Origin of the sequence: Ancylobacter crimeensis (assembly GCF_023016805.1) — a bacterium.
GTDB lineage: Bacteria > Pseudomonadota > Alphaproteobacteria > Rhizobiales > Xanthobacteraceae > Ancylobacter > Ancylobacter crimeensis.
Window position 1 is genome coordinate 282,009 of the sequence record NZ_JALKCH010000003.1, and the last position, 57,209, is coordinate 339,217.

Here is a 57,209-nt window from a genome sequence, read left to right on the forward strand (position 1 = left end):
GGGCCGGAGCTTCCTTGACATCTGCAAGTCTGGAGCGGCGTCACCGCATATCGAGGGTGATAGATTTATTCTGTCTGAATCGCAAGATTTTTATGTTCACATAACCATCAACTCGACCAGACACTATATTTTTCGGCATAAAGCTTCATCGTATCCCGGCTTTCGATGGCAGGCCAGGGCGACACAACAAGCGCGCCACCTGTCTTCACGTTGGGGAAACTGATGTGGCGGGTCGGCTGCGTCTTGCCGGAACACCTGGGTCCGCCTATCTCCAAGGCCATCATTGCGCGAGGAACTCCCGATGACCGATGCCTCACCCCGCCCCAAGGTGGTCAAGTCCGACGCTGAGTGGCGTGCCCAGCTCACGCCGGAGCAGTACGAGATTACCCGCGGTCATGCCACCGAGTGCGCCTTCACCGGCCCGCATCTTTCGCAGAAGGAACCGGGCATGTATCGCTGCGTGTGCTGCGATGCGCCGCTGTTCCGTTCCGACGCCAAGTTCGAATCCGGCACGGGCTGGCCGAGCTTCTTCCAGCCCGTGTCGCGCGAGGCGGTGATCGGCATCGAGGACAATTCCTACGGCATGCGCCGGATCGAGGTGCGTTGCGCGACCTGCGACGCCCATCTCGGCCATGTGTTCCCCGACGGACCACAGCCCACCGGCATGCGCTTCTGCATCAACGGCATCGCCATGACCTTCACGCCCGACGATGTGTCTGTCAGCCCCAGCGAGGGCGCCGCGTGACCCTGCCGCCTGACAACCCTTCGGGCCACGCTCCGCTGGTGCGCAGCTTCCACGGTGAAACGCTCGTCGATCCCTATGCGTGGCTCCGCGCCGAGAACTGGCGGGAGGTGATGCATGATCCTTCCGTCCTTCCGGCCGACATCCGCGCCTTCCTCGAGAAGGAAAACACGGACGCGGAAACGTGGTTCGCCCCTCATCTCGAACGGCGCCGCACCCTCGTGCGGGAGATGCGCGGGCGTATCAAGGAAGACGATTCCTCCGTTCCTGCCCCCGACGGGCCCTTCGCCTATTATGTGCGCTTTCGCGAAGGCGGGCAGCATCCCCTCCACTGCCGCCGCCCGACCGGCGCCGAGACCGGTGCCGAGCAGGTCCTGCTGGACGGAGATGTGCTGGCCGAAGGCACCGCCTATTTCCATTTCGGCGACGCCCGCCACTCCCCGGACCACGCCCGGCTCGCCTGGGCGGTGGATGACAACGGCTCGGAATATTACACGCTGAAGGTGCGCGATCTCTCGACCGGCTCCGATCTGCCGGACGTGATCGAGGAGACCACCGGTTCGGCGATCTGGGCGGCCGACGGGCGCCATCTCTACTATGTCCGGCAGGATGCCGAGCACCGGCCGAGCTTCGTCTACCGCCATGAGATCGGCACCGATCCGGCGCGCGACGTGCTGGTGTATGAGGAGCCGGACAAGGGCTTCTTCGTCTCGCTGGGGGAAACCCAGTCCGGCCGCTTCGGTCTGATCGAGTGCGGCGACCACGAGACGAGCGAGGTCTGGCTGCTTGATCTCCGGGATCCGGCGACCCCGCCAAGCCTCATCGAGCCCCGCAGCACCGGCTTGCGCTACGGCATCGAACACCATCCGGACATCGACGGGGTCGAAAGCCTCGTCATCATGACGAATGCGGATGGTGCCGAAGATTTCAAGATCATGCTCGCACCGCTCGCCACACCGGGCCGTACCGCGTGGCGCGACCTGGTGGCGCACCGGCCGGGCCGGCTTTTGCTTTCCAGCGCGGCGCTGCGCGGCCATCTCGTCCGGCTGGAGCGGGAGGACGGCCTGCCGCGCATAGTGTCGCACGAGATCGCGAGCGGCGAGGAGCACGCCATCGCGTTCGCCGAGGAGGCCTATGCGCTGGGTCTCGATGTCGGTTACGGCTTCGACAAGACCGGAATCCGCTTCACCTATTCCTCCATGACCACGCCCGGCGAGGTGTGGGACTATGATCTGGCAAGCCGCGACCGGGCGCTCCTGAAGCGGCAGGAGGTACCGTCCGGCCACGATCCGGCACGCTATGTCACCCGGCGCCTCATGGCGCCGGCGGCGGATGGCGAGATGGTGCCAGTCTCCCTCATCTTCGCGAAGGACACCCCGCTCGACGGCACCGCTCCCTGCCTGCTCTATGGCTATGGCGCCTATGGCATGGCGATGCCGGCCTCCTTCTCGACGGCGCGGCTGTCGCTGGTGGATCGCGGTTTCGTCTACGCCATCGCCCATATCCGGGGCGGCACCGAGAAGGGCTGGCGCTGGTATCGCAACGGCAAGCTCGCCGAAAAGGTGAACAGCTTCACCGACTTCATCGACGTCGCCGAGCATCTGGCGGAGCAAGGAATCGTCGCGCCGAACCGGATCGTCGCCCATGGCGGCTCGGCGGGCGGGATGCTGATGGGCGCGGTCGCCAATATGCGGCCGGACCTGTTCGCCGGGATCGTGGCCGAAGTGCCCTTCGTCGACGTGCTGAACACCATGCTCGACGACACCCTGCCCCTCACCCCGCCGGAATGGCCGGAATGGGGCAACCCGATCACCGACCCCGCCGCCTTCCGCTGGATCCGCGGCTACTCGCCCTATGACAATGTCGAGAAGACCGCCTATCCGGCCATCCTCGCGCTGGCAGGGCTCACCGATCCGCGTGTGACCTATTGGGAACCGGCCAAATGGGTTGCGCGGCTGCGCGAATTGCGGACCAACGACGCGCCCCTGGTGCTGCGCACCAATATGGATGCCGGCCATGGCGGCGCGGCGGGGCGGTTCGACCGACTGGAGGAAACCGCGCTGGTCTATGCCTTCGCACTCGCCATTGCGGGTGCGGCCGGTGGATAGATCATGCCAGAGATGGAATGAAAAAGGCCGGGCATCAGCCCGGCCTTTTATTTCGACCGGCCGACCGTCTCAGCCCTGCCGCTGGACCGCGCCGGAGACATGGTCGCGCAGTTCCTGGATCGAGCTGAAGCGAATGACGCCATCCGGCAGTTCAGCCTCGATCGAACCGTCGGCATAGAGCGTATAGGCCATACCGGCGATGATTCCGGACTTCAGGATCGCCGGCTGACCGCCCTGCGGCTCTATCTCTGGAGCGGCCGGCTCCGTCCCTTCAGCCGTCTCACCGCCAACCGGCTCGGACGCGAGCTCCGGCGTCGGGGAAGCGTCCGCCTCTTCCTCCGCAGGCCTCGACAGGCCAGCGAAGGACGCGGGCTCCTCACGGGGAGCCTGCATCGAACGGAACGGATCCTCGTCGTCCGTGGCCGTGAATGAATGGCGCAACTCCGGCGCCGCCGGCTTCACCTGCAGGTCGGGAGCCGGGGCTTCAAGCGTCTCTGCGGGCAATGGCGGGATGGCGGGTTCGCGACGACGGAACCAGCTGGGCAGGCCAGCGGGACGGGAAGGCGCGGCCGCCTCGGATACGATGGGATCGTCCGGCAGTTCGAGAGGCGGCGGCGCAGCAGCGCGCATCCCGGACAGATCGGGTGCGGGGGCGACCGGCTCCGGAGCGACCGTGGAACGCGCCTCGGGCACCGATGCGGCCCCAGCCCGCAGGTCCGGCATCCGGTTCGGTGTGGGGCGCTCGGGCTCGGGAATACGCGGCTCGGAAAGGCGCGGCTCCGGCGTCCGAGGGTCCGGCGCGCGCAGCGCATCGGCAAAACGGCCGGTGTCTATGCGGAAACCCTCATCGGCCGGAGACGGGGCCGCCGTATCCCCACCGAGGCGGGCGGACTCGACCACCGGCGCCACGGCGGCAGTCGCCATTGTCGCCACGACCGCAGCGGACGGCCGTGCCGGCGGCACCGGCGGCGGCACGATGGCCGGGGGAGTGGAAGGCGCCGCATCCTCCGCGACGGTCTCGGCGACGTCGATGAGGTCCTCGTCTTCAGGCTCGAAATGCACGGCGCCGGCGAGCCTGTCCTCGATCCGCACCAGCGCGCGCAGGATCAATCCCAGCGCCACCAGCAGCAGGCCGCCGACGAATGCGAAGCCGGCAAGGACGACGAGCGTGTTGCCGAAGCTGGATTGGTAAATGGCGAGGCCGTTGAAGCCTGCGGCGATGCCGACCAGAACAACGGCGATGCCGATACCGATGACCATTGCGCCCATCACGCCACTCCCTGCATAGACGCATGCCTGTCGCCCGCGAGGGCAGCCCGCACCGCCTTTGCGCTTTCTGTTGCGACCATATCGTCCTCGTTCCTGCTGCTGTCCGCTTTCATCCGCCGCACAGCTATCACGGCAAAGGTAGGCGATGGGTTATGAAAATCGCATTATAGGAGGCTTTCGGTTGTCCGCCGCCCCGCACCGACTTATCTAGTCAGCGCCGCCCCGGCGGCACTCATCGGTTCTGTCGGGGAAGCCTCGTTCCGAGGGTCAGCCGCCGAGCGGCACGGCCACTCTTTAATTGCGGAGAAAGCTTCGATGTCGTTCACGCTTCCCGACCTCCCCTATTCCTACGACGCACTCGCTCCTTACATGTCGCGCGAGACGCTTGAATACCACCACGACAAGCATCACCTCGCCTATGTCAACAACGGCAACAACCTGCTGAAGGGCACCGAGTTCGAGGGCAAGTCCCTCGAGGAGATCGTGAAGGGCTCCTACGGCAAGAATGCCGGCCTGTTCAACAATGCCGCGCAGCACTACAACCACCTCCACTTCTGGAACTGGCTGAAGCCGAATGGCGGCGGCGCGATTCCCGGCGAGATCGAGAAGAAGCTCGTCGAGGACTTCGGCTCGGTCGACAAGTTCAAGGAAGAGTTCCTCGCGGCCGGTACCACCCAGTTCGGCTCGGGCTGGGCGTGGCTGGCGCTCAAGGACGGCAAGTTCGTCGTCGAGAAGACCCCCAACGGCGAGAACCCGCTGGTGAAGGGCGGCGTCCCGCTGCTCGGCGTCGACGTGTGGGAACACTCCTACTACATCGACTATCGCAACCGTCGTCCCGACTATCTCAAGGCGTTCGTCGAGAACCTTGTGAACTGGGACTATGTCGCCGAGCTGTACAGCAAGGCCGCGTGACGCGATGTGCGGCGCCGCCTCGCGCGGCGCCGCATCCTGCCCTCGCCCTCAGCGCGGCCGGAAGGGGCGCGGCTGCGGTGGCCAGCCCTTCGCGCAATAGTCGTTCCAGAAGTCGAGCTGGTAGGTCGAGCGCCACTGGTAGAGCCAGTTGTCGCACTCAGCCCGCGTGCGGAAGCACCCTTCGACCGTCTTTCCCTCAATGAAGTCGAGATTCCACGGGCTCTGCCGCCGGCCGGTGAAATGGCCGTACCAGAGCGCGCCCGGCGACCCGGATGCTGCCATGGCGCGGCAATCCCCGCCGGGAAAGGCGCCGGTGAACTCATAGGCTTCAGCCCGGGACGCCAGCGCCAGGCCCATGAAGAGCCCGACCAGCGCCCATCGCGACCGCAGTCCCGTCCCGCTTCGCATCCAGCGCACCTCGGTCACCGCCGGCGGGCAGTTTATCACACCACGCGAAGCCAGCGGATCAGCAGGGTGAGCGCGACGCCGAGCGCGATGACGAAGGCAGTGATGCCCCAGAAACCCGTCGGATCCGTCGCCTCCGGGATGCCGCCGACATTCATGCCGAGCAGCCCGGTGATCAGCGTCAGCGGCGCGAACACCGCCGTCACCACCGCGAGCAGCAGCATGGAGCGGTTCATCTGCTCGGCACGGCGCTCCACGAGCTGGTCGTAGATGACCGCGGCCCGGTCGCGGATCGAATCGAGCTCCTCGGCGAAGCGTGTCACCCGGTCGGCCGCCTCGCGCAAACGGTGACGGTCGCGGGAGGCCAGCCAGTCGGCATCCTCAAGCGAGAAATGGTTCAACGCCTCGCGCTGCGGGGCGATGTAGCGGCGCAGGATGATGGCGATGCGCCGCACCTCGCTCACCTTCGGGCTGAGGCTGGAGAGATGCTCGCTGATCGCAAGCTCCTCCAGCTCATCGGCCTGCTCGGCAAGTGTGTTGACCACGGTGTCCATGCGCTCGACGAGGCGCATCGAGGTATCGGCGACGAACTCGCCCGGCGTGCGCGGCGCGCGGCCGCGGGCAAAGGCGTCGTCGAGGTCCGCCACGGCGGAGAGCGGGCGCTTGTGGATGGAGACGATGCGGTTCGGCTCGACCCAGATGCGCAGCGAGTGCATCTCGTCCGGCAGCGAATAGGGCAGCAGGTTGATGCCGCGCAGATTGAGGAACGCCCCGCTCTCATAAAGCGCGCAGCGTGGTCGGGTCTCATCGGCGATCAGGCTGTCTATGACGCGGGGGTCGATGCCGCTTTCCTCGACCAGCCAGGGCTGGTGGCCGTGCGGGATCAGCCGCAGATGCACCCAGGTGAAGGCGATGCCCGGCAGATGCGACGCGCGGATCTCCGGCCAGCCGATGCGCCGCGCCGCGCCCGCCCCGTCGAAGGCCCACGCCGTCACCAGCCCGTCCTTGCCATCCGCCACGCGGTCAACCCCGTCTCATGTTCGATGCCGCATGAGCCTCATGCTTGATGACGGTTTTCTGACACTCGCTACCTTTTGTCCGCACTTACGCAGGGTCAGACGGCAGTTCGACCCGCTCGATGCCGCTGCGGTCCAGCCGGGCCAGCGCCTCCTTCACCGCCACGCCGCCGATGACGAGATCGGGCGCGATCTCGGCCAGCGGCACAAGCGCGAAAGCCCGCTCCATCATGCGCGGATGCGGGATTTCGAGATCCGGCTCGGCGACCACGTCATCGCCGTAGAGCAGGATGTCGATGTCGATGGTGCGGGGGCCGAAGCGCACCTCCTTGGTGCGGTCGCGGCCGAAGGCATGCTCGACGCCGAGCAGCATGTGCAGCAATTCGCGGGCGGAAAGCTCGGTCTCCACCGCGACCACCATGTTGAGATAGGGCCCCTGCGGCACCGGTCCCCAGGGCGGGGTCTGATAGAGCGAGGATCGCGCAATGATCTTCAGCCCGATCCGCGCGATCAGCCCCACGGCCTTCGCCATGGTTCCGGCGCGGTCGCCGAGATTGGAGCCGAGGCACAGATAGGCGATGCGCTTCTCGACGACGCGCGGGCGGCGGATGAAGAATTCAGGCGGCACGGACGATCGCCTCCGTCACGCGCGCAGCCTGCACATGGGCGGCCACGTCATGCACCCGGATGATGGCACAGCCCGCCGCGATGCCGAGCACGTTGGAGGCGATGGTGCCGGGCACCCGTTCGGCCGGCTTCGCGTCGATCACCTTTCCGATCAGCGACTTGCGCGAGGTGCCGAGCAGCACCGGGAAGCCGAGCGCGCAGAAGTCGCGCAGATGGGCGAGTGCGGTCAGGTTCTGCTCGAAGGTCTTGCCGAAGCCGATGCCGGGATCGAGCGCGATACGGTCCGCCCGTATCCCCGCGCGCGCGGCCGTCTCCAGCGAACGCTCGAAGAAGCCGGTGATGTCGGCGACGATATCGACCGCGCCGTCCACTTCGCTGCGGTTGTGCATGGCGACGACGCCCGCCTCATATCCGGCGGCGACGCGGGCCATGTCGGGGTCGCCGAGCAGGCCCCATATGTCGTTGACGATGTGGGCGCCGGCCTCCAGCGCCGCCTGCGCGACGCGCGCCTTCTGGGTGTCGATCGAGATCGGCACATCGAGCGCCGCCCGCACAGCCTCGATCGCCGGCACCACGCGGGCGATCTCCTCCTCCGCCGGCACCGGGGTGTGGCCGGGTCTCGTCGATTCGCCGCCGATGTCGAGGATGTCGGCACCCTCCTCCACCAGCCGGCGGGCATTGGCCACCGCATCGGCGAGGGCGAAGCTGCGCCCGCCGTCGGAGAAAGAATCCGGCGTCACATTGAGGATGCCCATGATGAGGGTACGCGCGTCATAGGCGAGCGTGCGGCCGCGCGCATCCATGCGGGGCTGCTGAGGCGGGGCAAAGCCCCCGCGCGTGCGGGTGGTCTCATCGGTCGGCAGGGACATCCGGTCGGGCCTTTCTCGTCACGCCCCCAAATTGCGCGGCTGGGTCGCGAAGGCAAGAGCGACGAGGGGCAACAGCGCGAAGGACAACGCCATCCCGAAGGCGCTTTCGGGGGAGCATCGTGCGTGCCGCTTGCCGAACCCCACGCGGCTGCGCTCTATAGATGCACCGGACAATGAGGCGGGAGGACCACCCATGAGCGCACAGACCGGCGGCACGCCGAACGCAGCGGCCGAGGTTCCCGGCACCATTCTGGTCGGCGCCGCGGTCGACACGGCCGACAAGGTCATCGCGCTCGAACGGCTGACCCTCAAGCTCGCCAACCGGCACGGCCTTGTGACCGGCGCCACAGGCACCGGAAAGACGGTGACGCTGCAGACTCTCGCGGAAGGCTTCTCGCGCGCCGGCGTCCCGGTCTTCGCCTCCGACATCAAGGGCGACCTCTCCGGCGTCGCCTCCCCCGGCGAGGGGCAGGACTGGATCGTGAAGCGCTACGCCGAGGTCGGCGCGGACTATCAGCCCGACGAGTTCCCGGTGGAGTTCTGGGATCTGTTCGGCGAGCAGGGCCATCCGGTGCGGGCGACCGTGACCGATATGGGTCCGCTGATGCTCGCCCGCATCATGGACCTCAACGACGTGCAGGAAGGCGTGCTGAACGTCGCCTTCCGGGTGGCGGACGAACGGGGTCTGCCTCTGCTCGACCTGAAGGATCTGCGGGCCATGCTCGCCTTCATCGCCGAGCATGCCGCCGAACTGACCAAGACCTATGGCAACGTCTCCTCGGCCACGGTGGGCACCATCCAGCGCCAGCTTCTCGTGCTGGAGAACCAGGGCGCGGACCAGTTCTTCGGCGAGACGGCGCTGGCCATCGCCGACCTGATGCAGGTGGATCGCCGCTCCGGCTACGGCACCATCAACCTGCTCGCCGCTGACAAGCTGATGCAGGCGCCGCGGCTCTATTCCTCCTTCCTGTTGTGGCTGCTCTCGGAACTGTTCGAGGCGCTGCCGGAGGTCGGCGACCCGGAGAAGCCTAGGCTGGTGTTCTTCTTCGACGAGGCCCACCTGCTGTTCGACGAGGCTTCCAAGGCGCTGCTGCAGAAGATCGAGCAGGTGGTGCGGCTGATCCGCTCCAAGGGTGTCGGCGTCTATTTCGTCACGCAGAACCCGCTCGACGTGCCCGATACCGTGCTGGCCCAGCTCGGCAACCGGGTGCAGCACGCGTTGCGCGCTTTCACGCCGCGCGACCAGAAAGCGGTGAAGTCGGCGGCCGACACCTTCCGCCCCAATCCGGCTCTCGACGTCGCCCGCGTCATCACCGAGCTCGGCAAGGGCGAGGCGCTCGTCTCCATGCTGGAGGGCAACGGAACGCCCGCCATGGTGGAACGCACCCTCATATTGCCGCCTACGGCGAAGGTCGGCCCGGTGGCGCCGGAGCTGCGCGCCGCCTCCATCGACCGCAGCCCGCTCAAGGCGAAATATGCCCAGGTCGTGGACCGCGAGTCCGCCTATGAGATGCTGGCGAAGAAGGTGGAGGACACCGCGCCTGCCCAAGCACCCCAGACCAAGCCTGTGGAGGCCGACGCCGGCGGCGGTGGCGGCTGGCTCGACGGCGTGCTCGGCGGCGTCTTCAAGCGCGGCCCGCGCGGCGGCATGAGCGTCGGCGAACAGGTCGCCCGCCAGGTGACGCGCCAGGTCACCAGCCAGGTGACGCGCGCGATCCTGCGCAACGTGCTCGGCGGCCGCAGCCGCGGCTGAACCCTCATCCGCAGCGGCGCCCCCGCTGCCTTCGTTTGAATCAGGACCCTTCCGATGGCCGACACAAAAGCCGATCTCGATCGCGTGCTCGCGACCGTGGATGCCGATCTCGATGCGAGCCTCGAACGGCTGTTCGCCCTGCTCGCCATCCCCTCCATCTCCACCGATCCGGCCTACAAGGCGGAATGCCGCCGCGCCGGCCAATGGCTGGTGGAGGATCTGGAAGGGCTCGGCTTCACTGCCAAGCTCAACGAAACACCCGGCCACCCCGTCGTCACCGCCCGCAGCGAAGGCGGGGCCCCGCGCCGCGTGATGTTCTACGGCCATTACGACGTGCAGCCGGTCGATCCGCTGGAGCTGTGGAACACCCCGCCCTTCGAGGCGCAGCTCGTGACCGCCGAGGATGGCCGCAAGCGGATCGTTGCCCGCGGCTCGGCGGACGACAAGGGGCAGATCATGACCTTCATCGAGGCCTGCCGCGCCTGGAAGAAGGTCGCCGGCGCGCTGCCCGTGGAGGTCACGCTGATGCTGGAGGGCGAGGAGGAGAGCGGCTCGCTGAACCTGCCGCCCTTCGTCGCCGCCAACAGGGAGGCGCTCGCCGCCGACCTCGCCCTCGTCTGCGACACCGGCATGTGGGATCGCGAGACACCGGCCATTACCGTCTCGCTGCGCGGGTTGATGCATGAGGAAATCGTGGTCCATTGTGCCGACCGCGACCTGCATTCCGGCTATTACGGCGGCGCGGCGCAGAACCCGCTGCATGTCATCGCCAAGATCATCGCCGACGTGCATGACGCCGACGGTCGCGTCACCATTCCCGGCTTCTATGACAATGTCCGCGAGACGCCGGACGAGGTGAAGCAGCAATGGGCCGGCCTCGGCATGACGGCCGAGAACTTCCTCGGCCCCATCGGCCTCTCCGTTCCCTCGGGCGAGAAGGACCGCATGTTGATCGAGCTGGTGTCCTCGCGCCCGACCTTCGAGGTCAACGGCATGTGGGGCGGCTACACCGGCGCTGGCTCCAAGACCGTGATCCCCTCCATCGCCACCGCCAAGATCTCCTGCCGCCTCGTGGCGGACCAGGACCCGCTGCATGTGCGCGACGTGGTGCGCGCCTTCATCAAGGCCCGCATCCCTGCCGATTGCCGGGTCGAGTTCCGGGGCGGCGAGGGCTCGCGCGCGGTCGCGGTGTCCCATGACAGCCCGGACCTCGGCAAGGCGGCGCAGGCTCTGGCGGATGAGTGGGGCAAGGCGCCCTTTACCATCGGCGCGGGCGGCTCGATCCCGATCGTCGGCCATTTCAAGAAGCAGCTCGGTCAGGATAGCCTGCTGGTCGGCTTCTCGCTCGACGACGACCGCATCCATTCGCCTAACGAGAAATACGACCTCACCTCGTTCCACAAGGGCATCCGCAGCTGGGCCCGCATCCTCCATGCGCTGGCGAACTGAGCCGATGGATTGAACCCGACATGGCCGATTTCACCCAGACCTGGACCTTCTTCGACGGCGCCTGGCACGAGGGCAACCTGCCGATCATGGGCGTGCGCAGCCATGCCGCGTGGCTCGGCACCTCGGTGTTCGACGGCGCCCGCGCCTTCGAGGGGGTGACGCCCGACCTCGACCTCCATTGCGCGCGGGTGAACCGCTCGGCGCTGGCGCTGGGGCTCGATCCGAAAGTGCCGGTCGAGCAGTGGATGGCGCTGACGGCGGAAGGGATGAAGCGCTTCGCTCCCGGCACGGCGCTCTACATCCGGCCGATGTACTGGGCCGAGGCGGGAGGGCCGCACACGGTTGAAGCCGACCCCGCCTCCACCCGCTGGTGCCTGTGCCTCTACGAGGCGCCGCTGCCCCCGCCGAAGGGCTTCTCCATCACCCTCTCGCCCTATCGCCGTCCGACGCCGGAATGCGCCACGACCGAGGCGAAGACCGGCAGCCTCTATCCCAATGGCAGCCGGGCGCTCGTGGAGGCCGCGCGGCGCGGCTTCGACAACGCGGCGATGCGCGACATGCTCGGCAACGTCGTCGAGCTCGCCACCGCCAACCTGTTCCTGGTGAAGGACGGCGTGGTGAAGACCGCCGCGCCGAATGGCTGCTACCTCGCCGGCGTGACGCGCGCCCGCGTGATCGCGCTGCTGCGCGAGGCGGGGGTGAGCGTCGAGGAAACCCTGCTCTCGTGGGAGGATTTCCGCGCGGCGGATGAGGTGTTCTCGACCGGCAACTACTCCAAGGTCAGCCCGGTCACGCGCGTGGAGGAACGTGTCCTTCAGCCCGGGCCGGTGGCGCAGAAGGCGCGCGAGCTCTACTGGGCTTTCGCGCATCGAGGCTGAATGAACCCGCAAGATGCTCCGCCTCGCCGCACGCTGCCTGATGCCGAGGCTCTCGCCGCCGGCATCCGGGCGGGGCAGCGCGGCGCGCTGGCGCGGGCGATCACGCTCGTGGAATCGCGCCGGCCGGATCACCGGCGCGAGGCCGAGCGGCTGATCGGCCTGTTGCTGCCGCAGACCGGCCGCGCCGTACGCGTCGGCATCACCGGCGTGCCGGGGGTGGGCAAGTCCACCACCATCGACGCGCTGGGCCTGCATCTTCTGGAACAGGGTCACCGCGTCGCGGTGCTGGCGGTCGATCCCTCCTCCAGCCGTACCGGCGGCTCGATCCTCGGCGACAAGACCCGCATGGCACGCCTCGCCGCCGATCCGCGCGCCTTCGTGCGCCCCTCCCCCTCCTCCGGCACGCTGGGCGGGGTGGCAGCGCGCACGCGCGAGACGCTGCTGCTCTGCGAGGCCTTCGGCTTCGACGTGGTGCTGGTCGAGACGGTGGGCGTCGGCCAGTCGGAGACGGCGGTGGCGGACATGACCGACACCTTCCTGGTGCTGATGCTACCCGGCGCGGGCGACGAGCTTCAGGGCATCAAGAAGGGCATCATCGAGATCGCCGACCTGATCGCGGTGAACAAGGCCGACGGCGACAATCGTCCGCGGGCGCTGGCGGCCGCCTCCGAATATGCTGGCGCGCTGCATGTGCTGGGGCATGAGGCTGGCGCGTCGATGCGTGTGCTCACCTGCTCCGGACTTACCGGCGAGGGCCTGCCGGAGCTGTGGGCGGCGATCCTGCGCCATCGCGCCGAGAGCGAGGCGAGCGGCGCGCTGACCGAAAAGCGCACGCATCAGCAGGTCAAGTGGATGTGGGCGCTGGTCGAGGAGAGGCTGCGCGCCCGCCTCTCCGGCGACCCCGCTGTCCGGGCTGAGTTGCGGGGCCTGGAGGCCGAGGTCGGCGGCGGCCGCCTGACACCTGCCGCGGCGGCGGAGCGCATCTCCCGATTGATGGGATTGTGAACCCGGAGGCGTGATCGCGGAGGTAACCGCGCTATATCAAAAGACAGGGTCAGGGAACGCAAATACCGCTAACTCTGTTGCCGGGGTGGTTTTACCACCACATCAACAAACCGTTGCGCGAGAAATTCTGCACCGATGTCAGCACCCGAGCGTTCCCTTGAGGGGAGCCGAATCTTCATTCTCGAGGACGAATCCCTCGTTTCCATGATGATCGAGGCGATGGTCGAGGAACTCGGCGCCATCGTCGTGGCCTCGCACACCCAGCTCAAGGCCGCCATGGACTTCGTCGCCTCGAACCATTCCGAGATCGACGTCGCCGTGCTGGACGTCAATCTGGGCGGCACGCGCAGCTATGCCGTGGCCGACGTGCTGCGCAACCATGGCGCGCCCTTCGTGTTTTCCACCGGCTATGATGACGGCTCCATTCCACCCGAATGGCTGGGCTATCCGCGGGTGCGCAAGCCGTTCCAGCTCGACGAGCTGGCCGACGCGCTGAAAACCGCGCTCAACAGCCCGAAAGCCTGAGACGCGGATGGGCCGGCGGCGCGTGCTCGTCACCGGCTTTGGTCCCTTTCCCGGCGCGCCGGTCAATCCCAGCGGCGCTCTGGCGCTTCAGCTCGCCCGTTCGCGCCGGCTCGCGGGGATCGGGCTTGCGGTCGACGCCCTCGTCCTGCCGACACTCTGGGTCCGGGCCGACGCCCTGCCCGCCGAGCTTGCCGCACGCGACCCGGACATCCTGCTCATGATCGGCCTCGCCGGCCGGCGCCGTGCGCTGACGCCCGAACGGTTCGGCCGCAAGGCGAGCCGCGCCTTTCCCGACGCCGCCGGCCGGCGTCCGCAACGCGCCATTCAGACAGGCGCGCCGGCTCTGGTTCCCGCTCCCGCACGGCTCGGCCCGCTGGTGAAAGCGTTGCGCGAGGCCGGACTGCCGGCCCGGCTTTCAGTCGATGCCGGTGGCTATATCTGCAATGCGCTCGCCTGGCGGGGCTACCGCTGGGCACGTGAACGCGAGCGAACCGCCGTTTTCGTGCATATCCCGCGCCCACGGCCGGGCGCGGGGATCGCCGACATGCGGCGTGGGCTCGAGGCCGTGATTCGCGCGCTCATCACTGAGGCGGCGCGACCGTGATCGAGATGCCGCTGAAATAGGCGGCGATGTTGGCGATGTCGTCGTCGCTCAGTTGTTCGGCGATGACGCTCATCATCTCGTTCTTGCGGGCGCCCGAGCGGAAATCCTCCAGCGCCTTCACCAGATAGGGCTCGACCTGACCCGCGAGGTTGGGGGCTTCCGGCAGCTTGGAGAGGCCGTCACTGCCGTGGCAGACGGCGCATTGGGCCGACACCTTGGCCTTGCCGGCGGCGGCATCGCCCGCATGGGCGACGCCCGTCGAGAGGCTGACCGCGAACAGGATGGCGGTGAGCACTGACAGTCGTGACATGGTCTTCATCCCGGCAGAGATCCTCACGGCGGGACGCGCGACCCGCCGTGAGGAGAGGAGTGGACGGCGAACCTCAGTTCTTGCCGTAGGAGATGCGGTAGATCGCGCCGGCGGTGTCGTCGGACACCAGCAGCGAACCGTCATTCAGCACGGCCACCGAGGCCGGGCGCCCCAGATACTCGCCATTCGGCGTCAACCAGCCTTCGGCAAAGACTTCCGTCTTGTCCGCGGTCCCGTCCGGCTTCAGCGAGGTGAACATCACCCGCGCGCCGACCGGCTTGGTCCGGTTCCAGGAGCCGTGCTGCGCCGAGAAGATGCCGCCGCGATATTTTTCCGGGAACTGGGTGGCGTTGTAGAAGGTCATGCCGAGATCGGCGGCATGGGCGGCCATCTCGACCTCTGGCTTCACCGCATCGGCCGGCGGTGTCTGATCCTTGTACTCCACGGTGCGCACCGAGCCGCCGCCATAATAGGGGAAGCCGAAATTCTGCCCCATCTTGGTGGCGCGGTTCAGCTCGCCGGGCGGGATGTCGTCACCCATGCCGTCCACCTGGTTGTCGGTGAACCAGAGGGTCTTGTCCTTCGGATTGAAATCCATGCCCACCGAGTTGCGGATACCCCAGGCATAGACCTCGCGGTTCTTGCCGTCGCGGTCCATGCGGATGATGCCGGCCATGCCGACCTTCCGGAAGAGGTCGAGCTTCTCCGGCGGCGGTACGTTGAAGGGGTTGCCGAGCGTGATGTAGAGCCTGTCGTCCGGCCCGATGCGGCAGACGCGGGCGGTGTGATTGTAGGATTCCTCCGATTTCGGAATGAGGTCGCCCTGCTTCACAAGCTGGAGCGCCACTACATCCGGGCTCTCATAGAAGAATTCGGCGGCCGGGAAGACGAGAACCCGGTTCTGTTCCACCGAATAGAGCACCCCGTCCTTCGAGAAGCACAGCCCATGCGGAATCTTGAGCTGGATCGAGGGCGCAAAGACCTTCACCTCGTCGGCGACGCGGTCCTTGTCGCGATCGGTCACTGCCCAGATCCTGTTCTTGCGGGTGCCGACGAACACCACGCCGGCATTGGGCCCGACCGCCATCTCGCGTGCATCCGGCACGATGGCGTAGAGCGAGATCTTGAAACCATCCGGCAATTTGATGCCGGCGAGCGTCTTGTTGAAGGCGTCGATCTTGGATTGGGCCTGAGGAACCGTTTCCATATCCATCGATGCGCCGGTGGACTGGAAATTGGACAGTTTCTCCAGATTGTCGGTCGAGGGCGACTGCGCGGCCGCAGGAGCGACGTGAAGCGCGGCGGAGACGAGCAGGGTCGACGCCAGCAGCGAAGCTGCCGGCCGCCAGCGGCGCCGTGTATTGGTCATGAAAATTCCTCCTCCCAAGGGGGTCGGGCCTCGGACGGGCCCGTTAGACGCGAGGACGCTAGCACGGCGACCGGGCAGGTTAAGTCAGCCAGCATGACCTATCTGGAAAAAACTTTTGACCACCCCCTAAAATCATTCAAGACGCACGACCAAGACTGGCATGTGCCAGCCGGATACTACATCGACGCAATAATCGGCCCATTTTTATTTTGCACTGCCGAACGACGCGCGGGTTCCGCCATCGCGTCGCAACACTCATGTCCACCCCCGCGCGATTCCTGCTATGGGAGGGAAGCGCGCGCCCGCATGGCGCTCCGCCTGCGGGACCGCCCAGCGTGACGATCTACCTGCCCATCGCCGAATTGCCCGTGGACATCTTCACCGTGCTCGCGCTCGGCATCGCGGTCGGCTTCATCTCCGGCATGTTCGGGGTCGGCGGCGGGTTCCTGATGACGCCGCTGCTCATCTTCCTCGGCGTCGCGCCCGCGGTGGCGGTGGCCAGCGTCTCGACTCACATGGCGGCCTCCTCGCTGTCGGGAACGCTCAGCTATTCGCGCAAGGGGCAGGTCGACTATCAGCTCGGCGGCATGCTGCTCACCGGCGGCCTCACCGGAACATTGGCCGGCGTGCTCACCTTCCGGCTGCTGCGCGCCTATGGCCAGCTCGACCTCTTCATCGCCATTTCCTACATCGCGCTGCTCGGCACCATCGGCACGCTGATGGTCAGCGAGAGCCTGCGCGCGCTGCTGCGACGCTGGCGCGGGCAGCCCCTTGTGGTGCGTCGGCCGGGCGCCCATCCGTGGTTCCTGCGCCTGCCGTTCAAGATGCGGTTCCGCCGCTCGCGGATCTATGTATCGGCGATCCCCGTGGTCGGCATCGGCTTCGCCATCGGCTTCCTCGGCGCGCTGATGGGCATTGGCGGCGGCTTCATCCTGGTGCCGGCGCTCATCTACCTGCTGCGCGTGCCGACCATCACCTCGGTCGGCACCTCGCTGCTGCTGACGCTGTGCACCATGGTCGCGGCCATCCTGATGCATGCGGTGCTGAACCAGACGGTCGACGCCGTGCTCGGCCTCATCCTCATGGTAGGCGGCACCATCGGCGCGCAGTTCGGGGTACGGGCCGGGCAATCGATGAAGGCGGAAAACCTGCGCCTGCTGCTGGGTCTTCTGGTGCTCTCGGTCGGCATCCGCGTCGCCGTCGACCAGGTGGTGCGGCCGACGGAGCTCTACGCCGTCACCATCGACGGGAGCGGCCGGTGACGAGCCGCGCGGTCCTGCTCGCGGCGCTGCTCCTCGCCGTCGCCGTGCTGCCGGCACGGGCGAAAGAGGTGGTGCTGTCGCTCTCGAAGGATCGGGTGACGATCAGCTCCAGCTTTTCCGGCGAGGATGTGGCGCTGTTCGGGGTGATCGGGCGCGGCGACGCCGCGACCCCGGATGCCGCGGAGCCGGCCTATGACGTCATCGTCACCGTGCGCGGGCCGAATCAGAGTTTCACCACCTGGCGCAAGGAGCGCCGGCTGGGGCTCTGGATGAATGTCGACAGCCGCGCCTTCGTCGCCGCGCCCTCCTATCTCGCCGTGCTCAGCAACCGGCCACCGGAGGCGATCGCGGCGCCGGACATATTGCGGCAGGAGCAGGCGGGCTTCGCCCATAATCACTTGCTCCAGCGCGTCGGCACCGACTATGCCGACGTGATCGCCAGCGATCCCTTCCGCCAGGCCTTCCTGCGGGTGAAGAAAGCGGAAGGGCTCTATTTCGAGCGCACGGCCGGCGTCGAGTTCATCGCTCCCTATGTGTTCCGGGCGTCGATACCGATTCCGGGCCGGGCACCGGTCGGCGACTATCAGGTGGTGGCGAAGGTGTTCGCGGACGGCCAGCTCATCTCGCAGCAGAGCGTGCCGCTGCACATCGCCAAGGTCGATTTCGAGCAGGCGGTCGCCACGGCCGCCCGTGAACATGCGGTGCTGTACGGTTTTGTCGCCGCGCTGGGCGCGCTGGCGGTCGGCTGGCTGGCCAGCGTGGTGTTCCGTCGGGACTGAGCCCGCACGGGAAAATGGGCCGGGATGCGCAGGCCGTGCCCGCATCCCGGCCGTTCACCCGATCAGTAGGGTGAGACGCATTGCTGGCGCGGTCCGCCATAGGGCTGGAAGCTGTTGTCCGACGCGCGATAGGACCGATAGGTCTGCGAGCACCAGGCGACATGATTGTTCCACGCCGCGCGGTTCTGGTTGGCGGCGGCGGAGGCCGCCATGCCGCCGAGCAGCAGCCCGCCGATCACGCCGGCCGCCACGGCGGCACCGTCGTCGTGGCGGTAATAGCCCCCGCGATAATAACCGGGACCGCCGCGGGGCGGCGGCGGACGATAGCCGGGCCCGCCGCCCGGACCACCCGGCGGAGGCGGACGATAGCCGGGGCCACCACCCGGACCGCGGGGCGGCGGGCCGCCGGGACCACCCGGGCCGCCGGGCGGTGGCGGCCACTGCACCAGCGTGACCGAGGCCGGCGCGGCTGGAGTTACCGGCATGAAGGGGGCCGCAACCGCCGGCGCGGAGATGCCGGCGATCAGAATGGCGGCGAAAAGCTGTTTCATAGTGCCTCCCACGTATTCCGGGCCGTGGAGCCGGGAACTGTCCTACGCCTTCAATCTAGGACGCTGCGGCAGCTCTTCCACCCCTCAGGATACCGAAAGCGTGGATCGGCCAGCTCGATTTCGTCCCCTTGCAACGCGCGGACGCGGCCTGCGCTCCACCGAGGCATCATCGGCGGCCGGATGGCGGTATCGAGCCCCCAGCCCCCGCCACCCGGCCACCCCCGCGCATCATGCTGCGCGGATGCCATGCCGCGGCGTCTACTGCGCGCCGGCCTTCATATCCTCGGCCTGCTTGAACAGCGCGTCGAAGCGTTTCTTGGCGCCGCCGGGGTTCTTCACCTTCTTGGCCTCATCGAGATTCGGCCAGTCGGTGCCGACCACGATGAGGGCGACCATGCCCATGCCGGCATGGGGCATGCAGCGCACGCCATAGACGCCTGCCTTGTCCACCGTGACGGTGACGTCCTTGCTGAACTCACCCTTCCACGGGGTCGCGCCTTCCGGGATCATGCCCTCGATGCTCTCGGCATTGTGGCTGGGATCGGTGGCGACGAAATGGATGGTATCGCCGGGATTGGCCTTGATGAAGTTCGGCTCGAACACCATGCGACCGCCCGAGGGGGTCTGGTTGAGCATCTTCACCTCGATCTCCGCCGCGCCGGCGGAAGCGGTGAAAGCGAGCGCGAAACACGCGCTGATGGCGAAAAGCCTCGACATGAACGTCCTCCATCGTCTTTGGATCTTGTCCGGAAACAGGCCCGGAACGCACGGGGTCAGCCCATGCAGATGACGAGAGGGTGAGTAACATTTGATCCATAATCGAGGATCAGGAACTTTTGGAAAAAAATGAGCGCCGAATTGACGCATACTGAATTTCTTTAAAAAGAACGATTCCAGATTGTAGACGACACAATGAATGAGCTTGTCATTTTCAACAAATAACGAAGAGAGCGTCATCCATTGCAGGCAAAAGACGAATCCATCGCTCGACGACAGGTGTCTTACGCTTGGTCATATCGGAAAATCCGGACGTCCTCGCCGCTCCAGGCACGCTGCCGCGGCTGTGAGCGGCCGTCGGGGCCGGACCAATCTGCCGCACCCCAGCATGCGACCGTCGAGACGCAAAAAAGGCCGGGTTGCCCCGGCCTTTTTATCTCGGCACATCAGCCCGCCCGGATTTCCGGGCCGGCCGGCGCAGCAATCACGCAGCCTGCAGGTTGCCGGCCGAGGACTTGCCCGAACGGCGGTCCGTCTCGATCTCGTAGGAGATCTTCTGACCGTCATTGAGGCTGGTCATGCCAGCGCGCTCGACAGCAGAGATGTGCACGAACACATCCGGGCCGCCGTTATCCGGCTGAATGAAACCATAGCCCTTCTGGCCGTTGAACCACTTAACAGTACCCGTCGCCATGACGATATCCTTTACGTCGACGTAGAAATGCGGCCGCCCACCTATAGGCGAGCGCTGGTTTGTCATCGATTTGAGAGGAATTTCGCTGGGGCGCGCAAGGCGCGCTGCACAAAGTTCAACGTGCAAGATCGATGGGCGAAACCCTACACACCATGTACCAGAATTGCAAGCCGTCAGCCGAGCAGGAGGCGAAAAGTCGGCCGAACATCGCGCGGCGCGGAGGGAAAGACCCGCCGTTCCTAGACGAATACATTCCCGTCACGCATCAGGCTTTCCTCACCGGCAATGTCCCGTGAGGCCTCGACAAGATGCGGATATATACAGAAAAATTGCGTGGTACAGCTGGGTGGGCTCGAACCACCGACCTCCGGTTCCACAGACCGGCGCTCTAACCAACTGAGCTACAGCTGCATGTGCGATGCGGCGCGGAACCTACTTGCCTCGCCCGCGCTTTGCAAGCGCCCCGTCGCACACTGCCAACAGCAATGCGCGACGGTGGAAAAGCCCTCGCCCGTGCAGCCCCGCTCAGTGCGAGAACAGCACCGGAATGGTGGCCTTGTCGAGCATGTCGCGGGTCACCCCGCCCAGCACGAATTCCCGCAGCCGCGAATGGCCGTAGCCCCCCATCACGATGAGGTCGATCTCGCGGGCGACCGCTTCCTTCAGGATGCAGTCGGCGACGCTCTCACTGCCCTCAGGCGCCAGACGGCGCAGTTCCACATGCTTGTCGTGGCGGGCGAGGTGGCGGGCGAGATCGGCGCCGGGCACTTCGTCCGCCTTGCTGCGCGCCTGCACCACCACCGCCTCGACGAAGCTCGCCTGCGGCAGGAAGGGGCGCGCCTCCGCCACCGCGCGCGCCGCGGTGCGCCCGCCATCCCATGCCACCATAATGCGGCGGGCCGAGAAGGGCTTCTGCTGGTTGCGCGGCACCAGCAGCACCGGGCGGCCCGAATCGAACAGCACGGCCTCGGTCACCACCTCGTCGGAGCCGATCTGGTCGCGATCGGGCTGGCCGACCACGGTAAGGTCGTAGAGCCGGGCCATCACGCCCACCTCTTCCGCCGCACCGCCCAGCGAACCGTCGATCTGCCGGACCTCGCCGGTCAGCCCCATGGACCGGGCCGCCTCGGTGAAGCGCATGACGGCCGCGTCGGCGAGCTTCTGGCTCTCCTGCCGCTGCACGTCGATGAACTCGGTCGAGAAGGCCTCGGTATAGACCGGGGGAATGCTGATCGCGTAGGTGACGGCGACGCCGGTGAGGTGGGCGTCGAGTTCGGCAGCAAGCGAGACGGCGAAATCGGTGGCGACATCGGGTCCTTCGCCCATCTTGAGGTTTACCAGAACGTCACGGATCATCATTGCCATCCTCCCGCTTGCGTCTTGCGCAATCTTTAGGCCGGAAAGGTGAAACCGGCCTTGCGCTCGGTCAAGCGCGACCTTGGCAGCGCTGCCCCGCGCCCCGCCCGCTCGCCCGCGCCCGCGCGCTGGGGTAAGGAGCAGGCACGCAGCGCGCCACCGCAGCCGGAGACCGCCTTGGCCATCCTTCGCCCGCTTCTCGTCACCCTCGTCCTGCTCGGCCTGTGGGAAGCGGCGGTGCGGCTCATCGGCATCCCCGCCTATATCCTGCCGGGACCGCTGCGCATCGGGCGGGCGCTCGTGGACAACCGGGCGATTCTCGCCGCCAACGCCGCGATCACTCTGGGCGAGATGGTGCTCGGCCTGCTGTGCGGGGCCCTGCTCGGCATCGCCTGCGCGCTGATGATGGCCTTCTCCCCGCTGGCGCTGCGGGCGCTGCGCCCGGTTCTGCTGGTGGCGCAGGCGCTGCCCGTCTTCGCCATCGCGCCGCTTCTCGTCATCTGGTTCGGCTTCGGACTCGCCTCGAAGATCGTGATGGCGAGCCTCATCATCTTCTTCCCCGTCGCCTCGGCCTTCCATGACGGGCTGGCGCGGGCCGACCAGGGGCTCGTGGATCTCGCCCGGCTGCACGGCGCCGGGCGGATGGCGCTGCTGCGTCATATCCGCATCCCCGCGGCGCTGCCCGCGCTCGCCTCGGGCCTCAGGGTCGCGACCGCGGCGGCGCCGATCGGCGCGGTCGTCGGCGAATGGGTGGGCTCTTCCGCCGGGCTCGGCTACCTGATGATCTATTCCAATGCGCGGATGCAGACCGACATGGTCTTCGCCGCGCTTGCCATCCTGCTGGCGGTCGCGCTGGTGCTGTTCGCTCTGATCGACCGCCTTCTCACCCGGATGCTGCCCTGGGCGCCGGAAACCGGAAACGCTGGGTGAAGACCGGCACGCATCGTGCTTTGCTTCATCGCGCGGGAGTGGCGCCAAAGATCATCCACGGCCGACCTGTAGGCTTGCCTTTCCGGTGAGGAACCATGACGTCGCGCGAGGTGATCTACGAGGCTCTGGTCGATGTGTTCGAGCGCTCGCCTGTCGCCATCTGCATCGCGACCTGCGAATATGTGTCCCGTTACGTGATGGTGAACCCGGCCTATCTCCAGCTCATCGGCAAGGGCTGGGAGGAGATTGCCGGCCAGCCGCTCGTCCTCGACACGGTCCGCGCGCTCGACGACCCCAATCGTCTGCGCCGGCGGCACATGCTGGAGACGGCCGGCCATTTCCAGCTCGAGGAGGTCGACCTGCTCCACGCCTCCGGCCGGATCGTGCCCACCCTCATCTCGACCCAGCGGCGCGTCATCAATGGCGAACCGGTCGATATCGAGATCATCATCGACAATTCCGAGCGCAAGGCGTTCGAGCGCAGCATCCTGGAAGCCGCCTTCACCGATGTGATGACCGGCCTGCCGAACCGCGCCGCCTTCGACAGCCGGCTCGGCGCCATGACTGCGCCCGAGCGGACCGAGGGCGCCCTTGGCCTCGCCTTCCTCGACCTCAACGGCTTCAAGACCATCAATGACCGCTACGGCCACCGCATGGGCGATGCGCTGCTGCGCGTGGTGGCCGACCGGCTGCGGACCAGCATGCGTTCCGGCGATTTCGTGGCCCGGCTCGGCGGCGATGAATTCGGCGTGCTGTTCGACCTGCCGGCCGAGGCGCCGCCGGCCGACCCGGCCGCGCGCTTCCGCCCGCTCGCGCAGGACATCTGCCGCGACATCCGCATCGAAGGGCATGCACTGCCCATCGGCGCAGCGGTCGGCGTCGCGGTTGCCACGCGCCCGGCCGATGGAGAGAGCCTGCTGCACCTCGCCGACAGCCTGATGTACGCCGCCAAGGCCACGGGCCGGCCGATCGAGGTGTTCGGCCAGCACGTCTCCCTCATGGCCACCGGCCCGCTGCGCTGAGGCGGCCTCTTCCCTGCATTGCCCGCGCCCGCCGGCTCTGCTAGCGTCCGCTCGTCCGAGGGGTGTCTCGCAAGAGGCTGAGATGGCGGTTCCGCCAGACCCTTTGAACCTGATCCGGGTCATGCCGGCGAAGGGACGGAGCAAGGGCGGGGCGCCACATCGGGCAGCCTGTGCCCGAAGATCCCCCATAAGCTCGTGCTCCGGGTCTCCCCAAACAGGAGATCCACATGCTGAAGTCCTTGATGCGCCGAACCTGTGCCGCCGCGCTGGCCGGCACCCTCGCCCTCCCGCTGGTTCTCGCCGCGGTGCCGGCGCAGGCCGCCGAAAAGCTCACCGTGCTGCTCGACTGGTACGTCAACCCCGACCATGCCCCGCTCGTGATCGCCAAGGAGAAGGGCTATTTCGAAGCCGCGGGCCTCGATGTCGACCTCATCGCGCCGGCCGATCCCGCCGCGCCGCCGCGCCTCGTCGCCGCCGGGCAGGCGGAGATCGCGGTCGGCTACCAGCCGAATCTCTATCTCGCGGTGAAGGAGGGCCTGCCGCTGGTGCGGTTCGGGACGCTCGTCTCCACCCCCCTCACCGCCGTCGCGGTGCTGAAGGACGGGCCGATCCGCTCGCTCGCCGACCTCAAGGGCAGGACCGTCGGCTATTCGGTGGCGGGCCTCGAGGACGCGCTGCTCGACGCGATGCTGGCCGATGCCGGGCTGAAGCCGTCCGACGTCACCAAGGTCAACGTCAATTTCGCCCTCTCGCCCTCCCTCATCGCCGGCAAGGTGGACGCGGTGATCGGCGCCTATCGCAATTTCGAGCTCACCCAGATGAAGATCGAGGGCAAGGAGGGCCGTGCCTTCTTCCCGGAGGAGCACGGCGTGCCGGTGTTCGACGAGCTGATCTACCTCACGCGCCGCGATCTCGTCGCCGATCCGCGACTGAAAAAGTTCCTCTCCGCGGTGGAGCAGGCGACCATCTACATCCTCAACCACCCCGACGAGGCGTGGCAGGTGTTCGTGAAGGCCAACCCCAAGCTCGACGACGAGTTGAACCGCACCGCCTGGACCGACACGCTGCGCCGCTTCGCCCATACGCCGGGGGCGCTGGACGCCGAGCGCTACGCCCGGTTCGGCGTGTTCATGAAGGAGCATGGGCTGATCGACACGGTGGAACCGGTTTCGACCTACGCGCCCGCATTGCCGTGAGAGGGCGCGGGATCGGGCGTTGTGATGACGGGCGCTCATGCGCAAGGCGTCATCCCGCCCGGAGACGTAGCCGCAGAGCCGGGATCGAACCGGTGCCCCAAAGGCCGGCCCGTCGCGCCGGCGATCCCGGCCGTCCCTGGTCCCGGCTCCACGCTTCGCTGCGGCCGGGATGCGGACGAAAGGCGGGACCGCGGGAGACGACGGGCGAAATGGCGGCGTCAGGCAGGCACTGCCATAGGATTCCGCATCCTGCCCGGACGACGCCGCCACCTTCTCTTCCGCTGGGTCATCCGTGACCATCAGGACACGGAACCGTCACGCGGCCACCGATCCATGCCCTCTCCGCCTTTGCCTCCTCGCCGCACGGTGCTACCGATGCGCCCGCATTCTTGCGCGCCCGAAGGACACCGCCCGGCATGGGGAACGGCTTCTATCATCTGGTGGCGGTGCTCATGGGCGCCGCGGTCGGCCTCGTCGGCTCCGCCTTTCACGCGAGCGTCGAGGGTCTCTCCGAGGGCTGGCCGGCCTATCTGATGCATCGGCTGGGACTGGAGGGCCCCGCGCTCTACCTTGCCGGCGCCTGCGTCGGGGCGGCGATGGCGGTCGGGGCGCTCTATCTCGTGCGCCGCTTCGCGCCCGAGGCCGCCGGCTCCGGCGTGCCCGAGATCGAGGGCGCGATGGAGGGGCTGCGCATCGTGCGCTGGAAGCGCGTGCTGCCGGTGAAGTTCTTCGGCGGCATCCTCGCTTTGTCCTCCGGCATGGTGTTGGGCCGCGAAGGGCCGACGATCCATCTCGGCGCGTCGGTCGCCAAGGGCTTTTCCGACGCGATGCGCTGGGACGCCGAGGACATGCGCGGCCTGCTCGCCGCCGGCGGCGCGGCTGGCCTTGCGGCGGCGTTCAACGCCCCGCTCGCCGCCATTCTCTTCGTCATCGAGGAGACGCGGCGGCAGTTTCCCTACAGCCCGCGCACCTATATCGCGGTGATCCTGGCCTCGCTCTCCAGCGCGCTGGTTACCGAGTCGATCTCCGGCAATACGCCCTTCATGTTCCTCGCCGTGCCGGAGATGGCGATGACCACCCTGCCCGTCTTCATCGGGCTCGGCCTGCTGCTCGGGGTGGTTGGCGTCGGCTTCAACCGCACGCTCATCTGGTTTCTGGACCATGTGCGCCGGCTCGGGCTGGCCTCGTCCTTCTACATCTTCCCCACATTGGTCGGCCTCGTGGTCGGCGTTCTGGTGTTCGTGCTGCCGGAGGCGACCCGGGGCGGCGAGCTGCTCGCGGTCGAGCTCGCGAAGGAGGGGCGTCCCCTCGGCGTGCTGGCGATGATCGTGCTGCTGCGCTTCGCCATGACCATGGCGAGCTATGCGACCGGCGTGGCCGGCGGCATTTTCGCGCCGATTCTCGCGCTCGCCACCACGCTCGGCCTGCTCTACGGCACCGCGATCGGCCATCTGGTGGCGCTGCCGGACGGCACCCTGCCGGCCCTGGCCATCGCCGGCATGGGCGGGCTGTTCTCCGCCACCATCGGCGCGCCGCTCGTCGGCATGGTGCTGGTGATGGAGCTGACGGGCGCCTATGCGATCCTGGTCCCGGTGATGCTCACCGCGATCTTCGCGCACATGGTGTTCCTCGCGCTCGGCGGCCGGCCGATCTACGAGGTGCTGCTGGAGCGCACCTTCGCCCTGGAGGCGGCGAGCCGGCCAGCCCCTCCGGGTGTGTGAACCGCGCGCGTCGTGCCGTCGATCAGGCGCTTCCACCTGACCGACGGGGATCTGCGCCGCGCCGTCTGCTCCTCATTCCGCCGCGGCGAGCTGGGCCGGGCCGCCGGCGGCTCGGGTGAGCAGAAGCTGGCGGTCGTGGAAGCCGATCAGGCTTGTCCGGTGGCCGACCGAGACGATGGCGGTGTGCGGCAGCCTCTCCCGGATCAGCCGATAGAGCGCCGCCTCGGCCGGCTCGTCCAGCGCCGAGGTCGCCTCGTCGAGCAGCAGCACGTCCGGCTTCATCAGCAAAGCGCGGCCGATCGCGAAGCGCTGGCGCTCGCCGCCCGACATCAGGTTGGACCACAGCGCCGTCTCGTCGAGCCGCCCGGCGAAGGCGCCGAGCCCGACATCGGCGAGGACCTGACGGAGCTGGTCGTCGGTGTGGTCGGCCAGCGGCTCGGGATAGGCCAGCGCCCCGCGCAGCGAGCCGACGGGGAGATAGGGCTTCTGCGGCAGCGACAGCACCTTCGCCCCCGGCGCCACCGAGACCATGCCGCGGCCATAAGGCCAGATGCCGGACATGGCGCGGATCAGGGTCGACTTGCCTGTGCCGGAGGGCCCGGACAGCAGCACCGCCTCGCCGGGCCGCACCTTGACGCCATCGACGCTGACGAGGGTCGAGCCGTCCGGCAGGCGCACCTCGGTGTCGTCGAGCGACAGCGCGGTGCCGTCGCGGGTCTCGCCGCGGCGATAGTCGCTGGACAGCGCCTCGGCCTGCGTCAGGGCGACGGAACGCTCGAAGCCGACCAGACGATCCACCACCGAGCGCCACTCCGCCAGCGTCTGGTAGGCGTTGATGAAGAACGAGAACGACCCCTGCACCCGGCCGAACGCCGAGGCGGTCTGCATGAGCTGGCCGAGCTGGATCGCCCCGCTGAAATAGGCCGGCGCCACCACGATGATGGGGAAGATGTCCGAGATCTGGCCATAGCCGGCGGTGAACCAGGTGAGGCGCTTCTGCGCGATCATCAGGCCCCAGTAATTGTGGACGACCCGGCCGAAACGGTCGAGCAGGCGGGCCTTCTCGACATTCTCACCGTCCATCAGCGCGATTTCCTCGCCGTTCTCGCGCACGCGGACGAGATCGACGCGGTAATCGGCCTCGAATTTCTGCTGGTCGTAGTTCAGCTTGATGAGGACGCGGCCGATGAGGTGGGTCAGCCAGGTGCCGACCGCGGCATAGGCGAAGGCGGCCCACACCAGATAGCCGGGAATCGCGATCTCGTGGCCGGCGACGTGGAAGCGGAAATCGCCCGACAGCCCCCACAGGATGATGGCGAACGAGGCAAGGCTCGTCACCGCGTTCAGGATGCCGAGGAACAGCGTGATGGTGGAGCTGATATAGGAGCGGATGTCCTCGGCGATGCGCTGGTCGGGGTTGTCGGCGGTGTCGCCCTTCAGCCGCATCCGGTAATGGGTGTCGCCCTTCAGCCAGGCGGAGAGATACTTCTCCGTCATCCAGGTGCGCCAGCGGATCTCCAGCCATTGCCTGAGATAGATCTGGTACACCGCGACGACGATGGCCCCGACCACATAGATGCAGAAGATCAGGAGCTGGTGCTGGAAGGCCGGGAAGTCCTTCTGCTGGATCGCGTCGTAGAACGCGTTGTTCCACTTGTTCAGAAGAACCGTGACGCCCACCCACGCGAATTCAAGGCTGACCACGATCGCGAGCAGAAGCAGCCCCGCCCACCGGTCCTCGCCGCGGAAATAGGGAATGGAAAGCCGCCAGACATCGGCGAGGAGTGTCTTGATGGACCGCAAGGAAGTATCTCCGGCAAGGGGCGCCTGATGGCCGACCGTGCGAAGCTTAGCCGATTCAATCGCGGCGCGAGGATGGCCGGCACATTAAGCTTTGGAGAGGTTCGCGGCGCGGCCTCGTCCGGGGGAGGTCTTGACCTTGGGTCATGAAGACGGGTGCAACCAAGAAAAAGGCGCGCCCTTTGCGGGGCGCGCCGGAAGTCGAGACGGTTCAATCGGGACGATATACCGGCGCGGCTGCGCCGGAGGCCCTCAGCGGGTGCTGCGGGCGTCCTGCTCCACCGAACGACGGATGTAGCTGTCGGACACGTCGGCGGCGTTGCGGCCTTCCACCACCACGGGGGCGGCGTTCGGCCCGGCGACGGTGGCGTTGTTGACCGTCTGCTGCCAGGCGGCCCGCTCATGGGGGTCCTGCTTGGCCTGCGCATTGGCGGCGAGGCCGAGGGTGGCGAGAGCGGTCAGCGCGATGAGGGTCTTCTTCATGGGGAGCCTCCGAAGTCTCAGGGGTGACGCCGGTGCCCTCGGTGAGAGGCCGGCGCCGTTTCGTGAGACTGTTCTATATCGCATACGATCTAATCGCATGTCTTTTTATCGTATGGGAGCCATGCGCGCAGGAGGGGCGGTTCGCGCCCATGTGATTTGCTCATCTGATTTGCCCATCCGGTTTGCCGATCCGGTTTGCCGCGCCCCTCGGGGGCATCGGAACGAACCCGCCGCAACGAAAAAGGCGCAGCCCTTGCGAGACTGCGCCCTGTCGCTTTTTTTCCCGCGAAGCCGAACGGCAACGGCCTATCGGGCCGCAGAGCCGGCCCGTGGAGCCGGCCTCACTTCATGGCCGGCTTCTTCGGCTTCACGATGTCGGAGCCCGGATGGGAGCCGCTGAGCGCGGTCGCGCGCCACGCCTTGCGCTGGTCCGGGCTGGGGCCCTTGGCCTGAACGGCCGTGGCGCCCAGGGCGGCAAGGGTAAGGAGGGCAATGAGGGTCGTCTTCATGGGGAAACCCGATTCCGTGCCGGCCGGGACTACCGGGAGGCACCAGCGTTGAGATGACGTTACGTCTTGCACGATCAAATCGCCTGCGGCGTGATCGCGTGCGGATTGCTACCGGCAATCGTTGACGCTCGCGTGACGCCTCTCCCGGATTCGGTGACGAAGCCCGCTTGTTCACCGCTGTGCCGGCCGGGCATATGTCGGCACCCGATCGAGCGCCTCAGATGAAGCGCTTGCGGATGGACTGGCTCACCACGTCCAGCGCGGAGACGGTGAGGATGACGATGATGAGGATGGCCGAGGCCTGCGGGTAGTTGAAGCCGCGGATGGTCTCGTTGAACGTCATGCCGATGCCGCCGCCGCCGACGATGCCGAGCACGGTGGCCGAGCGGACATTGGATTCGAAGCGGTACAGCGCATAGGAGATCCACAGCGGCAGCACCTGCGGCACCACGCCGTAGATCACCTCCTGCAGCGAGGAGCCGCCGGTGCCGCGGATGCCTTCCACCGGCGCCGGGTCGATCGCCTCCACCGCTTCGGAGAACAGCTTGGCGATGACGCCCGTGGTGTGGACGAACAGCGCCAGCACGCCGGCGAACGGGCCGAGGCCCACCGCCGAGATGAAGATGAGCGCGAAGACCAGTTCGTTGATGGCGCGGCAGGCGTCCATCAGCCGGCGCACGGGAAAGGCGATCCAGCGCGGCGCGACGTTTTCCGCGCACAATATGCCGAAGGGAATGCCGGCGATGACGGCGAGCGCCGTGCCCCACACCGCGATGGCCAGCGTCTCCACCATGTTCTGGGCATAGACCTGCCAGTCGGTGAAGTCCGGACGCAGGAACTCGGCGCCGAGGGTGGCCATGTTGCCGGCGTCGCGCCACAGCAGCAGCGGGTTCATCTCCGCCTCGTGCCAGCAGAACACCAGCACGGCGACGACCAGCGCCGCGATGACGAGCCGGACGAGCCGCGTCGCGATCGGGGTGACCGGCGGGGCCGGAAGAGTCGCGGCGGCGGAACGATGGGCGGCGGCGGGATCGGCGGTTTGCGAGGCGAGCATGGATCCTGTCCCTCAGAGGGAAATGTGGGCACGTCATCCCGGCGGCACGTCATCCCGGAAGCGCGAAGGCACGAACCGGCTGGCATGGGGCGCCGCAGGCAGGGACCGATGGCAGCCATGAAACCGGCAGCCACAAAACCGGCAGGAGGCTCCCGCCCCATGCACGCCTGACCGCGAGCGTCCGGAAAAAGACGCACATCCCCGGGGCCGGGCCGGGGATGGCGACATCGGGGCTGGCGGCCCATCGTCACATTGCGGGGGTCTTCTTCGAGGCCTGGTCGAGTTCGGCCAGCTTGTCGTCGATCTCCTTGAGCTGCTTCGCCTTCTCCTCGGTCGAAAGCTTGTCGTTGGTCTCGGTCTTGAGGCGGGTCTTGAACAGCTCGAGCTGGCGGATCGGGTAGAGCTGGGCGTCGGAGGAGGCGAGGAACGGCCCCCAGCCATCGGACGTCTTGGCCAGCACCTCGCGGGCGTGGGCGACCTCTTCCGGCGTACCAAGGCGGCCATAGGTCATGAAGAAGGTGTAGATCTTCGCCTTCAGGTCGGAGGGCAGGTCCTTGCGCCACACGATCGGATCGCCGGGGATCAGCGGCGAGCGCCAGATTTCCTTGATCTTCTTGGCTTCTTCCGGCCGGGTCAGCTCCAGCCGGGTGATGTTCTCATTGTTGTTGGTGGCGAAGTCGACCTGCTTGTTGGCAACCGAGAGCAGGTTGGCCTCATGGTTGCCGGAGATGACGCGCTTGTAGCACTTGGCCGGATCGACCTTGTTCAGCGCGAACACGTAATAGCCGGGCACGAGGAAGCCCGAGGTGGAGTTCGGATCGCCATTGGCGAAGGTCAGGCCCTTCGAGCAGTCGAGCACGTCTTCCAGCTTGTTGATGTCGGTGCGGTCGGCATTGGTGACCAGCAGCGCATAATAGCCGGAGGAGCCGTCGGTCTTGGCGGTCTTCACGAAGACCTCGCCGCCGGCGCGGTCCACCGCTTCCATGGCCGACTTGTTGCCGAACCAGCCGATATCGACCTTCTTGAAGCGCATGCCCTCGATGACGCCGGCATAGTCACCGGCGAAGAAGGCCTTCACCGGGATGCCGATGGACTTTTCCATGTCCTTCAGCAGCGGCTCGAAGTTCTTGGCGAGATTCGCCGAGGACTCGGTCGAGATGAAGCCGAAATTCAGCTCCTTCACCTCGTCGGCGCGGGCCGACAGCGGGGCGATGAAGGCGGCCAGCGCAAGGCCGGCGGCGAAAAGGCGCTTCATGGAGGTAGGCTCCTGTCAGGATGCGGAAACGAGGCCGGCCCGTTCCGTCGCCGCCGGAGTGGCGGACGGCTGGAACTGGCTCGGCAGGATGAGTTCTTCGGCGCTGGCGCCGTAAAGCTCGGTGAGGAAGGACGCGGTGATGCGCGAGGCCGGGCCGTCGAAGACGACGCGGCCGGCATTCATCGCGATCACCCGGTCGAAATAGGCGGTGGCGTAGTCCACCTGGTGCAGCGACACCACCAGCGCGATGCCGTGGTCGCGGCTCATGGTGACCAGCGTGTCCATCACCCGCTTCGCCGATTTGGGGTCGAGCGAGGCGATGGGCTCGTCGGCGAGCACCAGTTTCGCCCCCTGCACCAGCGCGCGGGCGATGGCGACGCGCTGTTGCTGGCCGCCGGAAAGCTGGCGCGCCTTCTTGCCGGCATGGACGGCGATGCCGACCTCGGCGAGCGCTGCCAGGGCGGTGCGGCGCTCATCGGCGTTGAACAGGCCGAGCGTGCCGCGCAGGCGGCCGATGCGCCCGAGCACGCCGACCAGCACATTCGTCATGACCGACAGCCGGCCGACGAGGGCGAATTGCTGGAACACAAGGCCGATATGCCGGCGCGCGCGCCGAACCTCGCCCGCCAGCCTGCCTCCGGCCTGCACCGGCACCCCGAAGGAGCGCACCGCCGCGGGGCCGACGCCGCGATCGGCCAGCGCAAGGCCGGACGCGATGCGGATCAGCGTCGACTTGCCGGAGCCGGAGGCCCCGATCAGCGCCACCCGCTCGCCCGGCGCGATGCTGAGCGAGACATCGTCGACCGCGCGCATGGCGCCGTAGGACTTGGTGACCCGGTCGAGTTCGAGCGCCGCCGCCATGGTTCCTCCACCGGCCTTGAAAAGACCGGCACGGGGTAGCGGAGGCTCATGACGACGGGATGAAGCTTGTATTGCGGGTCTGTGACGAGGGGGGACAAGGGGGCAACGAGGGGGCATCGCCCGCCTGTTCGCGCGGCGGTGCGGCATGGCGGCCGCGCGCCAACCGCCGGCGACGCTTTCCGGCCGCCAGCCGATCGCCCGCTGGACTCACCGGTCACCTCACTGGACTGACCGGCCTCCGTTTCGCGGGTATTCATGCACCTCACATATTGGGGTAATTCGGCCCGCCGCCGCCCTCGGGCGCAACCCAGGTGATGTTCTGGTTCGGATCCTTGATATCGCAGGTCTTGCAGTGCACGCAGTTCTGCGCGTTGATCACGAACCGGGCGTCGCCACCCTCCTCCACCCATTCATAGACGCCGGCGGGGCAATAGCGCTGCGAGGGTCCGGCGAAGACGTCATGCTCGGAAGACTTCTGCAAAGCCAATGACTTGACCACGAGATGCGGCGGCTGGTCCTCTTCATGATTGGTGTTCGACAGGAACACCGAGGACAGCCGGTCGAAGGAAACGACGCCATCCGGCTTGGGATAGTCGATGGGCTTTGAATCCTTCGCCGGCTTCAGGCTGGCATAATCCGGTTTGCCGTGGCCCAGCGTGCCGAAGGGCGAGATGCCGAGCAGGCTGTTCGACCACATGTCGAGCCCGCCCAGCGCGATGCCGATATAGGTGCCGAATTTCGACCAGAGCGGCTTGACGTTGCGCACCCTCCACAGGTCGCGCCCGATATCCGACCCCCTCCATGCCGCCTCATAGCCCGACAGCTCATCCTGCCCGCGACCTTCGGATAGCGCCTTAAACGCTTCTTCCGCCGCGAGAATTCCGGACAGCACGGCATTGTGGCTGCCCTTGATCCGCGGCACGTTGACGAAGCCCGCGGCGCAGCCGACCAGTGCCCCGCCGGGAAAGACCAGCTTCGGCACCGACTGGAAACCACCCTCGGTGATCGCCCGCGCACCATAGGCGAGGCGCTTTCCGCCCTCGAAGGTGGGACGGATCAGGGGATGGGTCTTGAAGCGCTGGAACTCCTCGAAGGGCGAGAGATAGGGGTTGGTGTAGTTGAGGTGGACGACGAAGCCCACCGCCACCTGCCGGTCCTCCAGATGATAGAGGAAGGAGCCGCCGCCGGTGGTGCCGTCGAGCGGCCAGCCGAAGGAGTGCTGCACCAGACCGGGATGATGCTGCTCCGGCGCGACCTGCCACAACTCCTTGATACCGATGCCGAATTTCTGCGGCTCGCGCCCTTCGTCCAGCTTGAAGCCGGCGATGAGCTCCTTGGAGAGCTGGCCCCGGGCCCCTTCCGCGAAGAGGGTGTAGCGGGCGCGCAGTTCCATGCCGCGGGTGTAGCGGTCGCTCATCTCGCCGTCGCGGCCGATGCCCATGTCGCCGGTCGCCACCCCGACAACCGCGCCGGCCTCGTCATAGAGCAGCTCGTTCGCGGCGAAGCCGGGATAGACCTCGACGCCCAGCTCCTCGGCCTTCGCCGCCAGCCAGCGGGCGACGTTGCCGAGCGAACCGATGTAATTGCCGTGATTTCCCATAAGCTTGGGCATGAGAATGTTCGGCAGCCGAACCGAGCCCGCCGGGCCAAGCATATAAAAACGGTCGTCGGTCACAGGGGTTTTGAGCGGCGCGTCGGGATCCTCGCGCCAGTCCGGGAAAAGCCGGTCGAGGCCGATGGGATCAATCACCGCGCCGGACAGGATATGCGCGCCGACCTCGGAACCCTTCTCGACGACCAGCACCGAAATCTCGGACCCTGCCTCGGCGGCGAGCTGCTTCAGGCGAATCGCGCTCGCAAGGCCGGCGGGGCCGGCGCCCACGACCAGCACGTCGAAATCCATCGATTCGCGTTCCGGCAGATCCGCCGCGTCCATGGTCATGCTCCGTTCCACTGTCTGGACTTCTTCCACGCTTCGGCAGCCAAGACAATCATGCTTCCGGCCCGTTGCGCGCACATCGCGACAGGCGTGCGGGCGGTGCCACAGTTTCGCGCGCACGCCCCCTGTCCCCCCCGCGATCCGGTGCTAGAAAGAGTTCATGACACCGCCCCACGCCACCCGCGACGCCATCGCCGACATCCTCGCCTTCCATGTGGAAGCCGGGGTCGACGTGGCCATGGGCGAGGAGCCGGTGGACCGTTTTGCGGAAAGCGGCAGCGAAGCCCGCAGCCCCGCGAGGATGCAGCGCCCCGCCGAGACGCCGCAACCGGGCCCGCCATCCGCGGCCAAGGGCGCGCCCGCTGCCACCCGCCCGCCCGTCGGCGCCGCCCCTCCTGCGCCCGACATCGCCGCCATCGGCGCGCGCGAGGCGGCGGCGACCGCGCCGGACCTCGACACGTTGCGCAGCATCCTCGACCGTTTCGAAGGCTGCCCGCTGAAGGTCACCGCAACGCAGATGGTGTTCGCGGACGGCAACCCGAAAGCGCGCATCATGTTCGTCGGCGAGGCGCCCGGCCGCGACGAGGACATTCAGGGCAAGCCGTTCGTCGGCCGCTCCGGTCAGTTGCTGGACCGCATGCTGGCGGCGATAGACCTCGACCGAACGTCCGTCTACATCGCCAATGTGGTGCCGTGGCGCCCGCCGGGAAACCGCACGCCGACCCCGCAGGAAACCGCGATCTGCCTGCCCTTCATCCGCCGGCAGATCGAGCTGGCCGATCCCGACATTCTTGTGTGCCTCGGCAAGCCCTCGGCGGAGACGCTGCTCGGCATCAAGGACGGCATCACCAAGGCCCGCGGGCGCTGGGGCGAATACGACACCGGTAGCCGCCGCATCGCCGCGGTCCCGACCTTTCACCCGGCCTTTCTCCTGCGCTCCCCGCTCGGCAAGCGCATGGTGTGGCGCGACCTGCTGGCGATCCGCAACCGCCTCGACGCCCTGCCGCCACGCGCACGCTGAAGCCGGCACCTATTCCGCGGCGGGTGCAAGCCGGGCGCGGATCGGGGCGAAGGAGGTGCGATGGTGGCGGCACACGCCCAGCGTTTCCAGCGCCTGCTGGTGCTCCGGCGTACCGTAGCCCATGTGCCGCTCGAAGCCGTAGCCGGGATGGGCCAGGCCGAGCGAGGCCATCAGCCGGTCGCGCGTCACCTTGGCGACGATCGAGGCCGCCGCGATCGAGGCTACCAGCCCGTCACCGCCGATGATCGCCCGCGCGACACAGCTCACCGGGGGCAGGTCGTTGCCATCCACAAGCAGCAGCCGCGGCCGGCGCGGCAGCCCCGCCGTCGCCCGCGACAGCGCCCACAGCGTCGCCTGCCGGATGTTGTGCCCGTCGATGCGCGCCGGCGGGGCGAAGGCGACCGACACTTCGGCGGTGGCGCAGATCACGTCGAACAGCGCCTCGCGCTGCGGGGCGGTGAGCTTCTTGGAATCGTCCAGCCCATTTGGCACCCGGTCGGGATCGAGAATCACCGCCGCCGCAACCACCGGCCCGGCCCAGGGACCGCGCCCCACCTCGTCGGCCCCGGCCACCGGCACATCGCCGGCCATCAAGGCAGCGAGCTCCTGCGAGAAATCGGGCCGGATCCGCGACGCGGACGCCGCGCGGGGATTGGTGGGGGCGGTTTTGGTGCGGCGCGCAGGCACGGCGAATCCTCGGCTTGTTCCGGCATAGGGTGCGACGGGCGTCGGCGAGATGCAACGCCGGCGGGCATCAGTGCCTTGCCGGGCGCGCCAGCCCATAGCCGGCAAGCCCGGCCAGCGTCGCGCCGACGACGATCGCCCCGACCGGTACCGAACCATGACCGAGCAGGCCGACCAGCGCCGTCAATCCCGCGCCGACCGCCATCTGGATGAAGCCGTAGAGGCTTGACGCCGCCCCTACCGCCCTGCTGTCCACGCTCATGGCCAGCGTCGCCGCGCCCGGACTGGCGAAGCCGCCGGCATAGGTCATCGCGAAGAGCGGCACTGTCACCGACAACACGCTGCCCGGCCATATGAGGCGCCCGCCGAGGAAGGCGCAGGCAGCCGCCACCGTGCCGCAGGCTCCCACCAGCGCGATGCGCTCCAGCGCCATGTGCCGCGTCGCCCGCCGCGCAGTGAGCGCGCCGAGAATGCTGCCGGCGACGACGCCGAGATAGATGAAGCCGATGAAAGGCTCCGCTCCCGGCAGTTCCTCCGCCACCAGGAAGGGAAGCGCGGCATAGAAGGCATAGGCCGTCACGGTCGCGGCGGCACCGGCCAGCGAATAGCCCATGAAGGCGCGGGAGCGGGCCAGAGCCGCGAATCGATGCAGCATCTGCCCCACGCCGATATCGGCCTGCCGGGCCCGGTTGGTCTCCGGGAAACGGACATAGAGCAGCGCGGTGACGAGGATCGAGGCCGCCAGCAGCACGGCAAAGATCATCCGCCAGCCCAGCAGCCGGTCGAGCCCGGCGCCGATGAGCGGCGCCAGCGCCGAGGAGATGGTGATGGTGAAGGTGAGAACCGCGAGGCCCGCCGCCGCGCTGGAGGCGCTGGCGGTTTCGCGGATCGCCGCGCGCCCGACCACGAGACCCGCACAGCTCCCCACCGATTGCAGCACCCGCGCGGCCAGCAGCAAGGGCAGGCTCGGCGCCGCCCACGCGCCGGCCGTGCCCACGATATAGATCAGGAAACCGCCCAGGATGACCGGTCGCCGGCCGATCCGGTCGGATAGCGGGCCATGGACGATCTGCCCGAGCGCGAGGCCGATGAGGTAGAGCGTGACGGTGAGCTGGATCGCAGCCGGCGTCGCGGAGAGCGCCAGGGCGGCAGCGGGCAACGCCGGCACGAAGACATGCATGCTGAAGGTCGGCAGCGCGGTCGCCCCCGCCATCATCAGCACGTTGGGTGGTGGGACGACGTGCGCGCCGGAATGGTTCGGCGTGTCCGAAGGAAGGGGCTTGGTCAACGCGATGCGCCTTGAATGCTCGAGCCGCGCGGCGTCAGTCCGTCGGCACCTCGACCTCGACGCGGTTGCGCCCGCCTGCCTTGGCACGGAACAGCGCGATGTCGGCGGCATGGATGAGCGAGCCCGGTCCGCTGCCGGCCGAAGCGGAGACGGTGGCGACGCCGATGCTGATCGTCACGATGCCGTCGCGATGCGCGAGGGAAAGGGCGCGGATGTCGCTCAGGATGCGCCCGGCCACGACCTGTGCACCGTCGAGCGGCGTGTCGACGAGCACGACCACGAATTCCTCGCCTCCGAAGCGCGCCGCAAGATCCCCGGGCCGCGAGGCCCCGGTCTGGATGACGCCTGCGACCTGCTTCAGCACCTCGTCCCCGGCCAGATGGCCGAAGGTGTCGTTGTAGAGCTTGAAATTGTCGACATCGATCATGAGCAGCGAGACGGGATTGCCTGTGCGCTGGGCACGCCGCCACTCGGCTTCCATGTATTCGTCGAAATAACGCCGGTTGCCCAGCCCTGTGAGCCCGTCGATCCGGGTGAGGCGCTCCAGCTCCAGATTGGCGTTCATCAGCTGGCGCTGGCTCTCGCGCAGCGCGGCATAGGCGGCGTCGCGCTGGACGTGGTCGACATAGGCGCGGCTGTGGTAGCGCAGGCGGGCGATCAGCTCCACCCGGTCGGGCAGCTTCACCAGATAGTCGTTGGCACCCGCCTTGAAAGCCTCGCTCTTGGTCTGCGGGTCTTCCTTCGTGGAGAGCACGATGACGGGCACGGCATGGATGGCCGCGTTTTCGCGATAGTGTCGCACCAGGTCGAGCCCGTTCACGCCCGGCATGACGAGATCCTGCAGGATGACCGTGGGCTTGAGCTCCTCCGCCACCCGCACCGCATCCTGCGGATTGGTGCAGTAGTGGAAATCGAGATCATGCTCCCCTTCCAGCGCACGCCTCACCGCCTCGCAGATCAGAACCTGATCGTCGACCAGCAGGACCATCGACACGTAGCTCTCTGTCGGGACCGGAAGGGCGTTCGTCTCGGCTGTCTCGTCGATCATTCGCTCCTCGTCAGGTACCGTAGCCACAGGCATCGAGCAGCCGCGGCGCGATAGCCGGCAGCGGCAGGATCTCGATCGCGGCGCCGAGTGCCGCGGCTGCCTTCGGCATGCCGTAGACGGCGCTCGTTGCCTCGTCCTGTGCGATCGTCAGGTGCCCCACGTCACGCAATGCCTTCAGCCCCCGCGCTCCATCCCGGCCCATTCCGGTAAGAAGCACGCCCACAACCGGGCCTGACCACTGAAGCGCAGCACTCTCGAAGAAAACGTCGACCGACGGCCTGTAGGGATAGCTGCGCGGTTCCGGCGTATAACCCAAAGCTCCCGCAGATTTAAGAACAATATGATCACTTGTCGCCGCGATCAGCACGGTACCCTGTTCCACACCGTCGCCCTCCCCCGCCGGGCGCACCTTCAAAGCGGTGTGCTGCCCAAGCCAGGCGGCGAGGCCGGGCACGAACTTCTCGTCGACATGCTGCACGAGAACGATGGAGGCAGGCAGGTCTGGCGGCAACCCTCCGAGCACGGCGGCAACCGCCGCGGGACCGCCCGCGGAAGCGCCGATGGCGATGAGGCGGCGCGCGGTCTCGGCGCGCGCCTCCGCCGGAGCGGGCCGTCGCGCAAGCCGGCTATCGCCCACCAGCTTGCGGATGATCGCGATCTTGGCCAGCAGCGCCTGGAGCTCCACGGCCCCGGACGGTCCGGCCGTGGGGAGGTCCACCGCATCGAGAGCGCCATGACCCATGGCCTCGTAGACGCCGGGCACATTGCCGTCGACGCTGGCGATCACCAGCAGGATCGCACAGGGGGTCTGCGTCATGATGCGGCGTGTGGCCTCCACGCCGTCCATGCGGGGCATGGTGATGTCCATCAGGATCAGGTCCGGACGATCGCGCCGGCAGGCCTCGACCGCCTCGGCGCCATCGGCCGCGGTCCAGGCCAGCTCATGCTCGGGCGCGGCCGCAACCACGCGGCGGAGCAGCTCGGTCGCCATCGGCATGTCGTTCACGATGGCGATCCGCATGGCCTGCCCCCTCACACACGGCTCATTCGTAGGCCGTCCCGATGAGATCCGCTACGGCTCCGACCAGCGCGTCGTCGTGGAAGCTGCCCTTGGTGAGATAATAATCGGCCCCCGCATCCAGCCCACGGCGGCGATCCTCTTCGCGGTCCTTGTAGGACACGATCATGACAGGCAGGACGCCGAGGCGCGCATCGCGCTTGATGAGGGTGAGAAGCTCGATCCCGTCCATGCGCGGCATGTCGACATCGGTGACGACGAGATCGAAGGGTTCGCTGCGGACCGCGTTCCAGCCGTCCATGCCATCCACCGCGACCTCGACCTCATAGCCGTGATGGGCGAGCAGCTTGCGCTCCAGCTCGCGCACCGTCAGCGAATCATCCACCACCAGCACTCGCTTGCGCGCCCGCGCGCCGACCGCCGCCGAGGTCCTGTTCAGGGCACGCAGCCGCCCGGAGGCAGAGAGCTTCTCAGCCGAGCGCAGCATGTCCTCCACATCGATGATCAGCACCGGCGCGCCATCGTCGAGCAGGGCGGCGGCGCTGATGTCCTTGATCTTGCCGAGCCGGGCATCGAGAGGGCGCACCACCAGCTCGCGCTCGCCGAGAAAACGGTCGACCACGACCCCGTAACTCCCTTCGCCATCGCCGATGACGATGACCGCCAGCTCGCTCTGGTCGGCCTTTGGCTCGCCGCGTTCCAGGATCTCATGGCAGGCGATGAGGCCGATCTGACGTTCGCCGAAACGGAAATGGGAGCGCCCCTCCAGTTGCGCGATGTCGGTTCGCGGCAACCGCAGCGTGTGGGCTATGCCCGCCAGCGGGAAGGCGTAGGGCTCGTTCGCGACCTCGACCAGCAAGGTGCGCATCACCGAAAGCGTGAGCGGAAGTTCGAGCTGGAACGTGGTGCCGATGCCGGCGGTCGAGCTGATGCTCACTTGCCCGCGCACCGCGCGGGTCATGGCCTGCACCGCGTCCAGTCCGACCCCGCGCCCGGAAATATCGCTGACCGTCTCCTTCAGCGAGAAACCGGGCAGGAAGAGAAACTCCAGCAGCTCGGCTTCGCTGAGCTGTGCAGCGGTTTCCGGCGTGGTCAGCCCGCGCGCGAGGATGACGCGACGCAACTGCGCGGTATCGATGCCGCGACCATCGTCGCTGACCAGAATCTGCAGCAGCCCGGCACTGTGGCGCGCCTCGACCCTGATCACGCCTTCCACCGGCTTGCCGGCGAAAGCGCGCTCGTCCGGCAGCTCGATGGCGTGGTCCACCGCATTGCGCAGCAGATGGCCGAGCGGGGCATCGAGCTGTTCGAGGATATCGCGGTCGATCCCGGTCGAGCCGCCCACGATGTCGAGCCGCACCCGCTTGCCGAGCGTACGCCCCAGGTCGCGGATGGTGCGCGCGTAGTGACGTACGCCGTCCTCGAAGGGCCCCATCCGGCTTTCCAGCGTCTCGGCATAGAGGCGGTTGGCGAGATCGCTGGCCCGGAGGTCGAGCGCGTCGAGCTCCGCGAGCCGCTCGGCCAGCGCATCATGGCTGGCCCCGAGCCGATCCTGGACCCGTACGAGCGCGTCGGCGACCTCCTCCTCCGGGTTGGGTGGAAGCACGGCGCGCAATTCGTCGAACGCCTTGGCAAGCGCCGCGTGCTGGCGGGTGAGGCGCGTGAGACGGTCGAGGAAAGGCCGCAGCCGCCGCGCTTCCATCAGCGATTCGCCGGCAAGCCCGAGCAGCCGGTTCATCGCCTCCGCGGTAATGCGGACCATGCGTTCGGATCCGCCGCCGCCATGGACCGCATCCCCCGGTTCGGTGCGCATGGCAGGTTCGGCCGGCGGCGGCTCGAAGGGTGCCGCCGGCGGCGGCATCTCACCTGCCGTCGAGGCGGCCTCCTGTGTTCCGTGCAGCACCCGATCCAGCGTCGCGAGGAACCGCGCGACCGCCGGCTCCGCCGCGGCCCCGCCGTTCGGTCCGTCGGAGGCGACGAGGGCAAGCAGGTCGACACCCTTCAGCAGCGCGTCGATAGCCTCCTGGCCGAGCCGGAGCCGCCCGCGCTGGGCCGCGACGAGGCACTCCTCCATCGCGTGGGCCACCCGCACCGCGGGCTCGAGTTCGATGATGCGCGCGGCCCCCTTGAGTGAATGCGCGGCGCGCATCGCGGCTTCGAGATGGTCCGCCGCCACCGGATTGCGCTCGAGCGCGAGCAGGCCCTCGGTCAGGGCCTGAGACTGGGTTTCCAGTTCGGCCCGGAACAGGTCGAGCATCGAGAAGCCGCTGAGATCGGGCCCGCTCATGCGATCCCCCTGTCGAGAGCGTCGAGCACCATGGTCCCGTCGAGCTTTGCGACCAGCCGCTTGTCCCATCGGATCATCGCCGCGGTGAAGCTGGCGCCGGAACGCCCGACGGTTGCGGGCACCGCAACCACGTCCTGCCGCCCGTAGCGATGGATGCCGTGCACCTCGTCCACCGGAAAGGCGACGCGCGCACCCTCCCGACCGACCACCACCAGCCTCGCGAAGGTCTTCAACCCGGCGTTTCGCTCGCCCGCCTTCGCCTCGACGCCCAGCAGCGCGGCGAGCGAAACGCAGACGAGCAGTTCGCCCCGCACATTCACGATGCCCCACACGAGAGCCTCCCGGCGGTGCGGCAAGGAATGATGGGTGCGCGGAGGGGCCACCTCCTCGAACACGTCGACCGGCAGCGCCAGCCACTCCTCGCCGATGCGGAAGATGACGACCGCGCTCTCCTCCCCGTCCGGCGTATGGGACGCTTCGGAATCGCCAGCGATCTGCGCGAAGTGCCGGGTCCATTCCTCGCGATAGCCGGGCGGCAGTGGGCGGTCGAGCAGGAGCTCGGCGATCTCCTCGACGCTCGCTCCGGCGGCCCGGCCGGGATTGTCCTTGTCCGGCGCGCTCACGGCGGGCCTCCCTTCTCGAGCCGGTCGAGCCGGCCGGCAAGGCGCCGTGCGCCCGCGAGGTCGCCCTGCCGCTGCAGCAGCAGCGCGAGCTGCGCCAGCGTCTCGCGATCGTCGGGCGCGAGATAGAGCGCCTTGCGGTAATTCTCGATCGCCGCCGACGTCGCATCGCCTGCATCATGGGCAAGGCCGAGCAGGTAGAACACCCGCGCCTCGGGGCCGAAGCGCTCGATATGCGCCTGCGCCAGCGTCTTGACCTCGTCGAGCCGGCCGGCATCGGCGGCGCGCTGGATGGCGGCAAGGTGCGCGGAGGCGTGATCCTCGGCAGCGGCAGCGACCGTCACGGGCTTCGCCGCCAACGGAGCAAAGGGCCGCGGCGCGACCCGGCGCGCGACGATGGGCGCCGCCGGAACGGCGGGACGGCGCACCCGCGCCGGGGGCACCGGCGGCGCGGCGAGCACGGAGGCAGCGGGAACGCCGTCCTGCCGAAGGAAGGCAAAGGCCATCGGCAACCGTGCCGAGACGAAGCCGTGGAGGGTGGGCAGGCTTGCTTCGGCCGGTCCGACCAGCAGCAGGCCATCGCGCACCAGAAGGGCGCGCAGCCGGTCCAGCGCCTTTTCCTGGAGGCTGCGATCGAAATAGATCAGCAGGTTGCGGCAGAATACGGCGTCATAGATCTCAGCGCCCGGCAGATCATTCGCCTCGAACAGGTTGCCGGCGCGGAAATGCACCTGACCGCGCACGGCCTCGCTTGGCCGGTAGCCGCGCTCGACCGCGGTGAAATACCGCGCGCGGAAGGACAGGTCGCTGCCGCGGAAGGAGTTGCGCCCATAGGTCGCCTGCCGCGCGGCAGCGATGTTGCGCGTGGATACGTCCATGGCGTCGATGCGGAAGTCCTCGGCTGCCAGGCCCGCGTCGAACAGCGCCATGGCCGCGGAATAGGGCTCTTCCCCGGTCGAGCAGGGCAGGCTCAGGACCCGGAACGGCAAGCCCGTGCGGCGATGGGCGCGGGCATGGCCGGCCAGCGCGGTGAAAGCCTCGCGGTCGCGGAAGAACCAGGTCTCAGGGATGACGACGGCGTTGATCAGCTCCTGCAGCTCGTCGCGCGAGGCGTTCAGCCGCTGCCAGTAGAGCTCCGGCTCGTCGATCGTCAGCGCCGCCATGCGCTGCTTGAGCGCATAGTGAACGACCGAGGAACCCACCGTCTCGACATGAAGGCCGATCTCCCGTTGCAGCAGCCGTTCCACCTCGCCGAGGATCATGCCACCTCCCCGGTGCGGAACAGCACCTCGCGCAGTTCGGGAGAGAGCAGCGCCTCCACCCGCACCCACTGGATGAGGCCGCCGGCATCGGCCAGCACGGGGCCGAGATAGCCCGGGGTGCCGGCTTCGACCCCGGTGGCGACGAAGGCTTCCGGCGGGCGGGCGATCGTTTCCACCACCCGTTCGGCGCACAGTGCGAGGCGGTGGGAGCCGCCCGTCCCGTCCGGATAGCGCACCAGGATGATGCGCGTGCTCATCACAGGCGCGCAGTCGCGGCCGAGCGCCAGCCGGCCGAGGTCGATCAGCGGCACGGGTGCGCCACGATAATTGATGGCGCCGACCACGCCGGCCGGGACGCCGGGCAAGACCTTCGCGTCCATCAGGGGCAGCACCTGCTCGACCGCGTCCACGTCGAGCACGTAGCGGTCCCGGCCGATGCGGAACATGAGGAACAGCATGCGGCTTCCTTCCCTGCCGGCGCTCCGCTTCCGGCGTCACGCGCTCCGCAGCCTGAATTTCACGATGGAGTTGCGCAGATTGCCAGAGACCTGGTTCAGCTCGTCGATGGCCCGCGTGGACTGCTGGAGCGATTCCACCGTCTGCTGCGCCGCCTCGCTGAGCTGGGAGAGCGCGTCGCTGATCTGTGCCGCGCCGGTCGCCTGCGCCTGCATGCCTTCATTGGCGATCTCGAAGCGCGGGACGAGGCCCTGCACCTGCTGGATGATGTCGGAGAGCTGGCCGCCGACCTGCTGGACCTCCACCATGCCGCGGCGCACCTCCTCGGAGAACTTGTCCATACCCATCACCCCGGCGGCGACGGCGGACTGGATGTCCTTCACCATCTGCTCGATGTCGTAGGTCGACACCGCCGTCTGGTCGGCGAGGCGGCGGATCTCGGTCGCCACGACCGCGAAGCCCCGGCCATATTGCCCGGCCTTCTCCGCCTCGATGGCGGCGTTGAGCGACAAAAGGTTGGTCTGGTCCGCCACCTTGGTGATGGTGGTGACAACCTGGTTGATGTTGCCCGCCTTCTCGCTGAGCACGGCGAGTTTGGCGTTGATGGCGCCGGCCGCCTCCATCACATGGCGCATGGTCGCCTCCATGCGGGCAAGCCCGGCCTGCCCGCCGCCGGCGAGCGTCGCGGTCTGGTCGGCGACGGCCGAGACCTCGCCCATGGTGCGCACCAGCTCGCTCGACGTGGCCGAGATTTCCTTCGCCGTGGCACCGATCTCCGTGGTGGTGGCGGCGATCTCGCTGGCGGTGGCCTGCTGCTCCTTGGAGGTCGCGGCGATCTCGGTGATCGAGGTGTTGACCTGGATCCCGGATTTCTGGATCTGACCGATCAGCGCGGTGAGTTCGTCGCTCATGGCATTGACGCCGTCACCCAACGTCGCGAACTCGTCGCGGTGCGGCACCGAGAGCCTTTCGCGGAAATCGCCGGCGCGCATCAGCTCCGCCATGTGCAGCAGCCTGCCGAGCGGAATCGTGATCGCCCGAAACAGCCATATCCCCGCCACGACCGCGAGCACCAGCGCGAGCAGGAAGCCCGTCCCCAGCGCGATCTCGGCACTGCGCACCAGGGCGACGATGCGCTGGGTGGAGCCATCGGAATAGGCCTGGTGACCGGTAACGGCCGTGGTGAGAAGGTTGCGGATGGCGTCGAGCTGCGGGTCGAGCTGGCGTTCGATGATGGCGCGCATCTCGCCCTCGCTCGCGCCGGCACGGGCGCGGGCGAACAGGGCGTCCGCCGCGGCTATATAAGGATCGACGACCGCTGCCAGCTTTTCGCGCGCGCGGTTCTCCTCGTCGGTGTCGAGCGTGTCGGCATAGCTGTTCATGAGGTCGCGGATCTGGGCGCGGTTGGCGAGGATGGCCTCGATGATCTGCGCCCGGTCCGCCAATTCGGCGACCGAAAGGTCGCGCAGCAGGCTACGCGTCTCCTCCCACTCCGTCGTCATCCGCAGCCCGTAGGTCAGAGCCGGCACTGCGGCGGTCTCGACCGTCAACGCCTCCCGCTCGGTCTGCTGCAGCCAGTAATAGGTCAGGCCGGCCATTGCCGAGAGCACCACGAGCACCGCCAGGAAACTGAAGACGATGCGCTGGCGTATCGAGATATCGGGCATGATGAATCGTCCGTGGCGGCGGCAGACAAGGCGGCGTCCCCTCATCCTAGCTCGCAATCATTGCCGCAATGTTGCGTCACCCCGCACGGAAGGACCGCTCTCAACCCGGAGGAAGCCGCGCCGGCGCCGCGCCCGGCCGCTCGCCACGTGCCTTGTCGGGCCGCGCCTCCCACCAGAGCGTGGCGCGCTCCACGATTGCGGCGAGGGGCAGCGTCGCATCGAGCGTCATGGTGGACGCCTCGCCGAACGGCGGCTCCAGCGTTGCGAACTGGCTGGCGACGAGACTGGGCGGCATGAAATGCGCCGGCCGGCGCGCCACGCGTTCCGCCGCCACGCTGCGGTCGAGCGCGAGGAACAGGAAGCCGATACCCGGCACCGCGGCGCGCAGCCGATCGCGATAGGCGCGCCTGAGCGCGGAACAGGTGACGATCGGCACCTCGCCACCGGCAAGGCATGCCCGCGCCTCCTCGCCGAGCCGGTCGAGCCAGCCGGCACGGTCCGCGTCGGTCAGCGGGATTCCGGCCGACATGCGCGCGATGTTGGCCGGGGGATGGAAGGCATCGCCCTCGATCAGCCGGGCGCCGATCCGCTTGGCCAACGCGGCGGCGACGCTGCTCTTGCCGCAGCCCGTCACCCCCATGACCACGAGGCCGGGCATGTCGTCGGACCTGTCACCGGGCATCGCACCATCCGTTGGAACGCCGGGCTCGACCATCATGCGCCGGCTCTGGACGCTCGCCACATGCAGGGGTTAAGAGGAAGCCTCACCCGCGCATAGCGGGCGGGCCGCGCACGGCGCGAGTAACGCTCGCACGGCCGGAGACAGCGCAACCTAAAATCCGTGCCGGAGATGAGCAAGGGGAAACCGATAGCGATGAGCCGCGGAGCCTCCCGCGCCACAGGCCGCCCCACTCTCGTGGAGCTGGCGCGGATTGCCGGCGTGTCGCCCATCACCGCCTCGCGTGCCATGCGCGGCGTTCCGAGCGTCGACCCGGAGCTGGCGCGGCGCGTCCACGAGGCGGCGGCCGAGATCGACTATGTCGCCAACACCGCCGCGCGCACGCTCGCCTCCTCCTACAGCGACTCGGTGGTGGTGCTCATTCCCTCGCTGTCGAACCTCCTGTTCATCGACACGCTGGAGGCCATCCACGCCGTGATGCACGGCCGCGGGCTGGAAGTGCTGATCGGCAATTTCCACTATGCGGGCGAGGCCGAGCACAGCCTGTTGCGCAACTACCTCGCCTATCAGCCGCGCGGGCTGATCCTCACCGGCCTGTCGCAGATGCCGGCGACGCGGCGCCTGATCGCCCGCAGCCGCATTCCCGCCGTGCACATGATGGACCTCGCCCCGGGCACCGAGCAGCATTGCGTCGGCTTCTCACAGGCCGATGCCGGGGCCGCGGCGGCGCGACATCTCGCCGAGCGCGGCCGCAGCCGCCTCGCCTATGTCGCCGCGCAGCTCGACCCGCGCACGATCGAGCGCGGCGAAGGCTTCCAACGCGCGGCGCAGGCGGATCTGGGCCTTGCCGCGCCCGTCGTCCTGACCGACGAACAGCCCTCCTCCGTCGCGCTCGGCGGCCACTTCCTCGCCCGGCTGGTGGAGGAGCACCCCGAGGTGGACGGCGTGTTCTTCAACAATGACGACCTTGCGCAGGGTGCGCTGTTCGAGGCGCAGCGGCGAGGCATCGCGATCCCGTCACGGATGTCGATGATCGGCTTCAACGACCTGCCTCTCTCCGCCCATATGGTGCCGCGCCTCACCTCCATCCGCACGCCTCGCGCACGCATCGGCGAGACCGCCGCACGGCATCTGCTGCGCCTGATCGACGGCGAAAGCGTCTCTTCGTGCCGACTGGATCTCGGCTTCGAACTGATGGTGCGCGAAAGCAGCTGAGGGCGGCTCCCGGCTCGAAGTCGCATCGACCCGCGGCGAAAGACGATCCCGGCTCTATGCTGCGCTTCGGCCGGGCTGCCAATGTGCGCCGTCCAGCAATGGACGCCGTGAAGCACGCAAATGAAAAGGCGCGGCTCACGCCGCGCCTTTTTGCATTTCCGGCTGGTCGGCTTTTCAGCGACCTCAGAAGTCCATGCCGCCCATGCCGCCGCCGCCCGGCATGGCGGGCATGGCCGCGGCGGGCTTCGGCAGGTCGGCGATCATCGCCTCGGTGGTGATGAGCAGGCCGGAGACGGACGCAGCGTCCTGCAGCGCGGTGCGCACGACCTTGGCCGGGTCCACGATGCCGGCGGCGATCATGTCCACGAATTCTTCGGTCTGGGCATTGAAGCCGAAGTTCTGGTCGTCCGACTCAAGCACCTTGCCGACCACGATCGAACCCTCGACGCCGGAGTTCTCGGCGATCTGGCGGATCGGGGACTCCAGCGCGCGCAGCACGATCTTGATGCCCGCAGCGATGTCGGCATTGTCGGAGGACAGGCCCTCGACCGCCTTTTTCGCGCGCAGCAGCGCGATGCCGCCGCCGGGAACGATGCCCTCTTCCACCGCAGCGCGGGTGGCGTTGAGCGCGTCGTCCACGCGGTCCTTCTTCTCCTTCACCTCGACCTCGGTCGCGCCGCCGACGCGGATCACCGCGACGCCGCCCGCGAGCTTGGCCAGACGCTCCTGGAGCTTCTCGCGGTCGTAGTCCGAGGTGGTCTCCTCGATCTGCGACTTGATCTGCCCGACGCGGCCTTCGATGTCGGCCTTGGAGCCGGCACCGTCGACGATGGTGGTCTTTTCCTTCTCGATCACGACCTTCTTGGCGCGGCCGAGCATGGCGAGCGTGACGCTCTCAAGCTTGATGCCGAGGTCTTCGGAGATGACCTGGCCGCCGGTGAGGATCGCGATGTCCTCCAGCATGGCCTTGCGACGGTCACCGAAGCCGGGAGCCTTCACGGCGGCGATCTTCAGGCCGCCACGCAGCTTGTTCACCACGAGGGTGGCGAGCGCCTCGCCCTCGACGTCCTCGGCGACGATGACGAGCGGCTTGGAGGACTGCACCACGGCTTCGAGGACCGGGAGGATCGGCTGCAGGCCGGAGAGCTTCTTGTCGAAGATCAGCAGATAGGGGTCTTCGAGCTCGACCACCATCTTCTCGGCATTGGTAATGAAATACGGCGAGAGATAGCCGCGGTCGAACTGCATGCCCTCGACGACTTCGAGCTCGGTCTCGGCGGTCTTGGCCTCCTCGACCGTGATCACGCCCTCATTGCCGACCTTCTGCATCGCGCCGGCGATCATCTCGCCGATCGAGGCATCGCCATTGGCGGAGATGGTGCCGACCTGCGCCACTTCCTCGGTGTTCTTCACCTTCTTGGCGCGGGCCTCGATGTCCTTGATCGCCGCGCCGACCGCGAGGTCGATGCCGCGCTTCAGGTCCATCGGGTTCATGCCGGCGGCAACCGCCTTGGCGCCTTCCTTCACGATGGACTGAGCGAGCACGGTGGCGGTGGTGGTGCCGTCGCCGGCGAGATCGTTGGTCTTGGAGGCGACCTCACGGACAAGCTGGGCGCCGAGATTCTCGAACTTGTCCTCGAGCTCGATCTCCTTGGCGACCGACACGCCGTCCTTGGTGATGCGGGGAGCGCCGAAGCTCTTCTCGATCACGACGTTGCGGCCCTTGGGACCGAGCGTGACCTTCACCGCATTGGCGAGGATATCGACGCCGCGCAGCATCTTCTCGCGGGCTTCGCCCGCAAATTTCACGTCCTTGGCAGCCATGCCAGACTCCTAAAATCCTGTGTCGTGGAAAAGACGGCGCCGGAGGCCGGACCGCGCACGATCCCGCCCCGCCCAGCGCCGCCGAGAGGCCGTCAGTCGATCACGCCAAGGATGTCGGACTCCTTCATGATGAGGACGTCCTGGCCGTCGATCTTCACCTCGGTGCCCGACCACTTGCCGAACAGCACCTTGTCGCCGGCCTTCACGTCGAGCGGAACGAGCTTGCCGGCCTCGTCGCGGGCACCCGCGCCGACCGCGAGGACTTCGCCCTGCGAGGGCTTCTCCTTGGCGGAATCGGGAATGATGATGCCGCCGGCAGTCTTCTGCTCGGCGTCGACGCGCTTCACCACGATGCGGTCGTGCAGGGGGCGGAACTTCAGGGCCATGATGGGATCCTCAGGTCTGTCTCATGCGCGCCGCCTGTGGCGCACTCTTGTCTCGTGCCTTCTGGCACTCACCCGAAGGGAGTGCCACGGCCTCCGCCGAGATAGGCAGCGAGTTGGACCCTGTCAAGCACACGGACGCGCCGGCCCGCCCGGCATCGCACGGACGAGCTTCCGGGCCCAAGGGAGGGCGTCGGGCCGACGGCGGATCGCCGCATGCGACGCGGTCGCCGAAGGGGCGGCAAAGACAGCCGGCCGGCAGTCCGCAGCAAAAGAAAAGCCCGGCCGTTGCCGGGCCGGGCTTATTTCATAGGCGGGAGGCCGACAAGAGATCAGGCCTTCTTGATGGTCTTTTCGACGGACGCCTTGAGGGGTTCGGCGGTCTCGGTGGCGACCTTCTGGGCGATCGTCGAGAGCTCCTTGGCCTGCGCCGAGAGAACGTCGAACTGCTTGCGCAGGTGGCTGGTCGAAAGCTCGACGGCCTCCGAGACGTTCCTGGTCGCAAGCAGCGCGCCGAAATAGTCGAAGGCGGCGTTCACATTGGTGCGCAGCGACTCGAGCGCCACGGTGTTGTACTCGGCCACGCCCCGGGTGGCGGTGGCATAGGTGTCCTCGATGAGGTCCGTGGTCTCCTCGGCGCTGGACTTCATCTTCTCGTAGGCCTCACGCGCGCTCTGGACGCTCTTCTCAGCCATTTCGCGCATCACGGCCGGGACCTCGAACGGCGCGCCGTCGAACTTCGGCATCGCGGCCTCGAAGGCGGCGGTCGCCTTGCGGAAATTGGCCTGGGTGGTCTCGATCGCCTCATTGGCGGCGGCGGTGAAGCTGTCCTGGGCTTCGTTGATGGACATGGCACATACCTCGGGTTCGCGGCATCGTGGAAAGGAGGCGGCCACCCCCGCGGTCAAGTGGCCGGTCCTGCGGTGAGTGCCGCCTCATTGGGCAGCTCACGCTCACTCACCTAGCACCAATTGTGCAGTGCAGCAACGTATTGCAATGCACAAAGTTTCACGATGCAACACAATGTGATCGGATCGGCGCGAAATCCCGATCAGCCGGCAGTCGGCCCGGGCTTGCGCCCCACGCCGCGCGGACGGCCGCCGCGCGCCGGACGGCCGCGACGGACAGGGGTTTCGAGCGTGCCCGAAGACGAGTTCGCGTCGGATGCGGCCGGGGCAGCGCCCGCGGACGGCGACCCGGTCGTCTTGGGAATCGCTGCCTTGGGAGCCGCGGGCTTTGGCACTGCCGGCGACGTCCCTGCCGGCTTGGCCGCGGCCGGTTTGGGCGGGGCCGTTTCCGGGACAGCCGGTTTTCCGGCTGCAGGGGCTTCATGCACGGATGATTTTTCAGCCACGGGCGCCTTCGCCTCCGCGGGGCCGGGCTTTGGAACCTCGGCTGCAGGTTTTGGCGCGGCTGCAGGCCTCGGCGCGGCTGCGGGCGACGCGGCCTTTGCAGGCTGCGACGCCGCTGCGGCGGGTTTTGGCGCCGACTGCGGCGTCGGCCTGGCCGCGGCGGCGCTGCGCTGCACGCTGCCGACCGTTGCGCCCAGTGCACCGACCTGTTCCGACAGGCGGTGCGCCTGCTCGGCGGCGAAGCTCTGCTGCAGCTTCACCCATTCCTGTACCGTGCGGGCCTTGGCCAGCCGCGCGGCGAAATCGAAACCGGCCGTCATGTTCGCGGTGATGTAGTCCATCGCGGTTCGCGAGGCTTCGCGGGCGGTATCGGTGATGCGGGAGCCACGACGCTCGCCCTCGTCCAGCGCCTGGTGCGCCGCCATCACCATGCCGTCCAGCGCCTTGCGTGCCTGTTCGAGGCTGGCCTCGACGGCGCTGCGCAATTCCTTGGGAAGTTCGAGCCGGGGATCGTCCGCCATCATGTCCTCCCAGCGGCGGCGCATGGCCGCCAGCACCGGGCGCCGATCCGCTCTCGCGCAGGAACGGCCGCCATGAATGAAAGGTTAAAGCCCTCGGCCACAGACGCAAGGTAAAAGACGTGCAAAGCGGGGCATTGGGCGGCAGTTAACCGGTTCGCGCGAAGATGGGCATGCAGCGTCCGCTCGTGATGGCATCCGGATCGGGTCGCCACTATGGTGCTGGCGTTGCGGTATCTGGCCGTAGAAGGGCCGCGCCTTCACCTGTCCTGCCTTCGAACAGACGCTTCGCAGCTTCCTCACCCGAGTACGCTTCTCGCGCATGACCCGCTGGACCGACGATCCCACCCCGCCCGAGCCGTCGCAGACGGATGCGGCCCTGCGCGCGGCCGCGGCCCCGCTGGCCGGCGGGCGCGGCGTCGCAGTGCTGGTGCGTACCGATGGCGTGGTGATCGGTGCCAATGCCGCCGCGCGGGCACAGGGAAGCCGGAGCGGGGCACTGCCGGCCGATGTCGCACGGGCCATCGCGCGCATTGCCGCCGCCCTGCAGCCCGGCCGTCCGCCGCGGCTGGAGCGCGTGCGCCTGCCGGGCCGGCTGGTCGCCGAGACCTTCGCCTGCTCGCTGGTGACGAGCGGAAACGCACGTGCGGTGCTGCTGGCGACCCCAGGCATGGGCACCGCACCGGCGCCGTCCTCCGCCGACGCCCTCTTCGCCCCCATCGAGCGGCCCGCATGCGCCGAGCCCCCCGCTCCGGTCGCTCCTGCTCTGGAAGCGAAACCGGCGCGGGCCGCGCCCCCCTCGCCCGCCCCCGCGGCCGTGCCCGCCCTCGCGCTCGGCCGCTTCACCTGGCGTTCCGGGCTCGACGGCCGCTTCAGCCATGTCGATGCCACGCTCTCTGCGGCCCTCGGCCGGGCCGCCGGAGGGCTGATCGGCTCGGATTGGGACGCGCTCGGCGCGCCCACCGTGCAGGACCGGTTACGCGCCGGCACCAGCTTTTCCGGGCTGCGCGTCACCTTGCCCGGCAAAGGCGGCCCGTTCGATGCCGAAATAGGCGGCGCCCCTGTGCGCGGGGAAGGCATGCGCGGCTTCGGCCTGCTGCTGGCGCCCTCGTCTCCCCATGCGCGCCTGCGTCCGGACGGCGGGCCCGCCCGCACCGAACCGGCCGCAGCGCCGGTCCAGCCGCCCGAGGTCACGCCGGCAGCCCCCCCCGCGCCGCAACCGGAGCTGCCGCGGGCCGGATCTGCGACACCCGCCGACGGATCGTCCGAGCGCTCCGCGCCGGCACCCGCCACGCTCGCGCCGGTGTCGGAGACGGCCCGAGAGGGTAAACAGCCGGAGGGTATCGAAGCCTCCGCAACCATCGAGATCCCCGGCTCGCCGCCTGCGCGGGACCCCTCCGCAGCCAGCGCCGATGAACCTGGCCCGCGCGTCGAGCCTCCGCCCATACCCGCGCCGCCCGCGCCACCGTCCGGCCTCACCCTCGCCCCCGGCGGGCGCAACGTCATTCCGCTGCGCAGCGGGGCCGGCGATCCGAACCGGCTGGATGTGGCGCGCGCCTCATGGGCCGGGCTCACGGCCGGCGAGCGCAACGCCTTCCGGGAGATCGCCCGCGCCCTCGGCGCCCGGCTGGAAGGGGCGGATGACGAGGATCACGGCTATCTGGAGCCGGAGGCGCCCGAAAGCCTGCTGCCCGAGCCGGAGCCGGAGCTTTCGCCCCGCGACCAGACCCTGCGCTCGCTGGAAGAAGCCCTGCGCGCCGCGATTCCCCCGGTCCCCGCTCCCGCGCCGGCCCCCACCGCCGCGAATGACGGCATTCCCCTTCCCGAAGCCTCCCGTCCCGTGCGCGGGCCGGCGAATGAAGGCCTGCGCCACGCCGCGGCCGGTGGCGAGCGGCCGATCCTCGACCGCCTGCCCTTCGGCGTCGCGGTGGAGCAGGACGACCGCCTCATCTACGCCAACCGCGCCCTGCTCGGCTGGACCCGCCATGCCGACACGGCCGCGCTGGAAGCCGATGGCGGGCTCGCCGCCCTGCTCGAAGGCCCGCAGGCGGCCGGCGGCGCGGGCGGTTCGGAGGAGGCCGGCGAGACCCCGCGCACCATGCAGTTCGTCACCGCCGGCGAGCGTTTCCCGGTCGAGGTGCGGCTGCTCTCGGTACCGTGGGACGGCGGCGGCCATGCCCTGCTCTATGTGCTGCGCCGGGTTCCGGCCAACCCGGCCGGGGACGAGCGGCTGCGCCAGGCCGAGCTCGCACTGCGCGAGGCCGAGGCGACGGCGCGCGAGCTGCGCTCCATCCTCGACACCGCGACCGACGGGGTGGCGCTGGTCGATCGCGCCGGCACCATCCTCAGCCTCAACCGTTCCGCCGAGGCACTGTTCGGCTTCGATGCCGCCGAATTGCAGGGCGAGGCCATCACCCTGCTCTTCGCGCCCGAGAGCCACCGCGCGGTGGTGGACTATCTCGACGGCCTTGCCTCCAACGGCGTTGCCAGCGTGCTGAATGACGGGCGCGAGGTCATCGGCCGCGAGCGCGAGGGCGGCCTCATCCCGCTGTTCATGACCATCGGCCGGGTGGGCGAGGAGGCCGACAAATATTGCGCCGTGCTGCGCGACATCACCCAGTGGAAGCGCGCCGAGGAGGAACTGACCGAGGCCAAGCGGAACGCCGAGAAGGCGAACCTCGCCAAGTCCGATTTCCTCGCCAAGATCAGCCACGAAATCCGCACCCCGCTCAACGCCATCATCGGCTTTTCCGAGGTGATGATGGAGGAGCGCTTCGGGCCGATCGCCAATGACCGCTACCGCACCTATCTGCGCGACATCAGCGCCTCCGGCGCGCACCTGATCTCGCTGATCAACGATTTGCTGGACCTGTCCAAGATCGAGGCCGGCAAGCTGGAACTCGCCTTCGCCAGCGTGGCGCTGAACGAGATCATCCAGCAGTGCATCGGCATCATGCAGCCGCAGGCGAACCGCGAGCGCATCATCATCCGCTCCTCGCTCGCGCCGAACCTGCCTCCCGTGGTGGCCGATCCGCGCTCCATGCGGCAGATCGTGCTGAACCTCGTCTCCAACTCCATCAAGTTCACCAAGCCGGGCGGGCAGGTGATCCTCTCCACCATGCTCAGCGAGAGCGGGGAAGTGGTGATCCGGGTGCGCGACACCGGGGTCGGCATGTCGGAGACCGACATCGCCATTGCGATGGAGCCGTTCCGCCAGCTTCCCACCACCGGCCGCGCCGCCATCGAGGGCACCGGCCTCGGCCTGCCGCTCACCAAGGCCCTCGCCGAAGCCAACCGCGCCACCTTCGCCATCCGCAGCGCGGTGGACGCCGGCACGCTGGTGGAGATCACCTTCCCTTCCACGCGGGTGCTGGCGGAGTAGGTGATGGTACCCTACCCGCCCCGCGGCAGCACGAAACCCTCGCCGTTACGGGCGGGGGCGGCGAAGCCCATGCGGGCGAGGGCGTGGAGGGTGGCGCGCACCTGCGGTTCTATGCGCCGGCCCTGACGGAAGCGCCCGGCGATGCCGGCGGCATCCAGCGCGGCGGAGGCTTCCGCCAGCGCCGCCATGATCGCGGCGGTGCGCTCCACCTCATTCGCCGGGAAAGCCGGCTTCGGGGGTGTGCGCAGGGCGAAGACGGACGGCATCTCCGGCTGTCCCTCGACCGCCTCCCGACGTTCCCGCAGCACCGCGGCGGCATCGAGCCTGAGCCGGGCGCGCTGATAATCCGGCCGCAGCCAGCGCACGAGTCCACGCGCCTCCTCGTCGGCCCGCTCGGCATTGAGGGCGACGAGGCGGGCGAGCATGGCCTGCGCCGACAGCCCGGCCGGCCAGCCATAGGCCTCCCGCACCAGCGCATCGAGACTCTCGTGCAGTTCCTGCAGGATGAGCACCAGCCCCTCCTCCAGGATGCCCCGGTCGTCCGCTTCCAGCGGCGCGCCGGCCTTCAGCTTTTCCAGCACGTTGTACATGCCGGTGAGCGTGAGGCGCGGGTGCTCGCTTTGCCGGGCCTTTCGAAAGGCGTCGAGTTCCTCGGCGACGGCGCGGATGCGGGCTTTCAGGGCGGCGGGAGTATCCGGGAAGGGGAAAGGATCGAAGACGCGGGATTTGGAATAGCGCGGATCATTGCCGATCCCAAGCCAACCCCCGGCACGCAACGCCCAGCCGACATGGATCGACGACGACAGCACACCCAGCGCATAGGCGTCCTCGCTCGCGATGCAGACCAGCATGTTGTCCGGGCAGATCGCGGCGTCCAGGAACTGGAAGACGCGATGGCGCGCGGTCTCGACTGTGGCGATGTAGCGGGGCAGTCCCGCCAGCGCCGGGCGGAAATCCTGCCTCGGCTTGCCGAACAGCCACCATTTCTCGACATATTCCCGCGCATCCCGCGTGGCCGAACGCTCGACCTGCTTCTGGCGGTCCGCTTTCACATGCGACAGGAGATGCTGATAGACCTCCGGAAAACGTCCCCTCACCTCCTCGGCCGTCAGCCCGAACAGGTCGATCACCATCACCCCGCGCGGATGGGCGGTGAGGTCGCGGCCGTTGCGATAGGGGCGGATATGGGCGTCCAATCCCTCGCGTCGGCCAAGGCCCAGCGCCGCCGCCTCGCCGGGGGTGACGATGAAGCCGGCGCCGTGGAGCTTCACGCCCGGCGAACAGATGACGGCATTCGCCTTCAGCGCCCTTGCCCCCGTCACATCCGCCCCAACCGTGAGGTCCGGGTTGATCTCCCCGCGCCGCTCGCTGAACGTGATGGCCGGCGTGTCGCTCTCCAGCCCCTCCTCCTGCACCACCTCCATCAGCAGCCCTTCATGGCGTCCCGCGGCGGCCACCGTCATGGCGATGCGCACCGCGGCGGCATCTTTCGTCGCGCGGGTCCAGGGGTGGTCGGGGACCGCCGTCAGCAGGGAGACCGGATGCTTCGCCCGCATCCGCGCCGCCATCACCCGGCGGGAGAAGTCCTGCGTGATGGAATTGGTGGTCACGAAGCCGAACCGCTTCAGCCTCGTGCCTTTGCGGGTCAGCAGCTCCGCCGCGCGGTCCCACCAGTACATCACGAGATCCGCGCTCTCATTCATGTGCGGATGCGCCGCCCATAGCGCGCGGGCATAGCCCTCGCCAAGTCGGCCGCGAATATCCTTGCCGCCCATGAAAGGTGGGTTGCCGACGATGAAATCGGCCTTCGGCCATGCCGGCACGCGGGGGTTGCGCAGATGCAGCACCGGTACGCGGCGGCCTTCCGCGTCGGTTTGCATCAGCGGCGCGCCGACGGCATCGGTGGCGGGCTCGGCGCCGTCATGGGTCAGCACGGCGTCCATGGCGGCGATGGCGCGGAAATCGCGCAGGATCGGCTCGGTCGGCTGCCCCTTAGCGGTGCGGAAGAACCATTGCAGGAAGCCGATCCAGACCACCAGCTCAGCGATGGCGGCAGCATGGGGATTGATCTCGATGCCGAGGAACTGGTGCGGATCCACCATGTGCCGGTCGAGGCCGAGCATCTCCTGCCCGCCGAGGTCCGCCAGCGCTTCCAGCACTTCACCTTCGAGCCGCTTCATCAGTTCCAGCGCGACATAGAGGAAGTTTCCTGTGCCGCAGGCCGGATCGAGCACATAGGTGTCGCAGAGCCGGGTGTGGAAGCGCTGCACCTCGGCCAGCGCATCATCACCCTTGCCGGCAGCGGTCAGGCGCTCGGCGGCGGCGCGCACATGGTCCCAGTCGGCGCGCAGCGGCTCGATGACGGTCGCCAGCACCAGCCGCTCGACCGAGGCGCGCGGGGTGTAGTGCGCGCCCAGCCTGCGGCGCTCGACGGGGTCGAGCGCCTGTTCCAGCAGCGTACCGAAGATCGCGGGCTCCACCTCGCGCCAGTTCGCGCGCGCCGCGGCGAGCAGTTCGCCGATCGCCTCCGCCGGC

Annotated in this window: 51 protein-coding genes, 1 tRNA gene and 1 riboswitch (1 of these 53 only partly in view); of the genes, 18 read left to right on the top strand and 34 right to left on the bottom strand. The window is 68.1% G+C overall.

Annotated elements, in window-relative coordinates; all coding sequences use genetic code 11:
* Window positions 1-301: 301 nt before the first annotated feature.
* Both msrB and MWN34_RS05575 read left to right on the top strand, forming a co-directional pair.
* Window positions 302-745 (top strand): peptide-methionine (R)-S-oxide reductase MsrB, encoded by a 444-nt coding sequence (msrB, locus tag MWN34_RS05570; RefSeq protein WP_247027402.1) that lies wholly within the window; start codon window positions 302-304, stop codon window positions 743-745.
* Entirely contained in the window at window positions 742-2,850 is a 2,109-nt protein-coding gene (locus MWN34_RS05575) for a S9 family peptidase (RefSeq protein WP_247027403.1), read from the top strand. The genes msrB and MWN34_RS05575 overlap by 4 nt, the downstream gene beginning before the upstream one ends.
* Before the next feature lie 69 nt (window positions 2,851-2,919).
* Here the strand turns inward: MWN34_RS05575 and MWN34_RS05580 are convergent, their stop codons facing one another.
* The gene (locus MWN34_RS05580) at window positions 2,920-4,119 is read right to left on the bottom strand and encodes a hypothetical protein (protein WP_247027405.1); all 1,200 of its coding nucleotides are present in this window, start codon (window positions 4,117-4,119) and stop codon (window positions 2,920-2,922) included.
* Window positions 4,120-4,434: 315 nt separating this feature from the next.
* Between MWN34_RS05580 and MWN34_RS05585 the strand changes: the two genes are divergently transcribed.
* On the top strand, window positions 4,435-5,031 hold the full coding sequence (locus MWN34_RS05585) for a superoxide dismutase (RefSeq protein WP_247027407.1): 597 nt from the start codon (window positions 4,435-4,437) through the stop codon (window positions 5,029-5,031).
* A gap of 48 nt (window positions 5,032-5,079) precedes the next feature.
* On the opposite strand, the gene MWN34_RS05590 is transcribed toward MWN34_RS05585, so the two are convergent.
* The 4 genes from MWN34_RS05590 to folP form a co-directional block, all read right to left on the bottom strand.
* Entirely contained in the window at window positions 5,080-5,439 is a 360-nt protein-coding gene (locus MWN34_RS05590) for a hypothetical protein (protein WP_247027408.1), read from the bottom strand.
* A gap of 35 nt (window positions 5,440-5,474) precedes the next feature.
* A complete protein-coding gene (locus MWN34_RS05595) occupies window positions 5,475-6,455 on the bottom strand; it encodes a zinc transporter ZntB (protein ID WP_247027410.1) in 981 nt (326 codons plus the stop codon).
* An 85-nt stretch (window positions 6,456-6,540) separates the two neighbouring features.
* Window positions 6,541-7,080: a 2-amino-4-hydroxy-6-hydroxymethyldihydropteridine diphosphokinase gene (gene folK, locus MWN34_RS05600; RefSeq protein WP_343311835.1), complete on the bottom strand. Its 540-nt coding sequence runs from the start codon at window positions 7,078-7,080 to the stop codon at window positions 6,541-6,543.
* Window positions 7,070-7,882 carry a dihydropteroate synthase gene (folP, locus tag MWN34_RS05605; RefSeq protein WP_247027638.1) on the bottom strand — a complete coding sequence of 271 codons (813 nt, stop codon included), beginning with the start codon at window positions 7,880-7,882 and terminating at the stop codon, window positions 7,070-7,072. The genes folK and folP overlap by 11 nt, the downstream gene beginning before the upstream one ends.
* A 259-nt stretch (window positions 7,883-8,141) precedes the next feature.
* Between folP and MWN34_RS05610 the strand changes: the two genes are divergently transcribed.
* From MWN34_RS05610 to MWN34_RS05635, 6 genes are all read left to right on the top strand, one after another.
* Window positions 8,142-9,701, top strand: coding sequence for a helicase HerA-like domain-containing protein (locus MWN34_RS05610; RefSeq protein ID WP_247027412.1), 1,560 nt, complete (start codon window positions 8,142-8,144; stop codon window positions 9,699-9,701).
* A gap of 54 nt (window positions 9,702-9,755) precedes the next feature.
* On the top strand, window positions 9,756-11,150 hold the full coding sequence (locus tag MWN34_RS05615; protein ID WP_247027414.1) for a M20/M25/M40 family metallo-hydrolase: 1,395 nt from the start codon (window positions 9,756-9,758) through the stop codon (window positions 11,148-11,150).
* Between the two features lie 20 nt (window positions 11,151-11,170).
* Window positions 11,171-12,028, top strand: coding sequence for a branched-chain amino acid aminotransferase (locus MWN34_RS05620; RefSeq protein WP_247027416.1), 858 nt, complete (start codon window positions 11,171-11,173; stop codon window positions 12,026-12,028).
* Window positions 12,029-13,033 carry a methylmalonyl Co-A mutase-associated GTPase MeaB gene (gene meaB, locus MWN34_RS05625; RefSeq protein WP_247027418.1) on the top strand — a complete coding sequence of 335 codons (1,005 nt, stop codon included), beginning with the start codon at window positions 12,029-12,031 and terminating at the stop codon, window positions 13,031-13,033.
* A gap of 135 nt (window positions 13,034-13,168) precedes the next feature.
* Window positions 13,169-13,558 carry a response regulator gene (locus MWN34_RS05630; protein WP_247027420.1) on the top strand — a complete coding sequence of 130 codons (390 nt, stop codon included), beginning with the start codon at window positions 13,169-13,171 and terminating at the stop codon, window positions 13,556-13,558.
* Between the two features lie 7 nt (window positions 13,559-13,565).
* Window positions 13,566-14,162 carry a pyroglutamyl-peptidase I gene (locus tag MWN34_RS05635; RefSeq protein ID WP_247027422.1) on the top strand — a complete coding sequence of 199 codons (597 nt, stop codon included), beginning with the start codon at window positions 13,566-13,568 and terminating at the stop codon, window positions 14,160-14,162.
* Here the strand turns inward: MWN34_RS05635 and MWN34_RS05640 are convergent.
* Together MWN34_RS05640 and MWN34_RS05645 are read right to left on the bottom strand one after the other, a co-directional pair.
* Window positions 14,140-14,472: a c-type cytochrome gene (locus MWN34_RS05640; protein WP_247027423.1), complete on the bottom strand. Its 333-nt coding sequence runs from the start codon at window positions 14,470-14,472 to the stop codon at window positions 14,140-14,142. The two genes, MWN34_RS05635 and MWN34_RS05640, sit on opposite strands and share 23 nt — an antisense overlap.
* A 73-nt stretch (window positions 14,473-14,545) precedes the next feature.
* The gene (locus MWN34_RS05645; protein WP_247027425.1) at window positions 14,546-15,841 is read right to left on the bottom strand and encodes a PQQ-dependent sugar dehydrogenase; all 1,296 of its coding nucleotides are present in this window, start codon (window positions 15,839-15,841) and stop codon (window positions 14,546-14,548) included.
* Window positions 15,842-16,176: 335 nt separating this feature from the next.
* Here MWN34_RS05645 and MWN34_RS05650 point away from each other — a divergent pair, with 335 nt between their 5' ends.
* Both MWN34_RS05650 and MWN34_RS05655 read left to right on the top strand, forming a co-directional pair.
* Entirely contained in the window at window positions 16,177-17,103 is a 927-nt protein-coding gene (locus MWN34_RS05650; protein WP_247027427.1) for a sulfite exporter TauE/SafE family protein, read from the top strand.
* On the top strand, window positions 17,100-17,882 hold the full coding sequence (locus MWN34_RS05655; RefSeq protein ID WP_247027429.1) for a TIGR02186 family protein: 783 nt from the start codon (window positions 17,100-17,102) through the stop codon (window positions 17,880-17,882). Before MWN34_RS05650 ends, MWN34_RS05655 begins: the two co-directional genes overlap by 4 nt.
* Window positions 17,883-17,944: 62 nt before the next feature.
* On the opposite strand, the gene MWN34_RS05660 is transcribed toward MWN34_RS05655, so the two are convergent.
* From MWN34_RS05660 to MWN34_RS05680, 5 genes are all read right to left on the bottom strand, one after another.
* Window positions 17,945-18,433 carry a BA14K family protein gene (locus MWN34_RS05660; protein WP_247027431.1) on the bottom strand — a complete coding sequence of 163 codons (489 nt, stop codon included), beginning with the start codon at window positions 18,431-18,433 and terminating at the stop codon, window positions 17,945-17,947.
* Between the two features lie 258 nt (window positions 18,434-18,691).
* Window positions 18,692-19,150 carry a pseudoazurin gene (locus MWN34_RS05665; RefSeq protein WP_247027432.1) on the bottom strand — a complete coding sequence of 153 codons (459 nt, stop codon included), beginning with the start codon at window positions 19,148-19,150 and terminating at the stop codon, window positions 18,692-18,694.
* Between the two features lie 484 nt (window positions 19,151-19,634).
* Window positions 19,635-19,844 (bottom strand): cold-shock protein, encoded by a 210-nt coding sequence (locus tag MWN34_RS05670; protein ID WP_247027434.1) that lies wholly within the window; start codon window positions 19,842-19,844, stop codon window positions 19,635-19,637.
* Window positions 19,845-20,178: 334 nt separating this feature from the next.
* Window positions 20,179-20,255 (bottom strand) — tRNA-His (locus MWN34_RS05675).
* A gap of 114 nt (window positions 20,256-20,369) precedes the next feature.
* Window positions 20,370-21,203, bottom strand: a complete 834-nt coding sequence (locus MWN34_RS05680) for a universal stress protein (RefSeq protein WP_247027436.1) — start codon at window positions 21,201-21,203, stop codon at window positions 20,370-20,372.
* A 174-nt stretch (window positions 21,204-21,377) separates the two neighbouring features.
* Between MWN34_RS05680 and MWN34_RS05685 the strand changes: the two genes are divergently transcribed.
* From MWN34_RS05685 to clcA, 4 genes are all read left to right on the top strand, one after another.
* The gene (locus MWN34_RS05685) at window positions 21,378-22,130 is read left to right on the top strand and encodes an ABC transporter permease (protein WP_247027438.1); all 753 of its coding nucleotides are present in this window, start codon (window positions 21,378-21,380) and stop codon (window positions 22,128-22,130) included.
* Window positions 22,131-22,225: 95 nt separating this feature from the next.
* Window positions 22,226-23,152, top strand: coding sequence for a sensor domain-containing diguanylate cyclase (locus tag MWN34_RS05690; protein ID WP_247027440.1), 927 nt, complete (start codon window positions 22,226-22,228; stop codon window positions 23,150-23,152).
* 48 nt (window positions 23,153-23,200) lie between these two features.
* Window positions 23,201-23,305: riboswitch (TPP riboswitch) on the top strand.
* Window positions 23,306-23,394: 89 nt separating this feature from the next.
* Window positions 23,395-24,348 carry an ABC transporter substrate-binding protein gene (locus MWN34_RS05695; RefSeq protein ID WP_247027640.1) on the top strand — a complete coding sequence of 318 codons (954 nt, stop codon included), beginning with the start codon at window positions 23,395-23,397 and terminating at the stop codon, window positions 24,346-24,348.
* A 416-nt stretch (window positions 24,349-24,764) separates the two neighbouring features.
* Window positions 24,765-26,069: a H(+)/Cl(-) exchange transporter ClcA gene (gene clcA / locus MWN34_RS05700; protein ID WP_247027442.1), complete on the top strand. Its 1,305-nt coding sequence runs from the start codon at window positions 24,765-24,767 to the stop codon at window positions 26,067-26,069.
* Between the two features lie 72 nt (window positions 26,070-26,141).
* On the opposite strand, the gene MWN34_RS05705 is transcribed toward clcA, so the two are convergent.
* From MWN34_RS05705 to MWN34_RS05735, 7 genes are all read right to left on the bottom strand, one after another.
* A complete protein-coding gene (locus MWN34_RS05705; protein ID WP_247027444.1) occupies window positions 26,142-27,872 on the bottom strand; it encodes an ABC transporter ATP-binding protein/permease in 1,731 nt (576 codons plus the stop codon).
* A gap of 249 nt (window positions 27,873-28,121) precedes the next feature.
* The gene (locus MWN34_RS05710; protein ID WP_247027446.1) at window positions 28,122-28,352 is read right to left on the bottom strand and encodes a hypothetical protein; all 231 of its coding nucleotides are present in this window, start codon (window positions 28,350-28,352) and stop codon (window positions 28,122-28,124) included.
* Window positions 28,353-28,693: 341 nt separating this feature from the next.
* Complete coding sequence (locus MWN34_RS05715; RefSeq protein WP_247027447.1) at window positions 28,694-28,861, bottom strand: hypothetical protein; 168 nt, start codon at window positions 28,859-28,861, stop codon at window positions 28,694-28,696.
* 217 nt (window positions 28,862-29,078) lie between these two features.
* Window positions 29,079-29,915 (bottom strand): phosphonate ABC transporter, permease protein PhnE, encoded by an 837-nt coding sequence (gene phnE / locus MWN34_RS05720; RefSeq protein ID WP_247027449.1) that lies wholly within the window; start codon window positions 29,913-29,915, stop codon window positions 29,079-29,081.
* 247 nt (window positions 29,916-30,162) lie between these two features.
* Window positions 30,163-31,170: a phosphonate ABC transporter substrate-binding protein gene (phnD, locus tag MWN34_RS05725; RefSeq protein WP_247027451.1), complete on the bottom strand. Its 1,008-nt coding sequence runs from the start codon at window positions 31,168-31,170 to the stop codon at window positions 30,163-30,165.
* A gap of 15 nt (window positions 31,171-31,185) precedes the next feature.
* Window positions 31,186-32,031, bottom strand: coding sequence for a phosphonate ABC transporter ATP-binding protein (locus tag MWN34_RS05730; protein WP_247027453.1), 846 nt, complete (start codon window positions 32,029-32,031; stop codon window positions 31,186-31,188).
* A gap of 262 nt (window positions 32,032-32,293) precedes the next feature.
* Complete coding sequence (locus MWN34_RS05735) at window positions 32,294-33,967, bottom strand: electron transfer flavoprotein-ubiquinone oxidoreductase (RefSeq protein ID WP_247027642.1); 1,674 nt, start codon at window positions 33,965-33,967, stop codon at window positions 32,294-32,296.
* Between the two features lie 163 nt (window positions 33,968-34,130).
* On the opposite strand from MWN34_RS05735, the gene MWN34_RS05740 reads away from it, so the two are divergent.
* Window positions 34,131-34,991 (top strand): uracil-DNA glycosylase, encoded by an 861-nt coding sequence (locus MWN34_RS05740; protein ID WP_247027455.1) that lies wholly within the window; start codon window positions 34,131-34,133, stop codon window positions 34,989-34,991.
* A gap of 9 nt (window positions 34,992-35,000) precedes the next feature.
* Here MWN34_RS05740 and MWN34_RS05745 read toward each other — a convergent pair whose 3' ends face one another.
* From MWN34_RS05745 to MWN34_RS05790, 10 genes are all read right to left on the bottom strand, one after another.
* Complete coding sequence (locus MWN34_RS05745; RefSeq protein WP_281502901.1) at window positions 35,001-35,582, bottom strand: ribonuclease HII; 582 nt, start codon at window positions 35,580-35,582, stop codon at window positions 35,001-35,003.
* A gap of 163 nt (window positions 35,583-35,745) precedes the next feature.
* Entirely contained in the window at window positions 35,746-36,963 is a 1,218-nt protein-coding gene (locus MWN34_RS05750) for a Bcr/CflA family efflux MFS transporter (protein WP_247027459.1), read from the bottom strand.
* Window positions 36,964-36,997: 34 nt separating this feature from the next.
* Window positions 36,998-38,011, bottom strand: a complete 1,014-nt coding sequence (locus MWN34_RS05755; protein ID WP_247027461.1) for a diguanylate cyclase — start codon at window positions 38,009-38,011, stop codon at window positions 36,998-37,000.
* A gap of 10 nt (window positions 38,012-38,021) precedes the next feature.
* Entirely contained in the window at window positions 38,022-39,032 is a 1,011-nt protein-coding gene (gene cheB / locus MWN34_RS05760) for a chemotaxis-specific protein-glutamate methyltransferase CheB (protein WP_247027463.1), read from the bottom strand.
* 22 nt (window positions 39,033-39,054) lie between these two features.
* Window positions 39,055-41,316: a hybrid sensor histidine kinase/response regulator gene (locus MWN34_RS05765; RefSeq protein ID WP_247027465.1), complete on the bottom strand. Its 2,262-nt coding sequence runs from the start codon at window positions 41,314-41,316 to the stop codon at window positions 39,055-39,057.
* Entirely contained in the window at window positions 41,313-41,939 is a 627-nt protein-coding gene (locus MWN34_RS05770; RefSeq protein ID WP_247027467.1) for a chemotaxis protein CheW, read from the bottom strand. Before MWN34_RS05770 ends, MWN34_RS05765 begins: the two co-directional genes overlap by 4 nt.
* Entirely contained in the window at window positions 41,936-43,198 is a 1,263-nt protein-coding gene (locus MWN34_RS05775; RefSeq protein WP_247027469.1) for a CheR family methyltransferase, read from the bottom strand. Before MWN34_RS05775 ends, MWN34_RS05770 begins: the two co-directional genes overlap by 4 nt.
* On the bottom strand, window positions 43,195-43,656 hold the full coding sequence (locus MWN34_RS05780; RefSeq protein WP_247027471.1) for a chemotaxis protein CheW: 462 nt from the start codon (window positions 43,654-43,656) through the stop codon (window positions 43,195-43,197). The genes MWN34_RS05775 and MWN34_RS05780 overlap by 4 nt, the downstream gene beginning before the upstream one ends.
* Window positions 43,657-43,692: 36 nt before the next feature.
* A complete protein-coding gene (locus MWN34_RS05785) occupies window positions 43,693-45,321 on the bottom strand; it encodes a methyl-accepting chemotaxis protein (protein ID WP_247027473.1) in 1,629 nt (542 codons plus the stop codon).
* A 100-nt stretch (window positions 45,322-45,421) separates the two neighbouring features.
* Complete coding sequence (locus MWN34_RS05790; protein WP_247027475.1) at window positions 45,422-46,003, bottom strand: gluconokinase; 582 nt, start codon at window positions 46,001-46,003, stop codon at window positions 45,422-45,424.
* A 192-nt stretch (window positions 46,004-46,195) separates the two neighbouring features.
* On the opposite strand from MWN34_RS05790, the gene gntR reads away from it, so the two are divergent.
* Entirely contained in the window at window positions 46,196-47,215 is a 1,020-nt protein-coding gene (gntR, locus tag MWN34_RS05795; RefSeq protein WP_247027477.1) for an HTH-type transcriptional regulator GntR, read from the top strand.
* 183 nt (window positions 47,216-47,398) lie between these two features.
* Here gntR and groL read toward each other — a convergent pair whose 3' ends face one another.
* From groL to MWN34_RS05815, 4 genes are all read right to left on the bottom strand, one after another.
* Entirely contained in the window at window positions 47,399-49,039 is a 1,641-nt protein-coding gene (gene groL, locus MWN34_RS05800; protein WP_247027479.1) for a chaperonin GroEL, read from the bottom strand.
* 92 nt (window positions 49,040-49,131) lie between these two features.
* Entirely contained in the window at window positions 49,132-49,419 is a 288-nt protein-coding gene (groES, locus tag MWN34_RS05805) for a co-chaperone GroES (RefSeq protein WP_247027644.1), read from the bottom strand.
* 335 nt (window positions 49,420-49,754) lie between these two features.
* Window positions 49,755-50,273, bottom strand: a complete 519-nt coding sequence (locus tag MWN34_RS05810; protein ID WP_247027481.1) for a phasin — start codon at window positions 50,271-50,273, stop codon at window positions 49,755-49,757.
* 200 nt (window positions 50,274-50,473) lie between these two features.
* Window positions 50,474-51,331 (bottom strand): phasin family protein, encoded by an 858-nt coding sequence (locus tag MWN34_RS05815; RefSeq protein ID WP_247027483.1) that lies wholly within the window; start codon window positions 51,329-51,331, stop codon window positions 50,474-50,476.
* A 283-nt stretch (window positions 51,332-51,614) separates the two neighbouring features.
* Here MWN34_RS05815 and MWN34_RS05820 point away from each other — a divergent pair, with 283 nt between their 5' ends.
* Entirely contained in the window at window positions 51,615-54,674 is a 3,060-nt protein-coding gene (locus MWN34_RS05820) for a histidine kinase dimerization/phospho-acceptor domain-containing protein (protein ID WP_247027485.1), read from the top strand.
* Between the two features lie 11 nt (window positions 54,675-54,685).
* Here the strand turns inward: MWN34_RS05820 and MWN34_RS05825 are convergent, their stop codons facing one another.
* Window positions 54,686-57,209, bottom strand: the 3' portion of a protein-coding gene (locus tag MWN34_RS05825) for a class I SAM-dependent DNA methyltransferase (protein ID WP_247027487.1). The gene runs 962 nt beyond the window's last position; 2,524 of the gene's 3,486 nt are visible here — the last part of the coding sequence; the start codon falls outside the window, past its right edge — the gene reads right to left on this strand; the stop codon is at window positions 54,686-54,688.

Coding starts and splice junctions, on each gene's coding strand:
- MWN34_RS05715 (WP_247027447.1), bottom strand. CDS start 28,861: ATGAAGACGACCCTCATTGCCCTCCTTACCCTTGCCGCCCTGGGCGCC.
- MWN34_RS05680 (WP_247027436.1), bottom strand. CDS start 21,203: ATGATGATCCGTGACGTTCTGGTAAACCTCAAGATGGGCGAAGGACCC.
- MWN34_RS05790 (WP_247027475.1), bottom strand. CDS start 46,003: ATGCCCGGTGACAGGTCCGACGACATGCCCGGCCTCGTGGTCATGGGG.
- MWN34_RS05740 (WP_247027455.1), top strand. CDS start 34,131: ATGACACCGCCCCACGCCACCCGCGACGCCATCGCCGACATCCTCGCC.
- MWN34_RS05635 (WP_247027422.1), top strand. CDS start 13,566: ATGGGCCGGCGGCGCGTGCTCGTCACCGGCTTTGGTCCCTTTCCCGGC.
- MWN34_RS05590 (WP_247027408.1), bottom strand. CDS start 5,439: ATGCGAAGCGGGACGGGACTGCGGTCGCGATGGGCGCTGGTCGGGCTC.
- MWN34_RS05810 (WP_247027481.1), bottom strand. CDS start 50,273: ATGTCCATCAACGAAGCCCAGGACAGCTTCACCGCCGCCGCCAATGAG.
- MWN34_RS05585 (WP_247027407.1), top strand. CDS start 4,435: ATGTCGTTCACGCTTCCCGACCTCCCCTATTCCTACGACGCACTCGCT.
- folP (WP_247027638.1), bottom strand. CDS start 7,882: ATGGATGCGCGCGGCCGCACGCTCGCCTATGACGCGCGTACCCTCATC.
- MWN34_RS05620 (WP_247027416.1), top strand. CDS start 11,171: ATGGCCGATTTCACCCAGACCTGGACCTTCTTCGACGGCGCCTGGCAC.
- MWN34_RS05775 (WP_247027469.1), bottom strand. CDS start 43,198: ATGATCCTCGGCGAGGTGGAACGGCTGCTGCAACGGGAGATCGGCCTT.
- MWN34_RS05615 (WP_247027414.1), top strand. CDS start 9,756: ATGGCCGACACAAAAGCCGATCTCGATCGCGTGCTCGCGACCGTGGAT.
- meaB (WP_247027418.1), top strand. CDS start 12,029: ATGAACCCGCAAGATGCTCCGCCTCGCCGCACGCTGCCTGATGCCGAG.
- MWN34_RS05630 (WP_247027420.1), top strand. CDS start 13,169: ATGTCAGCACCCGAGCGTTCCCTTGAGGGGAGCCGAATCTTCATTCTC.
- MWN34_RS05730 (WP_247027453.1), bottom strand. CDS start 32,031: ATGGCGGCGGCGCTCGAACTCGACCGGGTCACCAAGTCCTACGGCGCC.
- MWN34_RS05735 (WP_247027642.1), bottom strand. CDS start 33,967: ATGGACGCGGCGGATCTGCCGGAACGCGAATCGATGGATTTCGACGTG.
- MWN34_RS05640 (WP_247027423.1), bottom strand. CDS start 14,472: ATGTCACGACTGTCAGTGCTCACCGCCATCCTGTTCGCGGTCAGCCTC.
- MWN34_RS05665 (WP_247027432.1), bottom strand. CDS start 19,150: ATGTCGAGGCTTTTCGCCATCAGCGCGTGTTTCGCGCTCGCTTTCACC.
- MWN34_RS05710 (WP_247027446.1), bottom strand. CDS start 28,352: ATGAAGAAGACCCTCATCGCGCTGACCGCTCTCGCCACCCTCGGCCTC.
- MWN34_RS05765 (WP_247027465.1), bottom strand. CDS start 41,316: ATGAGCGGGCCCGATCTCAGCGGCTTCTCGATGCTCGACCTGTTCCGG.
- MWN34_RS05670 (WP_247027434.1), bottom strand. CDS start 19,844: ATGGCGACGGGTACTGTTAAGTGGTTCAACGGCCAGAAGGGCTATGGT.
- phnE (WP_247027449.1), bottom strand. CDS start 29,915: ATGCTCGCCTCGCAAACCGCCGATCCCGCCGCCGCCCATCGTTCCGCC.
- phnD (WP_247027451.1), bottom strand. CDS start 31,170: ATGAAGCGCCTTTTCGCCGCCGGCCTTGCGCTGGCCGCCTTCATCGCC.
- MWN34_RS05785 (WP_247027473.1), bottom strand. CDS start 45,321: ATGCCCGATATCTCGATACGCCAGCGCATCGTCTTCAGTTTCCTGGCG.
- MWN34_RS05755 (WP_247027461.1), bottom strand. CDS start 38,011: ATGATCGACGAGACAGCCGAGACGAACGCCCTTCCGGTCCCGACAGAG.
- groL (WP_247027479.1), bottom strand. CDS start 49,039: ATGGCTGCCAAGGACGTGAAATTTGCGGGCGAAGCCCGCGAGAAGATG.
- MWN34_RS05645 (WP_247027425.1), bottom strand. CDS start 15,841: ATGACCAATACACGGCGCCGCTGGCGGCCGGCAGCTTCGCTGCTGGCG.
- MWN34_RS05695 (WP_247027640.1), top strand. CDS start 23,395: ATGCGCCGAACCTGTGCCGCCGCGCTGGCCGGCACCCTCGCCCTCCCG.
- MWN34_RS05745 (WP_281502901.1), bottom strand. CDS start 35,582: ATGGCCGGCGATGTGCCGGTGGCCGGGGCCGACGAGGTGGGGCGCGGT.
- MWN34_RS05780 (WP_247027471.1), bottom strand. CDS start 43,656: ATGCTGTTCCTCATGTTCCGCATCGGCCGGGACCGCTACGTGCTCGAC.
- gntR (WP_247027477.1), top strand. CDS start 46,196: ATGAGCCGCGGAGCCTCCCGCGCCACAGGCCGCCCCACTCTCGTGGAG.
- clcA (WP_247027442.1), top strand. CDS start 24,765: ATGGGGAACGGCTTCTATCATCTGGTGGCGGTGCTCATGGGCGCCGCG.
- cheB (WP_247027463.1), bottom strand. CDS start 39,032: ATGCGGATCGCCATCGTGAACGACATGCCGATGGCGACCGAGCTGCTC.
- MWN34_RS05660 (WP_247027431.1), bottom strand. CDS start 18,433: ATGAAACAGCTTTTCGCCGCCATTCTGATCGCCGGCATCTCCGCGCCG.
- MWN34_RS05820 (WP_247027485.1), top strand. CDS start 51,615: ATGACCCGCTGGACCGACGATCCCACCCCGCCCGAGCCGTCGCAGACG.
- msrB (WP_247027402.1), top strand. CDS start 302: ATGACCGATGCCTCACCCCGCCCCAAGGTGGTCAAGTCCGACGCTGAG.
- MWN34_RS05580 (WP_247027405.1), bottom strand. CDS start 4,119: ATGGGCGCAATGGTCATCGGTATCGGCATCGCCGTTGTTCTGGTCGGC.
- MWN34_RS05610 (WP_247027412.1), top strand. CDS start 8,142: ATGAGCGCACAGACCGGCGGCACGCCGAACGCAGCGGCCGAGGTTCCC.
- MWN34_RS05690 (WP_247027440.1), top strand. CDS start 22,226: ATGACGTCGCGCGAGGTGATCTACGAGGCTCTGGTCGATGTGTTCGAG.